Annotated in this window: 47 protein-coding genes and 3 pseudogenes (2 of these 50 only partly in view); 34 read left to right on the top strand and 16 right to left on the bottom strand. The window is 69.9% G+C overall.

The genetic code is table 11. The annotated features are described in order from the left end of the window. Both AMYBE_RS0138870 and AMYBE_RS0138875 read left to right on the top strand, forming a co-directional pair. Positions 1–730, top strand: partial view of an RNA polymerase subunit sigma-70 gene (locus tag AMYBE_RS0138870; RefSeq protein WP_020664808.1) — the 3' portion only. The gene continues 248 nt to the left of window position 1, outside the view; the window shows 730 of its 978 coding nt (coding positions 249–978); the start codon falls outside the window, past its left edge; it ends in the stop codon at positions 728–730. Positions 731–954: 224 nt separating this feature from the next. Beyond that, on the top strand, positions 955–1860 hold the full coding sequence (locus tag AMYBE_RS0138875; protein WP_425386973.1) for a Vgb family protein: 906 nt from the start codon (positions 955–957) through the stop codon (positions 1858–1860). Positions 1861–1876: 16 nt separating this feature from the next. On the opposite strand, the gene AMYBE_RS0138880 is transcribed toward AMYBE_RS0138875, so the two are convergent. The 4 genes from AMYBE_RS0138880 to AMYBE_RS0138895 all read right to left on the bottom strand — a co-directional run bounded on the left by AMYBE_RS0138880 (position 1877) and on the right by AMYBE_RS0138895 (position 6763). After that, a complete protein-coding gene (locus tag AMYBE_RS0138880; RefSeq protein WP_020664810.1) occupies positions 1877–2284 on the bottom strand; it encodes a VOC family protein in 408 nt (135 codons plus the stop codon). Positions 2285–2328: 44 nt separating this feature from the next. Then, on the bottom strand, positions 2329–4032 hold the full coding sequence (locus AMYBE_RS0138885) for a GMC oxidoreductase (protein ID WP_020664811.1): 1704 nt from the start codon (positions 4030–4032) through the stop codon (positions 2329–2331). Positions 4033–4049: 17 nt separating this feature from the next. Then, on the bottom strand, positions 4050–5213 hold the full coding sequence (locus tag AMYBE_RS0138890; RefSeq protein ID WP_020664812.1) for an NAD(P)/FAD-dependent oxidoreductase: 1164 nt from the start codon (positions 5211–5213) through the stop codon (positions 4050–4052). 308 nt (positions 5214–5521) lie between these two features. Beyond that, positions 5522–6763 carry a PucR family transcriptional regulator gene (locus AMYBE_RS0138895; RefSeq protein ID WP_154676420.1) on the bottom strand — a complete coding sequence of 414 codons (1242 nt, stop codon included), beginning with the start codon at positions 6761–6763 and terminating at the stop codon, positions 5522–5524. Positions 6764–6900: 137 nt separating this feature from the next. On the opposite strand from AMYBE_RS0138895, the gene AMYBE_RS0138900 reads away from it, so the two are divergent. The 17 genes and pseudogenes from AMYBE_RS0138900 (at position 6901) to AMYBE_RS0138980 (ending at position 27969) form a co-directional block, all read left to right on the top strand. Further along, complete coding sequence (locus AMYBE_RS0138900; protein WP_027928479.1) at positions 6901–8307, top strand: fatty acid desaturase; 1407 nt, start codon at positions 6901–6903, stop codon at positions 8305–8307. Beyond that, positions 8307–8498 (top strand): ferredoxin, encoded by a 192-nt coding sequence (locus tag AMYBE_RS0138905; protein WP_020664815.1) that lies wholly within the window; start codon positions 8307–8309, stop codon positions 8496–8498. The genes AMYBE_RS0138900 and AMYBE_RS0138905 overlap by 1 nt, the downstream gene beginning before the upstream one ends. A 153-nt stretch (positions 8499–8651) precedes the next feature. Further along, complete coding sequence (locus AMYBE_RS45315) at positions 8652–8792, top strand: hypothetical protein (RefSeq protein WP_020664816.1); 141 nt, start codon at positions 8652–8654, stop codon at positions 8790–8792. Between the two features lie 7 nt (positions 8793–8799). Continuing rightward, on the top strand, positions 8800–9132 hold the full coding sequence (locus AMYBE_RS0138915) for a hypothetical protein (protein WP_020664817.1): 333 nt from the start codon (positions 8800–8802) through the stop codon (positions 9130–9132). Between the two features lie 134 nt (positions 9133–9266). After that, positions 9267–10745: pseudogene (locus AMYBE_RS0138920) on the top strand (amidohydrolase family protein); the annotation flags it as partial. Then, complete coding sequence (locus AMYBE_RS0138925) at positions 10742–11899, top strand: M20 family metallopeptidase (RefSeq protein WP_020664819.1); 1158 nt, start codon at positions 10742–10744, stop codon at positions 11897–11899. The pseudogene AMYBE_RS0138920 and the gene AMYBE_RS0138925, both read left to right, overlap by 4 nt. A 47-nt stretch (positions 11900–11946) precedes the next feature. Beyond that, positions 11947–12825, top strand: coding sequence for a hypothetical protein (locus AMYBE_RS0138930; RefSeq protein WP_020664820.1), 879 nt, complete (start codon positions 11947–11949; stop codon positions 12823–12825). Beyond that, positions 12822–13928 carry an o-succinylbenzoate synthase gene (gene menC / locus AMYBE_RS0138935; protein ID WP_020664821.1) on the top strand — a complete coding sequence of 369 codons (1107 nt, stop codon included), beginning with the start codon at positions 12822–12824 and terminating at the stop codon, positions 13926–13928. The genes AMYBE_RS0138930 and menC overlap by 4 nt, the downstream gene beginning before the upstream one ends. A 77-nt stretch (positions 13929–14005) precedes the next feature. After that, positions 14006–15655, top strand: coding sequence for a PucR family transcriptional regulator (locus AMYBE_RS0138940; RefSeq protein WP_027928482.1), 1650 nt, complete (start codon positions 14006–14008; stop codon positions 15653–15655). Positions 15656–15812: 157 nt separating this feature from the next. After that, positions 15813–16703, top strand: a complete 891-nt coding sequence (locus AMYBE_RS0138945; RefSeq protein ID WP_020664823.1) for a serine hydrolase — start codon at positions 15813–15815, stop codon at positions 16701–16703. Positions 16704–16822: 119 nt separating this feature from the next. Further along, positions 16823–18214, top strand: a pseudogene (locus tag AMYBE_RS43095) (serine hydrolase domain-containing protein). Beyond that, entirely contained in the window at positions 18211–19110 is a 900-nt protein-coding gene (locus tag AMYBE_RS0138955; protein ID WP_020664826.1) for a serine hydrolase, read from the top strand. Before AMYBE_RS43095 ends, AMYBE_RS0138955 begins: the two are co-directional and overlap by 4 nt. An 11-nt stretch (positions 19111–19121) precedes the next feature. Then, positions 19122–20720 carry an ABC transporter substrate-binding protein gene (locus tag AMYBE_RS0138960; protein WP_027928483.1) on the top strand — a complete coding sequence of 533 codons (1599 nt, stop codon included), beginning with the start codon at positions 19122–19124 and terminating at the stop codon, positions 20718–20720. Beyond that, positions 20720–21700 carry an ABC transporter permease gene (locus tag AMYBE_RS0138965; RefSeq protein WP_020664828.1) on the top strand — a complete coding sequence of 327 codons (981 nt, stop codon included), beginning with the start codon at positions 20720–20722 and terminating at the stop codon, positions 21698–21700. Before AMYBE_RS0138960 ends, AMYBE_RS0138965 begins: the two co-directional genes overlap by 1 nt. Before the next feature lies 1 nt (position 21701). After that, positions 21702–23669, top strand: a complete 1968-nt coding sequence (locus tag AMYBE_RS0138970; protein WP_020664829.1) for a dipeptide/oligopeptide/nickel ABC transporter permease/ATP-binding protein — start codon at positions 21702–21704, stop codon at positions 23667–23669. Then, on the top strand, positions 23666–24643 hold the full coding sequence (locus tag AMYBE_RS0138975; RefSeq protein ID WP_020664830.1) for an ABC transporter ATP-binding protein: 978 nt from the start codon (positions 23666–23668) through the stop codon (positions 24641–24643). The genes AMYBE_RS0138970 and AMYBE_RS0138975 overlap by 4 nt, the downstream gene beginning before the upstream one ends. After that, entirely contained in the window at positions 24640–27969 is a 3330-nt protein-coding gene (locus AMYBE_RS0138980) for a serine hydrolase (RefSeq protein ID WP_020664831.1), read from the top strand. The genes AMYBE_RS0138975 and AMYBE_RS0138980 overlap by 4 nt, the downstream gene beginning before the upstream one ends. 351 nt (positions 27970–28320) lie before the next feature. On the opposite strand, the gene AMYBE_RS0138990 is transcribed toward AMYBE_RS0138980, so the two are convergent. The 3 genes from AMYBE_RS0138990 to AMYBE_RS0139000 form a co-directional block, all read right to left on the bottom strand. Then, positions 28321–28527 carry a hypothetical protein gene (locus AMYBE_RS0138990; RefSeq protein ID WP_020664833.1) on the bottom strand — a complete coding sequence of 69 codons (207 nt, stop codon included), beginning with the start codon at positions 28525–28527 and terminating at the stop codon, positions 28321–28323. Between the two features lie 71 nt (positions 28528–28598). Beyond that, complete coding sequence (locus AMYBE_RS0138995; protein ID WP_020664834.1) at positions 28599–29240, bottom strand: response regulator transcription factor; 642 nt, start codon at positions 29238–29240, stop codon at positions 28599–28601. Next, entirely contained in the window at positions 29228–30427 is a 1200-nt protein-coding gene (locus AMYBE_RS0139000) for a sensor histidine kinase (protein ID WP_020664835.1), read from the bottom strand. Before AMYBE_RS0139000 ends, AMYBE_RS0138995 begins: the two co-directional genes overlap by 13 nt. A gap of 371 nt (positions 30428–30798) precedes the next feature. Between AMYBE_RS0139000 and AMYBE_RS0139005 the strand changes: the two genes are divergently transcribed. The 3 genes from AMYBE_RS0139005 to AMYBE_RS0139015 all read left to right on the top strand — a co-directional run bounded on the left by AMYBE_RS0139005 (position 30799) and on the right by AMYBE_RS0139015 (position 36160). Beyond that, entirely contained in the window at positions 30799–31539 is a 741-nt protein-coding gene (locus AMYBE_RS0139005) for an ABC transporter ATP-binding protein (protein WP_020664836.1), read from the top strand. Positions 31540–31544: 5 nt separating this feature from the next. After that, positions 31545–34115 carry an ABC transporter permease gene (locus tag AMYBE_RS0139010; RefSeq protein WP_020664837.1) on the top strand — a complete coding sequence of 857 codons (2571 nt, stop codon included), beginning with the start codon at positions 31545–31547 and terminating at the stop codon, positions 34113–34115. A 1127-nt stretch (positions 34116–35242) separates the two neighbouring features. Then, the gene (locus AMYBE_RS0139015) at positions 35243–36160 is read left to right on the top strand and encodes a S1 family peptidase (RefSeq protein ID WP_211226898.1); all 918 of its coding nucleotides are present in this window, start codon (positions 35243–35245) and stop codon (positions 36158–36160) included. Between the two features lie 7 nt (positions 36161–36167). On the opposite strand, the gene AMYBE_RS0139020 is transcribed toward AMYBE_RS0139015, so the two are convergent. Further along, a complete protein-coding gene (locus AMYBE_RS0139020; protein ID WP_020664839.1) occupies positions 36168–36908 on the bottom strand; it encodes an IclR family transcriptional regulator in 741 nt (246 codons plus the stop codon). A 120-nt stretch (positions 36909–37028) separates the two neighbouring features. Between AMYBE_RS0139020 and AMYBE_RS43100 the strand changes: the two genes are divergently transcribed. The 3 genes from AMYBE_RS43100 (at position 37029) to AMYBE_RS0139035 (ending at position 40831) form a co-directional block, all read left to right on the top strand. Then, positions 37029–38333 carry an MFS transporter gene (locus AMYBE_RS43100; RefSeq protein ID WP_020664840.1) on the top strand — a complete coding sequence of 435 codons (1305 nt, stop codon included), beginning with the start codon at positions 37029–37031 and terminating at the stop codon, positions 38331–38333. Continuing rightward, positions 38330–39223: a 2-hydroxyacid dehydrogenase gene (locus AMYBE_RS0139030; protein WP_020664841.1), complete on the top strand. Its 894-nt coding sequence runs from the start codon at positions 38330–38332 to the stop codon at positions 39221–39223. The genes AMYBE_RS43100 and AMYBE_RS0139030 overlap by 4 nt, the downstream gene beginning before the upstream one ends. 444 nt (positions 39224–39667) lie before the next feature. Then, positions 39668–40831, top strand: coding sequence for a thioester domain-containing protein (locus tag AMYBE_RS0139035; protein ID WP_027928484.1), 1164 nt, complete (start codon positions 39668–39670; stop codon positions 40829–40831). Between the two features lie 88 nt (positions 40832–40919). Here the strand turns inward: AMYBE_RS0139035 and AMYBE_RS0139040 are convergent, their stop codons facing one another. The 3 genes from AMYBE_RS0139040 to AMYBE_RS0139050 form a co-directional block, all read right to left on the bottom strand. Next, positions 40920–41927 carry an alpha/beta fold hydrolase gene (locus AMYBE_RS0139040; protein WP_027928485.1) on the bottom strand — a complete coding sequence of 336 codons (1008 nt, stop codon included), beginning with the start codon at positions 41925–41927 and terminating at the stop codon, positions 40920–40922. A 94-nt stretch (positions 41928–42021) separates the two neighbouring features. Further along, entirely contained in the window at positions 42022–44637 is a 2616-nt protein-coding gene (locus AMYBE_RS0139045) for an AAA family ATPase (protein ID WP_020664844.1), read from the bottom strand. A gap of 25 nt (positions 44638–44662) precedes the next feature. After that, positions 44663–46159 (bottom strand): LCP family protein, encoded by a 1497-nt coding sequence (locus tag AMYBE_RS0139050; protein WP_020664845.1) that lies wholly within the window; start codon positions 46157–46159, stop codon positions 44663–44665. A 208-nt stretch (positions 46160–46367) separates the two neighbouring features. On the opposite strand from AMYBE_RS0139050, the gene AMYBE_RS0139055 reads away from it, so the two are divergent. Both AMYBE_RS0139055 and AMYBE_RS46535 read left to right on the top strand, forming a co-directional pair. Then, positions 46368–47378 (top strand): glycosyltransferase, encoded by a 1011-nt coding sequence (locus AMYBE_RS0139055; RefSeq protein WP_020664846.1) that lies wholly within the window; start codon positions 46368–46370, stop codon positions 47376–47378. Next, a pseudogene (locus AMYBE_RS46535) lies at positions 47375–47818 on the top strand (polysaccharide deacetylase family protein); the annotation flags it as partial. The gene AMYBE_RS0139055 and the pseudogene AMYBE_RS46535, both read left to right, overlap by 4 nt. A 156-nt stretch (positions 47819–47974) precedes the next feature. Here AMYBE_RS46535 and AMYBE_RS45950 read toward each other — a convergent pair. Continuing rightward, positions 47975–48973, bottom strand: coding sequence for a M56 family metallopeptidase (locus AMYBE_RS45950; RefSeq protein ID WP_020664847.1), 999 nt, complete (start codon positions 48971–48973; stop codon positions 47975–47977). Position 48974: 1 nt separating this feature from the next. Next, positions 48975–49343, bottom strand: coding sequence for a BlaI/MecI/CopY family transcriptional regulator (locus tag AMYBE_RS0139070; protein ID WP_020664848.1), 369 nt, complete (start codon positions 49341–49343; stop codon positions 48975–48977). 88 nt (positions 49344–49431) lie between these two features. On the opposite strand from AMYBE_RS0139070, the gene AMYBE_RS0139075 reads away from it, so the two are divergent. From AMYBE_RS0139075 to AMYBE_RS0139085, 3 genes are read left to right on the top strand one after another with little or no spacing between them, the layout of a single operon-like run. Further along, positions 49432–50043, top strand: a complete 612-nt coding sequence (locus AMYBE_RS0139075) for a DedA family protein (protein ID WP_020664849.1) — start codon at positions 49432–49434, stop codon at positions 50041–50043. After that, positions 50040–50609: a phosphatase PAP2 family protein gene (locus tag AMYBE_RS0139080; RefSeq protein ID WP_020664850.1), complete on the top strand. Its 570-nt coding sequence runs from the start codon at positions 50040–50042 to the stop codon at positions 50607–50609. The genes AMYBE_RS0139075 and AMYBE_RS0139080 overlap by 4 nt, the downstream gene beginning before the upstream one ends. Further along, positions 50606–50971 carry a DUF1707 SHOCT-like domain-containing protein gene (locus tag AMYBE_RS0139085; protein WP_020664851.1) on the top strand — a complete coding sequence of 122 codons (366 nt, stop codon included), beginning with the start codon at positions 50606–50608 and terminating at the stop codon, positions 50969–50971. Before AMYBE_RS0139080 ends, AMYBE_RS0139085 begins: the two co-directional genes overlap by 4 nt. Before the next feature lie 3 nt (positions 50972–50974). Here AMYBE_RS0139085 and AMYBE_RS0139090 read toward each other — a convergent pair whose 3' ends face one another. Next, positions 50975–52504, bottom strand: a complete 1530-nt coding sequence (locus AMYBE_RS0139090; protein ID WP_020664852.1) for an acyl-CoA synthetase — start codon at positions 52502–52504, stop codon at positions 50975–50977. A 29-nt stretch (positions 52505–52533) separates the two neighbouring features. Continuing rightward, positions 52534–53337, bottom strand: coding sequence for an SDR family NAD(P)-dependent oxidoreductase (locus tag AMYBE_RS0139095; protein ID WP_020664853.1), 804 nt, complete (start codon positions 53335–53337; stop codon positions 52534–52536). Between the two features lie 136 nt (positions 53338–53473). Here AMYBE_RS0139095 and AMYBE_RS0139100 point away from each other — a divergent pair, with 136 nt between their 5' ends. The 4 genes from AMYBE_RS0139100 (at position 53474) to AMYBE_RS0139115 (ending at position 56647) form a co-directional block, all read left to right on the top strand. Continuing rightward, positions 53474–54088, top strand: a complete 615-nt coding sequence (locus AMYBE_RS0139100; protein ID WP_020664854.1) for a TetR/AcrR family transcriptional regulator — start codon at positions 53474–53476, stop codon at positions 54086–54088. A 90-nt stretch (positions 54089–54178) separates the two neighbouring features. Beyond that, positions 54179–55204, top strand: coding sequence for a Dyp-type peroxidase (locus AMYBE_RS0139105; RefSeq protein ID WP_027928487.1), 1026 nt, complete (start codon positions 54179–54181; stop codon positions 55202–55204). Continuing rightward, positions 55201–55998 carry a family 1 encapsulin nanocompartment shell protein gene (locus AMYBE_RS0139110; RefSeq protein ID WP_020664856.1) on the top strand — a complete coding sequence of 266 codons (798 nt, stop codon included), beginning with the start codon at positions 55201–55203 and terminating at the stop codon, positions 55996–55998. The genes AMYBE_RS0139105 and AMYBE_RS0139110 overlap by 4 nt, the downstream gene beginning before the upstream one ends. 109 nt (positions 55999–56107) lie before the next feature. Then, positions 56108–56647, top strand: a complete 540-nt coding sequence (locus AMYBE_RS0139115; RefSeq protein ID WP_020664857.1) for a M15 family metallopeptidase — start codon at positions 56108–56110, stop codon at positions 56645–56647. Positions 56648–56708: 61 nt separating this feature from the next. Here AMYBE_RS0139115 and AMYBE_RS0139120 read toward each other — a convergent pair whose 3' ends face one another. Continuing rightward, positions 56709–57671, bottom strand: the 3' portion of a protein-coding gene (locus AMYBE_RS0139120) for a glycosyl hydrolase family 8 (RefSeq protein ID WP_020664858.1). The gene runs 243 nt beyond the window's last position; the window shows 963 of its 1206 coding nt (coding positions 244–1206); its start codon lies off the right edge, out of view; the stop codon is at positions 56709–56711.

Below are 57671 nucleotides of genomic sequence, written 5' to 3' on the forward strand. Positions count from 1 at the left end.
GCCCGCCGGGCTCGGTGCGCCGGGGGACGACGTCGCGGCACCGCTGGTTTTCGCCGACGCGAACGTGTCCTGGATCCAGCCGGTCCCGGATGCGCTGACCGACCCGGCGGCGATCGTCGCGCGCCGCGACAGCACGCGGTTGGCATTGATCGCGAGCTTGCAGTACCTGTCGGCGCGGCAGCGGGTGGTGCTGTTGCTGCGCGACGTCCTCGGCTGGTCGGCGGCCGAGGTCGCCGAGGCGCTCGAAACGACGACGGACGCGGTGAAGAGCACGTTGAAACGGGCGAGGGCACGGATCGAGGAGTACTCGCCGGTTCCGGACGAAGTACCGGAGATCGCCGAACCGGCGCGGAAGGCGTTGCTGGGACAGTACATCTCCGCGTTCGAGAACGCGGATGCCGAAAAGCTGCGGACGGTGCTGCGGGACGACGCGGTGCTGGAGTTCCCGCCGGCGCGGACCTGGTTCGCGGGAAAGCGTTACTGCGTGCCATTCCTCGCCGGGCAGGTCTTCGGCGAACCAGGCCGGTGGCGGATGCTGCCGACGAGCGCGAACGGCGGACAGCCGGCGGCGGTGTCGTATGTGCGAGACGAGGACGGGGGCTACCGGGCGTACGGTGCCGCGGTGCTGACGGTAGCGGCGGAGGGAATCGCCCGGATCACCGCGTTCGGGGATCCGAGCTTGGTGCGCTGGTTCGGGGCACCGGATCGACTGCCTCGCCCAGCGCGATAACCCGGATCGCTCCGCCGGATTCCGATGTGGACAGTCGGTCCGCGAGGAGGACATGATCCTCGGAAGCGCCTTGTGCGAGCAATATCCGAACGGCGCTGGCGCTCAGGAACAACTGCGCCGGGTGGTAGTGCCTGGCGACTGGCCGGTAGAACTGTCACCGAACACGTCCGAACGATCAGGGCCAGCACTCCGGCCGGCCCTGTCCACGTCGCCGCCGACCACGGATTGGCAGGTTCCGAATGAGCCCCCTCAGCATCGAAGAGTTCCCGGTCCCCGGCGAAGGGCCATACGCGATCGCCCTCGGGCCGGACAACGCCCTCTGGTACACGTTGGTGCGAAGTGGGCACATCGGCCGGCTGGTTCCCGGCGGCGCGCCGGAAAGCTGGCCGCTTGACCCGGACAGCGGCCCGACCGTCATCACGGCAGGCCCGGATGGCGCGTTGTGGTTCACCGAGTACCAGGCACACCGGATCGGGCGGATCACTGCCGACGGAGTGGTCAAGGAGTTCTCTTTGCCCACGCCGGAATCCGGCCCGTACGGGCTGGCCGCCGGTCCGGACGGCGCGCTGTGGTTCACCGAGATCAACGCCGACCGGATCGGCCGGATCACCGTGTCCGGGCAGGTGACGGAGTTTCCCCTGCCGACGTCCGGTGCGTTCCCGTCGGCCATCGTCGCCGGTCCGGACGGTGCGCTGTGGTTCACGATGAACCAGGCCAACGCGATCGGCCGGATCACGACGGATGGAGTGGTCACCGTGCACCCGCTGCCGACCGAGGCGGCCGGACCGGTCGGGATCACCGCCGGCCCGGACGGCGCGTTGTGGTTCGTGGAGATCGCCGCCGGGCAGATCGGCCGGATCACCGTCGGCGGGGAGGTGACCGAGTTCCCGCTGCCCGACCGCGCATCCCGGCCGCACGCCATCGTCGGAGGAGACGGCGCGTTGTGGTTCACCGAATGGGGCGGCAACCGGGTCGGCTCGATCACGCCGGACGGTGTTGTCGAGGCGCACGACCTGCCCACGCCGGGGTCGGAGCCGCACGGTCTGGTGTTCGGCCCCGACCAGGCGCTGTGGACGGCGCTGGAACTCGGCACCCTCGCCCGGATCGACGTGCCGGGAAAGCAGCGATGAGCAGCGCTGTCGCTGGTTAGGCCGCGTGCTCGGGCGGAGTAGCCGGCACCGGGTTCACCCGGCGGCGGAGCAGGCAGAACACGTTCCCTTCCGGGTCGGCGAGTACGTGCCAGGGCTCCTGCCCGGTCTGGCCGATGTCCGCGGGGCGAGCGCCCGCGGCGAGGAGGCGTTCCAGTTCCGCTTCCTGGTCGCGGTCGGTCGGGTTGACGTCCAAGTGCAGCGGCAGCTTCGCGGGCTTCGGGTCGGTGCTGCGGCTGAGGATCAACGTCGGTTGCGGGCCGCCGAAACCGGTGCCAGGCGGGCCGATTTCCAGATCGTCGCCGTCCCAGCCCAGTTCCACGTAGCCGAGGACTTCGCACCAGAAATCGCCCATGCGTTGCGGGTCGGCGCAGTCGAGGACGAGTTCGGTGATCCGGCAGGCCATGGCGCGACGATACGGGTGCCATGGCCTGCCGGGCACTCTGATTTTCAGTGCGACAGCCCGGCGTTGGGCAGCGCGGCGGGAGCGCCCGCCGGTACGGCCGGCCGGTGTGGGGCCACCGCGGCGATGCGTTCGTACCGCGCGCCCAGCGCCGGCCGGGGGTCCGGCTCGCCTCGGTTGGGCCAGAACGACATCGCGCGTTCGGCTTGGGCGGTGATCGTCAGCGAGGGGTTGACACCCAGGTTCGCGGAGATCGCCGAGCCGTCCACGACATGCAGGCCGGGATGTCCGTGCACCCGCTGGTACGGGTCCAGCACGCCCTGGCCGGGATCGTCGGAAATGGCGCAGCCGCCGATGAAATGCGCGGTCATCGGGATGTTGAGGATCTCGCCGGTGGTACCGCCGGCGATGCCGTCGATCTTTTCCGCGACTCGGCGGGCGGCTTCGTTTCCTTCCGGGATCCAGGTCGGGTTCGGTTCGCCGTGCCCGGGTGCCGAGGTCATCGTGTACCGGCCGGTGCGGGTTCGGCGGCCGGAGACCGTGATCGAATTGTCCAGGGTTTGCATGACGAGCAGGATGATGGTGCGTTCGGACCAGCGGCGCGGCGAGAACCAGGTGAAATTTCGCGGGTTTCGGGCGAACGCGGCCAGCCAGGTCAGCCAGCGCGGGACGGACTTGCCGCCGTCGGTGAGCGCGGTTTGCAGCAACGACATCGCGTTGCTGCCCTTGCCGTAGCGACACGGTTCGATGTGCGTGTGGGCGTCCGGGTGAATGGACGAGGTGATCGCCACGCCGCGGGTGAAATCGACGTCTTTGCGTTTCGATTTGGCACCGAGGATGGATTCGGAATTGGTTCGCGTCAACCGGCCCAAGGCGGGGGAGAGCTGCGGCAGTGCTCCGGTCTCCCGGGCGCGGTGAAGGAGTTTCTGCGTGTTGTAGGTGCCAGCGCTGAAGATGACCTCGCGGGCGAGGAAGGTGCGGATGTTCTTCCGGCGGCGGGGCGACTTGCCGGTCTGCACGGTGCGGACCAGGTAGCCCTCCGGCGCCGGGCGAACGTCGAGAACTGTCGTCATCGGCTCGACCTTCGCACCGAGCTTCTCAGCTAGGTACAGGTAATTGCGGTCCAGCGTGTTCTTGGCCCCGACGCGGCAGCCGGTCATGCAGGACCCGCATTCGGTGCAGGTCCGGCGCGCCGGACCGGCACCGCCGAAGAACGGGTCGGGGACGACGGTTCCGGCCGGAGTGCCCTGGTCGCCGAAGAAGACGCCGACCGGGGTGAGCCGGAACGACGAGCCGACGCCGAGGTCGTCGGCGACCTCGCGCAGCACCTCGTCGGCTGCGGTGACGGTAGGGTTCTGCGTCACGCCGAGCATTCGGCGGGCTTGGTCGTAGTGCGGTTTCAGCTCGTACTGCCAGTCGGTGATGTGTGCCCACTGCGAGTCGGCGAAGAACGGCGCCGGGGGTTCGTAGAGAGTGTTGGCGTAGTTGAGGGAACCGCCGCCGACACCGGCACCGCCGAGGATCACGACGTCGCGCAGCAGATGGATGCGCTGGATCCCGTAGCAGCCGAGCCGGGGTGCCCAGAGGAAATTCCGGATGTCCCACGAGGTTTCGGGCAACGTCTCCTCGGTGCGCCGGGGGCCGGCTTCCAGCACGGTGACGCGGTAGCCCTTTTCGGCCAGGCGAAGCGCGCTCACCGAGCCGCCGAAGCCGGAGCCGATCACGAGCACGTCAGCGGGTTCGTGGTTCATCGTTGTCCTCGCAAGGGTCAGCGCACAGCGGCGGCGAACTCGAGCGCGTCCCGCCAGTTGGCGCGACCCGCGATCCGATTGCGGTACTTCATGATCCGGCCCGGCTGGTTCAGCGCGAGCGCGCCGGCCAGCCGGTCGCCCGCGCGATAGAGGGCCAGCCAGGACTGGTCCTCGGGATGGCCGAGCAGGGTGACGTCGCCGGTGACGACGCCGACCATCTGGATCCGGTTGCCGTACCAGTCGGACCAGAAATACGGCACGGTCTCGAACGGGGACGCGGCCGGCCCGACCGCGTTGCGCGCGGCGGCTTCGGCCTGCGCCACGGCGGACGTCCAGTTCTCCAGCCGCATCGTGGCTTCGAACAGCGGGTTGTGCCAGCGGGCGACGTCCCCGGCGGCGTAGATTCCTGGTGCCGCGCAGAGAGTTTCGTCGCACAGCACGCCGTCGTGGACCGGGATTCCGCTGTCGTCGAGCCAGCCGACAGCCGGGCGGGCGCCGATGCCGACAACTACGAGATCGGCGTCCAGAACGCTGCCGTCGGAGAGCGTGACCTTGGGGTCGAGCGCGGTCACAGTGGTGCCGCAGCGGAGATCCACCCCGTTGCGATGATGCAGACTGGCCAGTACGCCCGCCATCTCGGTGCCGACCGCGCGGACCAGCGGAACGTCGGCGGCTTCGACGATGGTGACTTTCGCACCGCGTTCGCGCAGCGCGGACGCGAGTTCCGCGCCGATGAATCCGCCGCCGACGATGACCGCCTGGTCAGTGGCGGGGATCCGGTCGCGGATAGCGCGAGCGTCGTCCAGGGTCCGCAGCGGATGTCCGGCTTCGAGCCCCGGAAGCACGACGGGCGCGCAGCCGGTGGCGAGGATCAGCGAGTCGAACGGCACGCTCGACTGTCCGATGAGGACCTCCCGCTCGGCGAGAGACAAGCCGGACGCCGGTTCTCCGAGCCGGAGATCGATGCGCAGCTCGGCGAGCATGCCGGCATCAGTGAGCAGCGGCGGCGCGTAATCCGGATCGGCGAGGAACGCCTTCGACAACGGCGGCCGGTCGTAGGGCAGGTGCGGTTCGGCCCCGATCAACGTGACCGGGCCGTCGTAGCCGGCCCGCCGGGCAGTGCTGGCCGCGCGAAGTCCGGCGAGCGATGCTCCGACGACTACCAGTCCTGCTTCTCGCATGGCTCCGTCCTCGGCGTCGGGGATCTGGGTGCGCCGCCGACCGGAGCGAACCGCGCCCGGCCGGCGACGTGACCAGAAGCTTCCCGGGGCGAGGCGGCGCGGGCATCGGTCCGTGGACTGGGGTTGCGCGGACCGGCTGGTCTCGGGCACAACCCGGCGAATCGGCCAGTTTGCCCGGTTTATCCGTGAAGGGCTCCTTGAGGAAATCCAAGTCCCTCAACGAGCCCTTCACGGATAAACCAGCGGACCGCTCGGCTGACAGACGCGCGCAATCCAACCGACGGTTGTCCCCAGCCAGCAGGCAGACCTCAGTCGACCGCCCGAAGCACCGCCGACCCCAACAGCCGGCAAGCCAGCAGTGCCACCTCCACGTCGATCCGTCCCTCCGCCAGCGGACGCCCTCGCTCTTGCTCGGCTTTCCGGAGCCGGTACTGGATCGTGTTCTTGTGCAGGTGCAGCTCCTGCGCCGCCACCATCAGACTGCTCCCGCTGGACAAATAGGCCCATACCGTCTCGCGCATCCGCTGGTGGGCCTCGTCGTCGTCGGCCAGCGCGCCCAGCACCGACTGCACCCAACCGGCGACCCCGGCCGGGTCGGCTGCCACCAAGGCCAGCGGCCCGAGCTGCGCGGCCGCGGTCACCGCGCGGGGCTGGGTTCGCTCGGTCATCTGGGCGACTGCTTCGGCTTGACGCGCCTGCTGGTGGGTCGCGCGGAAACCGGGCAGTCCGCTGGCCGGGTCGCCCAGCGCCACCCGGACCGGCTCGGGGGAACCGGCGAGGGCGGCGGATACCGCGTCCAGATCGACCGCCGCCGTCGGGAACCAGGCCCAGACTGTCGACGCGTCGGGGGCGACCACCAGCGGTGTCGCCCCGAGCACGCCGGCTAACAGGGCGGCGTGCCGTTCCAGAGTGGTCAGCCGGGCGTTCTCGTCCAGCTCCGGGCCGCACCACAACACCGCGCCGACGTGGCGGTCGGACAGGGCGTAGCCGAGGGTCTTCTCCACCTCCGCCAGGTCAATCGGCTTGCCGGACAGCGCGGCCTGCACCTTCGCGAGCCGGGCGGCGTTGCGGTGGCGCAGCCAGGTGTCGCGTTCCAGCTGGTAGGCCTCGACGACTTCCTCGGAGATCTTGTCGATGTAGGTGAACGCGACGTGGGACAGTTCGGTGGCGGCGACCGCGACGTCCGCGGCCTGCACCGGCTCCCGGGCGATCCGGGAGATCATCTCCTGCTGGAACGCGGCCTGGCCCAGCCGGTACGCGCGCAGCATCGCGGTGATCGGCACCCGCCGCTGGGCCAGCCGCCGGGCGAACTCCAGTGCTACCGGCGGGGCGCCGACGTCGACGGGGCGGGCGGTGCCGCCCAGCACGCTCAGCGCCGTGACCAGGTTCTCCCGGACCGTGCTTTCCAGCAGCTCCATCACCTGCGCGTCGGGAGCCAGCGCGGGCAGTTCGGCGGAGACCTCGCCGACGAGACGCGCGACCAGCCGCGGGAGCTCGGCCAATACCGAATCCGCGACCTTGACCAGGGTGGCGGCAGCCGTCGACGTCACCTGCAGCACCGTACGCGCCCCCGCCGGTTCGTGCCCGGGACCCAACGCCGCCCCCGGTTTCGGTTTCGCGACCAGTGTTTCGCCGCCCGCGGATTCCTACCGTCAGGAAACCACCCAACGACCGTGTGGAGGCCGCCATGAAGAAGTACCGCCTCGCCGGAGCGAACGGCGAAACCGGCTGGCACGACCGGAAACGGCATCTGTGGCTGCTCGGGCTCATCGTGCCGCTGCTCCCGTTCGCCGCGATCGGGCTGCGCGCCGCGACCGGATCCGACGCCGCATTGTGGCTCGGCCCGGTCGTGCTGCTGGTGCTCATTCCCCTGATCGACCTCGTCGCCGGCTATGACCACACCAATCCGCCGGATGAGGTGATGGAGGCGCTGGAGGAGGACCGCTACTACCGCTGGATCACCTACCTGTTCCTGCCGCTGCAGTACGCCGGGTTCGGGTTCGGCGCGTGGATGCTCGCCCGCGGCGAGGTGTCCGTCGCCGGCAAGATCGGGCTCGCCGTCACGCTCGGCACGGTCGCCGGGATCGCCATCAACACCGCGCACGAACTCGGTCACAAACGCGAGAGCACCGAGCGTTGGGCGGCCAAGATCGCGCTGGCCCAATGCTTCTACGGGCACTTCTACATCGAGCACAACCGTGGCCACCACGTCCGCGTCGCCACCCCGGAGGACCCGGCGTCGAGCCGGCTGGGGGAAAGCTTCTACCGGTTCTGGCCGCGCACCGTCGTCGGGTCGCTGCGCAGCGCCTGGGGTGTCGAGCGGAAGCGCTACGCCCGCAAGCACAGCCACCCGTTCCACCTGGGCAACGACGTGCTGAACGCGTGGCTGATGAGCGCGGTGCTGTGGGGCGGGCTGATCGCCTGGCTCGGCGTCGGGATCCTGCCGTACCTGCTGGTGCAGGCGGTGTTCGGGTTTTCGCTGCTGGAGATCGTCAACTACATGGAGCACTACGGGATGCTGCGCAAGCAGGTCGTCACCGGAACCAAGACCCGGTACGAGCGGGTGACGCCGGCGCACTCCTGGAACTCCAACAATGTCGCCACCAACGTCCTGCTCTATCACCTGCAGCGGCACAGCGACCACCACGCGAACCCGACCCGGCGCTTCCAGACCCTGCGCGATTTCAAGGAAAGCCCGGTCCTGCCCACCGGTTACACCGGGATGATGGCGGTCGCGCTGGTTCCGCCGTGGTTCCGGCGGGTGATGGACCCGCGCGTCTACCGGCACTTCGACGGCGACCTCCGGCAGGCCAACGTGCAGCCGGGCAAGCTGCCGGCGCTGCTGAAGAAGTACCCGCTCCTGCACGACCCGGCGGAGACGACGACGGCGGACGCCCGGTCGCGACTGGCCGACGACGTCGATGCGGCGCGATGCCCGGGCTGCGGTTACGTCTACCGGGTCGCCGAGGGCAACGAGCTGGAGGGTTTCGCCGCCGGGACCGCCTGGTCGGAGATCCCGGACGACTGGACCTGCCCGGACTGCGGCGTGCGCGACAAGGTCGACTTCGTCCCGGTCGTGCGGGAGGCGGCGTGATGCGGATCGTCGCCGACCGCGGCAAGTGCGAGGGCCTGGGGATGTGCGAGGCGATGGCCGACCAGTTCTTCGAGGTCGGGGACGACGGCACGGTGCGGGTGCTGGACGAGACTCCGCCGGAAGCCGACCGGCAGTTCGTGGACGCGGCGGTGCGCGCCTGCCCGGTCGCCGCGCTCAGGCTGCAGGGCTGATGGAGACGGAGCTGCTGGTCCAGGCAGGGTCTGGCGACCCGGCGGCGTTCGCGACGATCCACCAGGAGCACGTGCCGCCGGCGTACCTGCGGACGTGGGTGCCGACGGCGGCGGCCGAGGACCTGACGAGCCAGCGAACCGCAACGGGAGTGCGTGCTGCCGCGGTGCGTCGCCGGGCTGTTGGCGGCGGAAGTGGCCGAATCGATGAACAAGAACGTCAACAGCGTCCGGCCGCCGCCGCACGGTGCGGTGCGCGCGCTCGCGGCGCCGATGGCCGGAACCGGGAAGGACTGACCAGGTCATGCACGCTTTTCTGATGGTTTTCCAGATCATGGGGCCGCTGCTGGCGCTCATGCTGTGCCCGGTCTGGCTTCCGTTGCTGGGGATGCTGATCGGGAAGATCGCTGACCTGGTTACCGGGCGGGGAAAGCGGGAGGCGCCACCGGCACCTCGGGAACCGGCCGCCGCTGTCCGGGCCGGTGCGGGGACGGCCCACGCCGCGCCTTCGTCCCAGGTTCGCCCGGCGCCCCCAGCCAGCTCCGCCGAGCGGCGAAGGCCCGCTCATCGTCGCGAGCCCGCGGCACCGCTGCTGAACCCGGAACCCGCCGAGGCAGCGAACCGCACCGCCCAGTAGGTCCTTGCCGGTGGGTGCGTCGCGCTGTCTGAGTTAGTGCGCTCGGATGGATCTGCCCGCCCGGATTCGTACAGCGGGACGAACGGACCGCCCGCGAAAGCTCCTAGGGTCGCCTCAGCGAGGCTAGGAGGCGAAGAATGCGGACACTGTTGCGTGGCGGTCGCGTCATCGACCCGGCTACCGGTTTCGACGGCACGGCGGACGTGCTCGTGTCCGACGGCGCGATCGTCGCCGTCGGACCGGGGCTGCCGGCCGCCGAGGACCAGGTCGAGATCGATGTCGCCGGGTACATCGTCGGGCCCGGGTTCATCGATCTGCACAGCCACGTGCACTCCATCGCGGGCCAGCGGCTGCAGGCGATGGACGGCGTCACCACGGCGCTCGATCTGGAAGCCGGGCTGATGCCGATCGAACGGGCCTACGCCGAGGCCGCCAAGGCGGGCCGGCCGCTGCACTACGGCTTCTCGGCTTCCTGGGGTTCTGCCCGGGCGCAGGTGCTGGCCGGCATCGAACCGGACGCGAACATCGACACCGGGCTCGCGGTGCTGGGGAATCCGGCCTGGCAGCGGTCCTCGTCGAAGGCCGAACTCGCCGCCTGGCTGTCCCTTGTGGAGGGTGAGCTGGCGGCCGGCGCGCTCGGCGTCGGCGTGTTGCTCGGCTACGCGCCGACCACCGATCCGGCCGAATTCCTCGCGCTGGCGAAGCTGGCCAAGCAGGCCAGCGCGCCCACCTACACGCACGTTCGCGAACTGGTCGAGGTGGACCCGGGCACGCCGATCGACGGTTCCGAGGAGATCGCGATCGCCGCCGCCGAAACCGGCGCGGCGATGCATCACTGCCACGTCAACAGCACGTCCGGCCGCCATGTCGACCGGGTCCTGGCGGCGTTGGAGTCGGGGCGTTCGGCGGGCTCGCGAGTGACCGTGGAGGCCTATCCCTACGGCGCGGGCAGCACCGCGGTCGGCGCGTTCTTCATCTCGCCGGAACGGCTGAAGATGAAGGGCCTCAACCCGACCCGGGTGGTGCTGCTGGAGACCGGCGAGCGGATCGCCGACGAGGGCAGGCTGCTGCAGGTCCGGGCGGAGAATCCGGGGGCGCCGTGCATCCTCGAATTCCTCGACGAGGACAACGCCGCGGACCGCGCTCTGCTGCACCAGACGCTGGCGTTCCCGGACTCGATCGTCGCCAGCGACGCGATGCCGGTGTACTGGCCCGACGGCACCAACGAATCCACCGAATGGCCGCTCCCGCCGGGCGGTGCGACGCATCCGCGCACGGCCGGGACGTTCTCGAAGTCGCTGCGGCTCATGGTGCGCGAGACCGGGGCCTGGACTTGGCTGGAGGCGTTCCGGCGCTGTTCCTACCTGCCCGCTCGCGTGCTCGACGAGGTCGCGCCGGGCGCGCTGACCAAGGGACGGCTGAACGTGGGCGCGGACGCGGACATCGTCGTCCTCGACCCGGCCGCGGTCACCGACACCGCGACGTACTTCGACGCCACCCGGCCGGCGGTCGGCGTCCGGCACCTGTTCGTCAGCGGCACCCCGGTGGTCCGCGACGGGCAGCTGCTCACTGACGCGTTCCCAGGCCAGCCGCTACGAGGAGAACCACGATGACCGAATTCAGCCAGGACGCGCTGCTGGCCGACATCGAAACGCTGGTGTGCTGCGAATCCCCGTCCTCGGACCTGGACGCGGTGGCACACAGCGCCGACGTGCTCGCCGGGCTCGGCAAGGAGTTGCTCGGCGTCGAACCGGAACGGATCATCCTGGACGGCCGGACGCATCTGCGCTGGCGGTTCGGCGACGGTCCGGCCCGGGTGCTGCTGCTCGGCCACCACGACACGGTGTGGCCGATGGGTTCCCTTGCCACCCATCCGTTCTCGGTGCGCGACGGGGTGTTGCGCGGGCCCGGATGTTTCGACATGAAGACCGGGGTCGTGATGGCGCTGCACGTCGCGGCGGCACTGCCGGACCGCGCCGGATTGTCCATTTTGGTCACTGGGGACGAAGAGCTGGGCTCGCCGTCGTCTCGCGGGTTGATCGAAGAGGAAGCACGCGGCTGCGCGGCGGCCTTTGTGCTGGAAGCCGCGGCGGACGGCGGGGCGATCAAGACCCGGCGCAAAGGCGTGTCGCACTACCGGATCGAGGTGGCCGGGCGCGCCTCGCACGCCGGTCTCGAACCGGAGAAGGGGATCAACGCCGGGATCGAGATCGCGCACCAGGTGCTGGCGGTGGCCGCACTCGCCGATCCGGACCGCGGGACCAGCGTGGTGCCGACGGTGCTTTCCGCTGGTACCACGGTGAATACCGTGCCGGCCGCGGCGGCCGTCGAGGTCGACGTGCGGGTGTGGGACGAGGAAGAACAGCTTCGCATCGACCGGGAAGTCCGGGCTCTGCAGCCGAGGCTGGCCGGAGCGCGGATCACCGTCCACGGCGGCATCAACCGGCCGCCGCTGGAAGCGTCCTCCTCGGCCGCGTTGTTCGGGCTGGCTCAAGAACTGGCCGGGGAGCTCGGCCTGCCGGAATTGACCGAAGCCGCGGTCGGCGGCGCGTCGGACGGCAATTACACCGCGGGGCTGGGCGTACCGACACTGGACGGGCTCGGCGCGGTCGGCGGCGGAGCGCACGCCGATCACGAGCACGTCCTGGTCGAGGAATTGACCCGGCGGACCGCATTGCTGTTCGCCTTGACGGAAAACGTGCTGTCGAAGGGGAGTCTGTCGATTTCGACGAATCCGGCGGGCGATTCTGGCAGAGACCGACGGTGACGTCGGCGGGGGAACCGGGAAAGGATTGTCCGGTGACGAATCTTGCGATGAACACGGAGCTGCCGGTCGCCTCGGCGCTGCGCGACGAAGCGGTCGCCGTCGCGCGGGCGGCGGCCGCGGCCTCGGGGGTCGAGATCCGGGAGCTCACCGAGATCGCCGAGCTGACCGAGATCGGGGCGCTGTTCGAGACCATCTGGCAGTCCGCGCCGGGAACCCGGCCGGTGAACACGGAAATGCTGCGCGCGCTGACCTCGGCCGGTAATTATGTAGCCGGCGCCTTCGCCGACGGCGAACTGCTCGGCGGGTGCGTCGGGTTTTTCGGAAACCCCGGAAAGGCGAGCCTGCACAGTCATATCGCCGGGGTGGCGAAGGCCGGCGCGGGCCGTGGAATCGGGTATGCGCTGAAATTGCATCAGCGCGGCTGGGCGCTGGCGCAGGATGTTTTGGCGATCAAGTGGACCTTCGATCCGCTGATCCGCCGCAACGCCTATTTCAACCTCGGCAAACTCGGTGCGCTTCCGGTGCGTTACCTGCGCGACTTCTACGGTCCGATGGAAGACGGCATCAATGGCTCCGGCGACACCGACCGGTTGATGGTCTCCTGGGCGCTCAAGAGCGAAGCGGTGCGCACCGCGGCGTTCGGCGAACCGATTCGCATCGACGCCAACGCGCTGCGCGAAGACGGCGCGGCCGTCGCGTTGTCGATCGGAGAAGACGGCGGGCCGGTCGAGGGTTCCGCCGACGCTCCGGTGGCGCTCGTCGCGGTCCCGCCGGACATCGAAGGGCTGCGCCGCAGCAACCCCGGTCAGGCGGCCGCGTGGCGGGCTGCGCTACGCGACTCGCTCGCCGGGCTGATGACTTCCGGCGGCCGGGTGACCGGCTTCGATCGAGCCGGCTGGTACGTGATTTCCAAGGAGGAGCAGTGAAACTCAGCGGTGTGGAACTGCGCAAGGTGCAGATGCCGCTCGTCGCCCCGTTCCGGACGTCGTTTGGCACCCAGTCCGTCCGGGACCTGTTGCTGCTGCGCGCGGTGACGCCGGACGGCGAGGGCTGGGGCGAATGCGTGACGATGCCCGGCCCGGTGTACTCGTCGGAGTACAACGCCGGCGCCGAGCACGTGCTGCGCCATCACCTGATCCCGACGGTGCTGGCGGCAGGCGAGATCACCGCGGCGAAGGTGACGCCGCTGCTGGAGAGGTTCAAGGGCCACCGGATGGCCAAGGGCGCGTTGGAAATGGCGGTGCTGGACGCCGAACTCCGCGCGCTCGGCCGGTCCTTCGGCGGCGAACTGGGCTCGGTGCGCGACACCGTTCCCTGCGGCGTTTCGGTCGGCATCATGGACACCATCCCGCAGCTGCTCGACGTCGTCGGCGGATATCTCGACGAGGGCTACGTGCGGATCAAGCTGAAGATCGAACCCGGCTGGGACGTCGACCCGGTGCGCGCGGTCCGCGAGCGATTCGGCGATGACGTGCTGCTGCAGGTGGACGCGAACACCGCCTACACCCTCGGCGACGCGCAGCACCTGGCCAAGCTCGACTCGTTCGGGCTGCTGCTGATCGAGCAGCCGCTGGAAGAGGAGGACGTGCTCGGCCACGCCGAACTCGCGAAGCGGATCCAGACGCCGATCTGCCTGGACGAGTCGATCGTCTCGGCACGCGCGGCGGCGGACGCGATCAAGCTCGGCGCGGTGCACATCGTGAACATCAAGCCGGGCCGTGTCGGCGGCTATCTGGAAGCGCGCCGGGTGCACGACGTGTGCGCGGCGCACGCGATCCCGGTCTGGTGCGGCGGAATGATCGAGACCGGGCTGGGCCGGGCGGCGAACGTCGCGCTGGCTTCGCTGCCCGGGTTCACCCTCCCCGGCGACACCTCGGCGTCCGACCGGTTCTACCGGACCGACATCACCGAACCGTTCGTCCTGCAGGACGGGCACCTCCCGGTGCCGACCGGACCGGGCCTCGGCGTGGCCCCGATTCCGGAGCTGCTGGACGAGGTAACCACCGAAAAGGTATGGATCGGTTCGTAGCCCAGCACCAATTCCGAGGGTAGATTTGGTCCGATCGCACCAGCCGGTCCGATCCATGCTGGATCTACCTTCGGGGGGTGCTGACACCAGTGCCGAGCAAGCCGCACACGAGTCTGGGCCGCGTCCTCGAAGCACTCGGGGACGTGCTCCTCGAGCCGGTCGCGGTGGGCCGGGACACCCGGCGCCATCTCGGCGGAGTGGTGATCCACGACCCGCACGAAGACGCCGAGTTCCCGGCGCAGGCGGTGGTTCTCGGGGTCGGCGTGCGCGAGCCCGGCGAGATCGCGCAGCTGCTGCACACCGCGCGAGCGCACGGTGCCGCCGCGCTGGTCGTGCGGGCGCCGGTCGCGTCGTCGGCGGAGGTGACCCGGGCGGCGGAGTCGTCCGGGGTCGCGCTGCTCGGGCTGGCCAGCGGCGCGTCGTGGGCGCAGCTCGCGGCGATGTTGCGCACGCTGCTGGCAGAGGGCGACGTCGGCGACGTTTCCCCGCAGACGCTCGGCGGCATGCCCTCCGGAGACCTTTTCGCGCTGGCCAACGCGGTCGCGGCGCTGTTGGACGCACCGGTCACCATCGAAGACCGCAACTCGCGCGTGCTCGCCTTCTCCGGCCGCCAGGACGAAGCGGACGCCTCGCGCGCGGAAACCATTCTCGGCCGCCAGGTGCCGGAACGGTTCACCCGCGAGTTGGAGAAGGAAGGCGTTTTCGAGCGCCTGTACCGGGGCAACGAACCGGTTTACGTCTATCCGGATGGCTACGACGAGAAGATCTCGATGGCCCGGGTGGCGGTCGCGGTCCGGGCCGGCGACGAGGTGCTCGGGTCGATTTGGGCCGCTGTCGACAAAGATCTCAGCGAAGAACGTACGACGGCGTTGGTGGACGCGTCGAAGATTGTTGCGCTGCACATGCTTCGGCTGCGCGCGGGGGCGGACGTCGAACGTCGGCTGCGCGCCGATCTGGTGAGCACCGCGCTCGAAGGCGGTTCCGGAGCGCCGGAGGCGATCGCGCGGCTCGGTTTGCTGGGCCAGCCCACGATCGTGCTCGCGATGGGCTTGCTGGAAGCGCCGGACGACGATCTCCGGCTGGTCGCCGAACGCCAGCGGGTCGCCGATGCGCTCGCCATGCACCTCAGCGCGGTCCAGCCGCGGTCGGCGGTCGCGCTGATCGGTGATGTCGCTTATGGGATCGTCCCGATGCCGGGCAGCAACGGCGATTGCCGCGAACGCTCCGTGCGCGTCGCGTCGACTTTCCTGGAACGCACCGGCCGCCGGGTCGCCGCCGCGATCGGCATCGGGCCGCTCGCCGCGGACGGTTCCGGGCTGCGCGCGTCGCGGGACGGCGCGAACCGAGCGCTGCGTGTGTTGCTCACCAACGGCGGCAGCAAACGGGTGATCACCGCCGAGGACGCGCACATCGACGCGCTGATGCTGGAGCTGGCGGACCTGTCGGCGGCCCGCGGCGATGTCGCGACCGGGCCGATTGCCCGATTGCTCGCCTACGACACGAAACACCAGTCACAGCTGGTGCATACGCTGCGATGCTGGCTCGATTCCTTCGGCGACATCGGGGCCGCCTCGGCGGCCGCGTACGTGCATCCGAGCACGTTCCGATACCGGTTGCGCCGGCTCGCCGAAGTCGGCGGCATCGATCTGGAGGATTCGGGGGACCGGTTCGCCGCGATGGTCCAGCTGCATCTGCTGCGCGGCTTGGACAAGCCAGAAGAGGTCTGACCCTGCTTGCTCCGCCCGGCGCAAACCGCCGGGCGGCCTTCGTTCGATCGCACCAGCTGCGCCCTGCCCGCCGTGCACAGAATGAATGAACAAAACAGGCGGGACTGGGTTCCCGCCTGTTTCCGGCCGGATCCGTCCGAAGTAGACAGGAGCGCAGATGACCGCCGACGCAACCGAGAAGATCCTTCGCCGGGCGAACGAGATCGGGGTCGAGGTCTGGTTGCAGGCCGCCGATGTCGACGGCACCGCGACGTTCGGGATCGGCGCGGACGTTCCGGTGGTCACCGCATCGGTGTTCAAGATCCCGGTCGCGCTCGAACTCGCCCGCCAGGCCGCCGAGGGCCTGCGCGACCTCGGCGACCGGATCGCCGTCCGGCCGGGACATCCGACCCCCAGCCCGTACGGTTTGGCCACCTTCCGGCACGAGGTCGTGATGTCCTGGCACGAGCTGGCGATCCTGATGATCGGAATCAGTGACAACGTTGCCACCGACCTCATTCTGGCCGAGATCGGCAAGGATTCGGTCAATGCGACGCTGCGCCGGCTCGGACTCGCTCGAACGGCGGTTCCGCAGGACTGCGCCGAGCTGCTGGCGACCATCGGCGAAGATCTCGGCGTGGCCTACGAGGACGACGAACGGCTGCTTTCCGAACTGAGTCATGAACAGGTTTCCGGTTTGCGCGCATTGCAGCCGGAAAACACCTGCCGCACCACCGCTGCGGAAATGACCCGGCTGCTCGGCCTGATCTGGCGCGACGAGGCGGCGCCGCCGCAAGCGTGCGCGGATGTCCGGCGCTGGACCGGATTGCAGGTCTGGCCGCACCGGCTGCGGTCCGGGTTCCCGGACGACGGGATTCGCACCAGCGGCAAAACCGGCACGCTGCCGTCGGTGCGCAATGAGGTCGGCGTGGTCGAGTACCCGGACGGCGGCCGGTACGCGGTGTCGGTATTCACGCGTGCCGAGGATTCCCGTTCCCGGGTGCCCGAGCGCGACGCGTTCATCGGATTCGCCGCGGCGACGGCAGTGGAGTCGCTGCGCACCGCGTGATTCGTCGGTGCGGACGAACTTTCGCTTCGCTCTCCTCGGTCCGGACGAACAAGTGACGTCCGCCACGGACCTAGCATTCCGGAAACGCCGGACCACCCCCACCCGGACAGAAGGTGCACATGTCGAAAATTTCCGAAATCGAGACTTGGCTGCAGGAGAACCTCGCCGTGCTGCTGGCCGAGCACCAGGTGCCCGGAGCCGCGATCGCGGTGCTCGCCGACGGCGAGGTGATCGACCACGCGGCCGGTGTGCTGAACAAGAGCACCGGCGTCGAGTCCACTGTGGACTCGGTGTTCCAGATCGGTTCCATCACCAAGGTGTGGACGACCACGCTGATCATGCAGCTGGTCGACGAGGGCAAGGTCGATCTCGACCGGCCGGTGCGCGACTACCTGCCCGAGTTCGCGATCGGCGACGAGGAGGCCGCGGCCGCGATCACCGTCCGGCAGCTGACCTGCCACACCGCCGGGTTCGAGGGCGACATCTTCACCGACACCGGGGTCGGCGACGACGCGGTGGAGAAGCTCGTCGCGACGCTCGGCAGCGTGCCCCAGCTGTTCCCGCCGGGCGAGCGGTTCTCCTACAACAACGCGGGCTACTGCGTGCTCGGCCGCATCATCGAGGTACTGCGCGGCAAGTGCTGGGACGACTGCGTGCGCGAGCACCTCTTCAAACCGCTCGGCCTGACCCACGCCGCGTCCGGCCCGTACGACGCGATCCGCTACCGCGCGGCGATCGGCCATGTCACTCCGGCTCCGGGCGAGGCACCGGTGCCCGCTCCGGTCTGGGCGCTGCCCCGCTCCAACTCGGCGGCCGGCTCGACCCTCGCGATGCGCCCGCGCGACCTGCTCGCGTTCGCCTGAATGCACCTCAACGAGGGCAAAGCCGACGACGGCACTCAGGTGGTGTTGCCGGAGTCGCTGCTCGCGATGCGCGAACCGCAGGTGGACACGCCTGATCTGGGCACCATCATGGCCGGTCAGTGGGGCCTCGGCTGGATGCTGTTCGACTGGGACGGCGGCAAGGTGATCGGCCACGACGGCGGCACCATCGGGCAGTCGTCGTTCCTGCGGGTGGCTCCGGAACACGGAGTCGCGATCGCGCTGCTGACCAACGGCGGCGAGCCGCTGCACGTGTACCAGGCGATCTTCGGCAAGCTGATGGCCGAGCTCGCCGGCATCCAGGTCCCGCCGCTGCCCGCGCCGGATTCGTCGGCCGCGCCGGACCTTTCCCGGTTCGTCGGCGAGTACTCCTCGATGGTCGCCGACACCGTCGTCACCGCGGACGACGAGGGCCGGTTGTGGATGGAGCGCACACCGAAGGGGATCTTCGCCGAGATCGGCGGCCCGTCGGGCAAGGAAGAACTGCTGCCCTACCGCGGGGACACCTTCGTTGCCACCGTTCCGATGGTGCCGGGCGTCTACCTGCCGCACGCCTTCGTCGGCGACGACGGCAACGGCCACGTCCAGTTCCTCCACACTGGACGCGCGGACCGGCGGGTCTCGGCATGAGCGTCCAGGAACAGATCGAAGCGGTTTTCGCCGACGCGGACACCGACGGTTTCCTGCACGCCCGCGAGATCGGCGTTCCGGACGGGCCCGAGGTGTCCGTAAACGGCGATGATCCGGTGGTCCTCGCGTCGGTGTTCAAGATCCCGCTCGCCGTCGCCTACGCCCGGGAAGTGGTGGCGGGCCGGCTGGACGAGACGGAACGCACCAAGGTCACCGCGCGGTACCGGACCGGCGGGATCGGCACCGCGGGCTGCGCGGACGACGTCGAGATGAGCTGGCGCGACTTGGCGCACTTCATGCTCACGATGAGCGACAACGCCGCGACCGACCTGATTTACCACCGCGTCGGCCAGGACGCGGTGGACCGGGTGCTGGCCGACCTCGGCCTGTCCCGTACCCGGTTGATCGGCTGCTGCGAAGACCTGTTCGCGAGCGTCATCGCGGATCTCGGCGGCAGCCCGGACGACGATCTGGAAGCCGTGCTCGGCGGCGCGACTCCGGAACAGCTGGACAAGCTCTCGGTGCGCGACCCGGAACGCACTACGTCCTCGACACCGCGCGAGATGACCGCGCTGCTCGACGCGATCTGGACCGACCGGGCCGCTGACCCGGCGGCCTGCGAACGGGTCCGGACGATCATGGCGCAGCAGATCTGGCCGCATCGGCTGTCGTCGGGCTTCCCGTCCGGCGTCGCGGTCGCGGCGAAAACCGGGACGCTTCCCGGTGTCCGCAACGAAGCGGGCGTGGTGACCTTGGGGGACGGTCGCCAGTTCGCGGTCGCGGTATTCACCCGCGCCCACTCTCTCGCCGACCGCCTGCCCGCGGTCGACGGGTCCATCGGCGCCGCCGCCCGGCTGGCGCTTGACCACCTCTCCGCGCAGACCGTCACCCCGTAGGAGAAATTCCCATGAAGACTGCTCGGCTCACCGCCGCTATGGCGGGCGTAGTGGCCTTGACCGTGAGCGCGTGCGGGGGATCAGCGCAATCCGGGCAGGACCGGACCGCGAACCAGAAACTGGTGGACGGCAAGACGTTCACCTATGCCATCGCTTCCGACCCGGGAACGCTCGACCCGGCGATCACCGTGCTGTCGGTGGCCCGCCGCATGGACCAGTTCCTCTACGACGGACTGATCAACCTCGATCCCCAGGGGAACATCCAGCCCGCCATCGCGCAGAAGTGGGAAGCCACCACGACCACCGCGTCGTTCACGCTGCGCAAGGGCATCACCTGCGCCGACGGCACGCCGTTGACCTCGAAGGACGTGGTCGACAGCATCAACTTCGTCGGGGACGCGGCGAACAAGTCGCCGATCGCGGGCGTGACCGTGAAGGTCGGCACGAAGGCGGTCGCCGACGACGCGGCCGGCACCGTTCAGGTGACCAGCGGCGCGCCGGACGCGTTCCTGCTGCGCAACCTCGGCGGCGTGCCGATCGTCTGCGCCAAGGGCCTGGCCGACCGCAAGACGCTGGCCAAGGGCGAGAACGGCACCGGGATGTTCACCGTCTCCGAGAGCGTCCCGAACGACCACTACACGCTGATCCGGCGCAAGGACTACACCTGGGGCCCAGGCAGCTTCGACAACAAGGAGAAGGGCCTGCCGGACAAGGTCGTCTTCCGCGTCGTCCCGAATATGACGACCACGTCCAACCTGCTGCTGTCCGGCGAGGTCAACGCCGGCGAGGTGATCGGGCAGGACCAGCAGCGGCTGCGCGCGGCGAAACTGTTCCACGCGGATGTCATCCAGCCGATCGGCGAGCTGTTCTTCAACCAGGCGTCCGGCCGGGCCACCGCGGACCAGTCGATCCGCAAGGCGCTGGTGCAAGCGGTCGATCTGCCGCAGGCGGCGAAGGTACTGACCCGCGACGGCAGTGCGCCGGTCAAGAGCATGGTCACCGGTGACCCGTTGCCCTGCACCGGTGATTCGGTCGCCGGCAAGGTGCCCGGGCTGGACGTCGCCGCGGCCAAGGCGGCACTGGACGCGGCCGGCTGGAAGCCGGGGCCGGACGGCATCCGGGTGAAGGACGGCAAACGGCTCGCGTTGACCGCTGTCTACGCTTCGCAGGCCGGCCCGACCATGGCCGCGGGCGCGGAGCTGATCCAGCAGGGCTGGAAGAACGTCGGCGTCGACGTCACGCTCAAGGCGCTGGACGGCCCGGGCATCAGCCAGGCGTTGTTCGCCACCGGCGAATGGGACATCTCGCTGGCACCGCTCGGTCTGACCCTGCCCAGCCAGCTGGTGCCGTTCGTCTCCGGCGGGGAACCGCCGCAGGGCACGAACTTCGCGCACATCAAGAACCCGGAGTACGACGCGCTGGTCGCGAAGGCGGCGACGCAGGCGGGCGGGGCAGGCTGCGGGGACTGGCTGGCAGCCGAGTCCGCGCTGGTCGCGAAGCAGGACATGACGTTGTTCGCGAACACGGTGCTGCCGACGTTCGGGAGCAACGCCCGGTTCGAGATCGCGGGCGGGCTCCTGAAGCCGTCGTCAATCCGGATGTACTCCTGATGACCGGCGCGATCGCCGTCGCGGGCCCGAAGGTCAGCCCCTGGCTGACCTTCGGCGCCCGCCGTCTCGCCCGGTTCGTCGTGTCGCTGTGGGCGCTGGTCACCCTGGCGTTCCTGATGATCCAGCTGATCCCGGGCGATCCGGTGCGCGCGGCGCTCGGGCTGACCGCGCCGATCGAGCTGGTGAACGCCCGCCGGGCCGCGCTCGGACTGGACCATCCGCTGTGGCAGCAGTATTTCGACTACCTCGGCGGCCTGTTCCGCGGTGACTTCGGCGTCTCGATGCTCAGCGGCCAGCCGGTCAGCGAGATCATCTCCGACCGGCTGCCGAACACCCTGCAGCTGGCGTTGCCGGCGTTCCTCGTGGTGATCGCGCTGGCGATCCCGCTCGGCCTGACCTTCGCGGTGCTGACCCGCGGCGGGCGGCGGCGCGGGGCGGAGCTGGCGTTCACCTCGACGAGCGTGCTGGTCGCCGCGATCCCGGAGTTCCTGGTCGCGGTGGCGCTGGTGGCGTTCTTCGCGGTGCAGCTCGGCTGGTTCCCGGTGGCCGGGCACGACAGCGCGAGTTCGCTGGTGCTGCCGGTCATCGCGTTGGCGCTCGGGCCGATCGCAACGATGTCCCGGATCGTCCGGGTGGAAACGCTTTCCGTGCTGGGCAACGATTTCGTCCGCACCGCCCGCGCGAAGCGCCTGCCCGCGCGGCTGGTCTACCTGCGCCACGCCCTGCCGAACGCGCTGACCGCGACGCTGACGCTGGGCGGGATGCTGTTCACCACCATGGTCGCGGGCACCGTGCTGGTGGAGAACGTGTTCGCCTGGCCGGGCCTCGGTTCCACCATTTCGCAGTCGATCCTGCAGAAGGACTACCCGCTGGTGCAGGGGATCGTGCTGATCTACGGCATCGGCGTGCTGCTGGTGAACCTCGTGGTGGACGTGCTGCTGGCCGTCCTCGATCCGCGTTCGACGATCCGGGAGAGCTGAGATGGCGAAACGACGCGGAGCGCAGTGGCTGGCCGCCCTGCGCACGCCTTTGGGCGCATGCTCGGCCGCACTGCTGGCGCTGGTGCTCGCGGTCGCGCTGTTCGGCCCGATTCTGTGGCAGGGCGCGGCTTCGGCGATCGACACCAACGCGATCGGGCAGGCCCCGTCCGGCCAGCACCTGGTCGGCACGGACGAACTGGGCCGGGACATCTTCTACCGGGTGCTGGTCGCGACCCGGCTTTCGGTGGTGCTCGCGTTGATCGCGGCCGCGATCGGGGTGGTTACCGGACTCGTGCTCGGCATGTTGCCCGCGGTGCTGCCGCGCCCGCTCGCGCGCCTGCTGACCGCGGCGGTGAACGTCGCGGTCGCGTTCCCCGGTCTGCTGCTGGTGCTGTTCTTCGCGGTGATCTTCGGCGTCGGCACGAACGGTGCGGTGCTGGCGATCGGGTTCGCGCTGGCCCCGCAGTTCGCCCGGCTGACCCAGACGCTGTCCGCGTCGGTGGCCGGGCGGGACTTCGTGTCCGCTGCCCGGGTCGCCGGGGTGGGCCGGATCCGGCTGCTGGCCCGGCACATCCTGCCGAACATCGGCGAACCGCTGGCCGTCAACGCCACCATGGGCGCGGGCGGGGCGTTGCTGGCGTTCTCCGGGCTGTCCTTCCTCGGGATCGGCGTGCAGGCCCCGGATTACGACTGGGGCCGGCTGCTCAACGAGAGTCTCAACGGGATCTACGTCAACCCGGCCGCCGCGCTGGCACCCGGCGTCGCGGTGGTCGTCGCGGGACTCGCGTTCAACCTGTTCGGCGAGACGGTCGCCGGGGTGATCGGAGTCCGGGATCGGCTGCCCCGGCTGCTGTCGCGTCCACTTCGGACGGCCAACGCGGACGCGCCCGCGAACCCGGACGACACCGTGCTGGTGGTGGAAAACCTGGAGGTCGCGTTCCCGCGGCCGTCCGGCTGGACGGTCCCGGTACGCGGGGTGAGCTTCACCGTGCGGGCTGGCGAAGCTATCGGAGTGGTGGGCGAATCCGGTTCCGGCAAGAGCTTGACCGGGCTAGCGGTGTCGCGGCTGATCGAGTCGCCCGGTTCGGTGACCGCGGACCGGCTGGACTTCGCCGGCACGCCGGTGCTCACCACGCCGGAGCGCGAACTGCGGACGCTGCTGGGCACGTCGCTGGCGATGGTGTTCCAGGACCCGATGACCTCGTTCAACCCGACCCGCCGGATCGGCCGCCAGCTGGCCGAGGTTTCCGAGCAGCACCACGGCCTCTCCCGGGCCAAGGCGCTCGAACGGGCCGTCGACCGGCTGCGCGCGGTGCGCATCCCGGCCGCCGCGCGGCGGGCAAAGCAGTACCCGCACGAGTTCTCCGGCGGGATGCGGCAGCGCGCGATGATCGGCATGGGCCTGATGGGCGACCCGCGGCTGATCATCGCGGACGAGCCGACCACCGCGCTGGACGTGACCGTGCAACGGCAGCTGCTGCGGCTGCTGGCGCAGACGCGCGCGGAACGGGACACCGCGATCATCCTGATCAGCCATGACATCGCGGTGGTTTCCCAGACCTGCGAACGAATCCTGGTGATGTACGCGGGGCGGATCGTGGAGGACCTGCCGGCCGCCGGGCCGGAGATGGCGCCGCGGCACCCCTACACCCGGGCGCTGCTCGCCACGACCATCGACCTGGAGACCGATCGCGACGCGGCGCTCGCCGTGATTCCCGGCCGTCCGCCAGAGCCGGGCCGGATGCCCGACGGCTGCGCGTTCGCGGCGCGGTGCCCGCTGGCGACCGACCAGTGCCGGGCGGAGGACCCGGAGCTGACCGTCGTCGCGCCGGAACACCGGGTGGCGTGCTGGCATCCGGACGACACCCCCCTCGCGCGCCCCTCCGCGGACGAAGTCCGTGAAGGGAACATTGAGGGAATCAGAGTCCCGGAAGGTTCCCTTCACGGACTGCCGGGAGGCGCGGAATGAGCGAGCTGATCTTCGACCGGGTGAGCGTCCGGTACGGCCGGATGACCGCGGTCGACGGGGTTTCGCTGACCGTTCCGGCGGGCAAAGTCGTTGGCCTGGTCGGCGAGTCCGGGTCCGGCAAGTCGACGCTGGCCCGGGCTGCGGTCGGGCTTTCGCCGGTGAGCGAGGGCCAGGTGCTGCTCGGCGGGACGGACGTCCGGCGGCTGCCGCGCCGTCGTCCGTTGCAGATGGTGTTCCAGGATCCGTATTCCTCGCTCAACCCGAGGATGACGATCGGCGAGTCGATCATCGAGGCGATGCCGCGCGGCGCGTTCCCCGGCAAAGCGGCGCGCCGGGCCGAGGTCGCCCGGCTGCTCGAGCTGGTCCAGCTCGATCCGGACCGGGCCGAGCACCTGCCCGGCCAGATGTCCGGCGGGCAGCGGCAGCGGGTCGCGCTGGCCCGGGCGCTCGCCGGGCAGCCGGAAGCGCTGATCGCCGACGAGATCACCTCGGCGCTCGACGTTTCCGTGCAGGGCGCGGTGCTCAACCTGGTCCGCTCGGTGCAGCGGCAGCTCGGCCTGTCGATGCTGTTCATCTCGCACAACCTCGCGGTGATCCGTTACCTCAGCGACTTCGTCGCGGTGATGTACCTCGGCCGGATCGTCGAGGCCGGACCAGCCGAGCAGGTGCTCACCGACCCGCAGCACCCCTACACCCGGGACCTGCTGGACGCCGCGCCGTCGGCGCACAAGCCGCTGTTCGACCTCGAACCCAGCGCGACCGCCGATGCGGAACCGCCGGACCCGCATCACCCGCCTGCCGGATGCCGGTATCACCCGCGCTGCCCGATCGGACCGCTCGTGCGGGACGACCGCGAGCTGTGCCTGCGCGCGGATCCGGCCGAGGACGCCGCGCCCCGGCGGCACGCCGCCGCCTGCCACTTCGTCGAAACCGAGGGCCACGAGCCCGCGATCTCCAGAGGAGCCAGCGTATGACCCGCCGTCTCGGCATCGAAGACCTCTATCACCTCGCCGCGCCCAGTCAGCCGGCGCTCTCGCCGGACGGCAGCCGGATCGTCTACGTCGTGCGGACCGCCGATGAGGCCGAGGACCGCAACGTCGATACCTTGTGGACAGTCGCGACCGCGTCCGGCGAGGCTCGGCAGCTGACTCGCGGCACCGGCGACGCGGCCCCGAGGTGGGCGCCGTCGGGTGAGCAGATTGCCTTCCTGCGCGCCCAGGACGGCCCGCCGCAGGTGTGGCTGCTGCCAGCAGACGGCGGCGAAGCCGAGCAGAAGACGTCGCTCCCGCTCGGCGCGGGCGCGCCCGTCTGGAGCCCGGACGGCGGCAAGATCGCGTTTTCCGCGGCCACTGATCTCGCCGCGACGGTCGAAGCGCCGCCCGCTAACGCACCGATCGTCGCCGAGCGGCTGGACTTCAAGGCCGACGGTGCCGGGCTGCTGAAGACCTATCGCAAGCACCTGCACGTGCTGGACGTCGCGACCGGCGAGGTCAAGCAGCTCACCTTCGGGGATTGGCACGCGGGCGATCCGACCTGGTCGCCGGACGGCAAGCAGCTCGCGTTCACCGGCGCGCGCGACGACGACGCGGACCTTACTTTCCAGTCCGCCGCTTACGTTCTCGATGTCACTGAGCGCAATTCGGAACCGAAGCAGGTCGGCAGCGGCGAAGGCATGGCGGGCACCGCCAGCTGGACTGCCGACGGCAAGGCGCTGCTGGTGATCGGCCGCACCGACACTGCCACTGGGCACCTCAGCCTGCTGCGCGTCTCGCTGGACAGCGGCGAGACCGTCAACTTGGCCGCTTCCCTCGACCGCAACGTGATGCCCGGCGGCTCCGGCTACCCGGGGGTGCTGCCGCAGCTCAACGCCGCGGGAGACATCGTGGTGTTCGCGATCCGCGACCGCGGCTGCACCCATCTGTACGAAGTGGACCTGGCCGGCGGGGAACCGCGTCCGATCCTGACCGGTGCCGGCCACGTGGTGTCCGGAATGGACCTGGTCGGGGACCAGGCGGCGGTCGTGCTGGCCACCGCGGATTCCTTCGGCGAGATCGTGGTGCTCGACCGGGTCACCGGCGCGCAGGACGTCCGGACCAGGCACGGCGAAGCACTGTCCGACGTGGAACTGTTCGACCGCGAAGCGCGCGAGTTCACCATCAGCGACGGCACCGTCGTCGAAGGGTGGCTGACTCGTGACTCGGAACGCACTGGCGGTCAACCGCTGCTGATCGACATCCACGGCGGCCCGCACAACGCGTGGAACGGTGCGGCCGACGCGATTCACCTGTACCACCAAGTGCTCGCTGCTCGCGGCTGGGCAGTGCTCACTCTCAACCCGCGCGCCAGCGATGGTTACGGCGAAGCGTTTTATGCCGCGACGGTCGGCAACTGGGGACGCGCCGACGCCGCCGACTTCCTGGAACCGATCGATCAGCTGGTCGCCGAGGGCCTCGCCGACCCGGACCGGCTCGCGGTCACCGGGTACAGCTACGGCGGCTACATGACCTGCTACCTGACGAGCCGCGACGACCGGTTCGCGGCCGCGGTCGCCGGTGGCGTGGTCAGCGACTTGACCAGCATGTCCGGCACCTCCGACGGCGGGCATTTCATGGCCGTCAACGAGTTCGACGGACTGGCCTGGACCGACTACACGGAACTGTCGCCGTACTCGAAGGTCGACCAGGTCCGCACGCCGACACTGATCCTGCATGGCGCCGAGGACGTACGCTGCCCGGTCGGGCAGGCCGAGCAGTGGTTCACCGCGCTGCGCGAGCGCGACGTCCCGTCGCGGCTGGTGCTGTACCCAGGCGGCGCGCACCTGTTCATCCTGGACGGACCGCCGTCGCACCGCGCCGATTACAACCGGCGGGTGCTCGAATGGGTCGAGCAGTACGCAGGCCCTGCCGACGGCGTTTCGCGGGTGCCGATCGAGGCCGCCCACTGGGACCGCCGGCTCGCCGAACTGGCGCGCAAGCACCGCGTCCCCGGTGCGTCGCTGGGCATTCTGCGGGTGGAGACCGGCGAGGAGGTGTTCGCGACGCACGGCGTGCTGAACGCGAAGACCGGCGTCGAGGTCACCGAGGACTCGCTCTTCCAGATCGGCTCGATCTCCAAGGTGTGGACGGCGACTGTGGTGATGCGGCTGGTCGAGGAGGGCCTGCTGGACCTCGACGCGCCGATTGCCGACGTGCTGCCGGAGCTGCGGCTGTCCGACCCGGACGTGACCAAGACGGTCACCATGCGGCACCTGCTGACCCACACCAGCGGCATCGACGGCGATATCTTCACCGACACCGGCCGAGGCGACGACTGCGTCGAAAAGTACGTGGACCTGCTGCCCGAGGCCGCGCAGAACCATCCGATCGGCGCGACGTTCTCCTACTGCAACTCAGGATTCATCCTGATGGGCCGGGTGATCGAGAAGCTCACCGGCAAGACCTGGGACGCGGCCATGCGGGAGAAGCTGTTCACTCCGCTGGGCCTCACCCACACCGTGACGCTGCCAGAAGAAGCACTGCTGTACCGCGCCGCGGTCGGTCATGTCGAGACCGACGGCGACGAGCCGAAGCTGGCCCCGGCCTGGCAGCTGCCCCGTTCGGCCGGTCCTGCCGGCCTGATCAGCGCGCAGGCCAAGGACGTGCTCGCGTTCGCCCGCCTGCACTTGAACGGCGGCGTCGCCGAGGACGGCACCCGGCTGCTGTCGGAGGAAACGGTTGAGGCGATGACCGCGGAGCAGGTCAAGGTCCCGAACCCGTACGCGCTCGGCGATTCGTGGGGCCTCGGCTGGATCCGCGACAACTGGAACGGCCGCCGCCTCATTGGCCATGACGGCAACACGATCGGCCAGTCGGCCTTCCTGCGGCTGCTGCCGGACCAGGGACTGGCGGTCACGCTGCTGACCAACGGCGGCCACGCGCGGGACCTGTACGAGGAGCTGTATCGGGAGATCTTCGCCGAACTGGCGGACGTGGCCATGCCGCGCCCGCTGGAGCCGCCGGCTACCCCGGTCGAGGTGGACGCGAGCCGCCACTTCGGCGTGTACGAGCGGGCCGGGTCGCGCATCGAGGTCTCGCAGGGCTCGGACGGCCTGCGCCTGAAGGCCATCGCGACCGGTGCGCTGGCGGAGCTGGTGCCGGAGCAGGACCGGGTCCAGGAGTACGACCTGGTGCCGCTCTCGGACACCCTGTTCCTGATCAAGCCGCCGGGCGCGCAGTTCTGGCTGCCGATCGTGTTCTACTCGCTGGCGACCGGCGAGCCGTACCTGCACTTCGGGGTGCGGGCGACGCCCAAGGTGTCCTGACCGGGTGCGGCCTGGGTCCGGCTTCCGGCCGGACCCAGGCCGCACTCCCGCTCGTTCGGAGCACCGGCGATGCTCGCGTTCAGCTCGGTGAGGTCAGCAGCTCGTCCGGAGGCAGTCGTCGAGCCCGCTGGTGTGCTGCACGAGCATCCGTACCGGAGGTCGCTGCCGCGCGGCAGCAGGCCGGGCAGGTACTGCTCGACGTGGGCGTGACCGGCTTTCAGGAGTCCAGTTCGGACACTCCGGCGGCACCGGTCCGGGAGAGTCCGTCGTGGACAGTCTGGATCTGCCCGCCAGTCGCGCCGGACGACCCGATTTCCTGGGCACCAACGGCACAGCGTTCCACCGGCGGCCTCAGTCCTTGGTCCGGGCGACGAACCGCACGATCAGGATCACCAGAAACGCCACCGCGATCCCGCCCGCGATCATCCGGAACGAGTAATCCATTCCGATGAAGCCACCGACCGAATTCGTCGCGGCGCTGGCGATGAAGATCAGCCAGAGCAGGGTAGTGACCACCGGGCCGCCGACCTGGCGGCTGCGCGAAGCTTCCTTTTCCATGCCGAGAACACTAGAAAACGCCGGTGCCCGCCGACATACCTTGAACCCCCGACTTCACGGTAGTGCCAGCGCTACCGTTTGCCGTTCAGATAGGCCAGCACCGCCAGCACCCGCCGGTGCCCATTGTCCTCGGGCAGTCCGAGCTTCGCGAAAATGTTTCGGATGTGCTTGAGCACCGTCCCGTCGCTGACCACCAGCAGCTCCGCGATGGTGGCGTTGTTGTATCCCTCCGCCATGAGTCCGAGCACCTCGCGTTCGCGGGCGGTGAGCGAGTCCAGCGGGTCCCGGCGGTGCGCCAGCAGCTGGGTGACCACCTCGGGGTCCATCGCGGTCCCGCCCTGCACGACGCGTTCCAGCGAGTCGAGGAACTTCGCGACCTTGCCGACCCGTTCCTTGAGCAGGTAACCGACCGCGCCCTTGCCGTCGGCCAGCAGTTCCGCCGCGTACCCGGTTTCCACGTACGCGGACAGCACCAGCACCGGCAGCCCGGGGTGCAGCTGCCGCGCCTGCACGGCCGCGCGCAGGCCCTCGTCGGTGTGCGTCGGCGGCAGCCGGACGTCGGTGATCACCGCGTCCGGCCGGTCTTCGCGAATGAACGCGAGGAAGTCGTCGATGTGGTCGAACGCCGCCGCCACCTCGATGCCAGACGTTTCCAGCAGCAGCACGAGACCTTCTCGCAGCAGGGCGTCGTCCTCGACGATCACGACCCGCATGGCAACTCCACTTCCAGAACAGTCGGTCCGCCGGGCGGACTGGTGAGCGTGACGGTCCCGTCGAAGGCTTCGACGCGTTTGCGGATCCCGGCCAGTCCGCTGCCCTGGGATTCGTCCGCGCCGCCCCGGCCGTCGTCGCGGATCTCGACACGCAGCGTGTCGGCGGTGCCGTCGAGCGTAATCCATGCCTGGTCAGCCTGGGCGTGCTTGGTCACGTTAGTGAGCGTTTCGGCGACGATGAAGTACGCCGCCGCCTCCACCGCGGCTGGGCGGCGCGCGCTGCTGCGGACGTCCACAGTGCACGGAATCGCGGACCGGTCGGCCAGCGCGGTCACCGCGCCGTCCAGCCCGCGGTCGGTCAGCAGCGGCGGGTGGATGCTCCGCACGACGGTCCGCAGTTCGGCGAGGGCGGCGGTCGCGGCGTCCTGCGCTTTGCCGAGCAATTGCCGTGCCCGTGCCGGATCCTGGGCGAAAAGCTGGTCGGCGATGCCGATCTGCAGCACGACGGCGGAAAGCCGGGCCTGCGCGCCGTCGTGCAGATCACGTTCGATCCGCCGAAGTTCCGCGCCGTGCGCTTCGAGCGCGGCGGCGCGGGTGGCGGCGAGTTCGACGACCCGGTCGGTCATCCGCGCGCCCGGGCGCGGACTGAGCAGTGCTTTGGCCGCCCGCGCCTGCCAGTTCGCGAACGGCACGGCCCAGAACGAGAGCGCGATCATCGCGATTCCGATCAGCGCGCAAAGCCCGGCGCTCGGCCACGAATCGACCTGGAACGCGGTCGAACTAGGGATCCCGCCCGGCACCAGCCACCAGGCCGCGGCGGTGAGGAGCTGCCGCAGGCCGCCCAGCGGCAGCGCGAAGGCGAAGATGCCGACGAAGAAACCGACCGAGCCGTGCAGCACCAGCCAGCCGAGGTCGCGCAGCGTCGCCGGATCACGGACCGGTGAACCGCTGAGGTAAGGCTCCGGAATCGGCTCGCCGAGCCGCCGCGCGGCTCGGCGGCGTTCGAAACGGAGCGGGTGGCGCAGCAGTTTCATCGCCACCGGAATCGCCGGGATCCCGACGCCGATCAACGACATCGCCGCGACGATCGCCAGCGCGAAAAAGAGCAGCATGGCAATGAATCCGGTGCCGGCGCCGACCGTGAGGTACCAGACACCGGACCACCACGTACGCAGCCGTTTCTTCACCCGGACAGTGTCCCATCGAGGTTTCCCCGGCCGCGCTGGTGGTGGTTTCCCGGCGGAGAATTGCCACGCCCCGCTGCCGATTGCCGAACTTGCCTGTCCGTGAGGGGGCCCTTGAGGGTCTTGGTGTCCGTGAGGGGACCATTGAGGGAAGCAGATTCCCTCAATGGTCCCTTCACGACCCCGGCCCCTCGCGACCCCGCCGCGCCAGGATCACCGCAACCGCCGCCAAGAAGACCCATGGGGCGACACCGCTGGAGGTGGTGGTGTCTGCGCTACCCCCAAGACGCCCGTTGCCGGGATCGTTTCGCCACCCGCGTCGCCATAGCGTTCTTCTCGACAGAGAACCTGCCGGGTGCGAGGAGCACGACGCGATGAACACAGGCGGAACCAGCGCCTTGAAGCTGGAAGCGGTACGCAAGATTTACGGTTCCGGTGATGGTGCGGTGACGGCTTTGGACGGGGTGTCGGTCGGTGTCCGGCAGGGTTCGTTCACTGCGGTGATGGGGCCGTCGGGTTCGGGGAAGAGCACTTTTCTGCATTGTGCGGCGGGGTTGGACAAGCCGAGTTCGGGCAGGGTGCTGCTGGGCGAGACCGAGTTGAGCGGGTTGCGCGAGAAGGCGTTGACGGAGTTGCGTCGGACGCGGATCGGGTTCGTTTTCCAGGCGTACAACTTGTTGCCGTCGTTGAACGTGCTGCAGAACATCACGTTGCCGATGCGGTTGGCGGGGAGGAAGCCGGATTCCCGGTGGCTGCGGCAGATCGTGGACGGTGTGGGTATCGCGAAGCGGCTGGAGCATCGTCCGGCGGAGTTGTCGGGCGGGCAGCAGCAGCGGGTCGCGATCGCCCGTGCGTTGATCACTCGGCCGGAGGTGGTGCTGGCCGACGAGCCGACGGGTGCGTTGGACACCCGCACCGCGCGCCAAGTGCTGGAGTTGTTGCGGGGCGTGGTCGACGAGATGGGGCAGACCGTGTTGATGGTGACGCACGACCCGGTCGCCGCGTCGGCTGCGCACGGGGTGCTGTTCCTGGCTGATGGGAAGCTGGCCGGTCATCTGCCGCAGCCGACTCCGGAGCGGGTCGCGGAGCGGATGACCCGTCTCGGGGAGTGGTGAGTCCGATGTGGTCGTTGGCGTGGCAGACGACGAAGTCCCGGTTGAGCGGGTTCGTGGGCGCGTTCGTCGCGATCCTGCTCGGCACCGCGCTGGTCGCGGGCTGCGGGATCCTGATGGAGTCCGGGATCCGGGCGGGGGTGCCGACGGAGCGGTATGCGGCGGCGGCGGTGGTGGTCGGCGGGGTGCAGACGGTGAAGCCGCCGGGATCGGATTTCGGCGAGTCCGAACAGGTCACGACGCAGACGACGGTGCCGGACGAGCTGGCGGCCCGGATCGCGGCGGTGCCGGGGGTGCGGCGCGCGGTGGCGGAGCGGAGCTTCCCGGCGAATCTCGTGACCGCCGGCAATCAGGTGCTGTCCGGGCCGAACGGGTCGCCGTCGCTCGGGCACAACTGGGACGCCGCGGCGCTCGCGCCGTTCACGTTGCGTGCCGGGAAGGCGCCGACGGCGGCGGACGACGTCGTCCTCGACGCGGACCTCGCCGCGCGCGCCGGTGTTTCGGTCGGCAGCACGGTGCGGATCTCGACCCGCTCCACGCCGATGGAGTTCCGGGTGTCCGGGATCGCGGCACCGGAGTCCGGTAACGGTCTTTCGCGCCAGTCGGCGCTGTTCTTCACCGGGGAACGCGCTGCCGAGCTGTCGGGGAAGCCGGGGCAGCTGCACGCGGTCGGTGTGCTGGCTGCGCCGGGCGTGTCGGCGAGCGTGCTGGAGGAGCGGATCAGCTCGGCGGTCGCCGGTTCGACGGCGACGGTGGCGACCGGGGTGGAGCGCAGCGCGGTCGAGTTCCTCGACGTCAGCCAGACCCGGACGGTGCTGTTCGCGGTCGCTGGTTCGTTCGGCGGGTTCGCGCTGCTGGTGGCGATGTTCGTGGTGTCGAGCACGCTGGCGCTGGTGATCAATCAGCGGCGGCGGGAGTTCGCGCTGCTGCGGGCGATCGCGGCGACGCCGAAGCAGATCCGCAAGCTGATCAGCGCGGAGACGATGCTGGTCGCGGTCGTGGCCGGGGTGCTCGGCGCGGGGCTGGGGGTGCTGGTGGCGGAGGGTTTGCGCCGCTCGTTCGCCGCGGTCGGGGTGATCCCGGCGGACTTCGGTCTCGCGGTCGGCCCGATCCCGCTGGCCGCCGCGTTCCTGCTCGGCCTGGGCGCGGCCCGGATCGCGGCCTGGTCGGCCGGTCGCCGACCGTCCTCGATCCGCCCGATCGAAGCGCTCGGCGAAGCAGCGGTGGAACGGCAGGAACTCGGCCGGGCCCGGATGATCACCGGGTTCGTGCTGGTGGCCGCCGGGTTCGGCGGGGCCACAGTGCCGCTGTATGCGACCGGTCCCGGTGCGCTCGCGGCGTCGTCGATGTCCGCGCTGGTGGTCGTGATCGGGCTCGCGCTGCTGGGCCCGAAGGTGGTTGCGGCGATGACGCGGGTCATCGGCCCGGTCTGCTCGGGGCTGTCGCGGGTCAGCGGCTATCTGGCCTCGGCCAACACCCAGGCCAACGCCCGCCGCCTCGCCTCGGCGGTGGCGCCGGTGATGCTGGCGGTCGCGTTCGCGATCTCGATGTTCTACAGCCAGACCTCGTCGGCCGCCGCGAACCAGGAGCAGGCGGTGCGCTCCACGACCGCGGACTATGTGCTCACCGGCACCACCGGCCGGCTGTCGCCCGACGTCGCGGCTGCGGCCCGCAACGTCCACGGCGTCGCGGCGGCGACCTCGGTGGTCGACACCGACGTGGTCACGACTGTGCAGGAGGACCGGCGGCTGCGGGTGATGAAATACGCGGCGCAGGGCCTGGACGGCGACCAGGTGCGCGGCGTGCTCGATCTCGGCGTCGTGTCCGGGAACCTGAACGACCTGCGCGGCGACACGGTCGCGATGAGCAAGAGCGAGGCTGACTGGTACGACAAGAAGGTCGGCGACGAGGTCGGCTTCTGGTTCGGCGACGGCGCCCCGGCGAAGGCGAAACTGGTCGCGGTCTACACGCACAACAACGCCTTCGGGGACTACGTGCTGCCGGCCGATCTCGCGCGGGCGCACACCGGCGACCGCATGGACAACTCCGTCCTGGTGCGCGAAGAGCCCAACGCCGACCCCGCCGCGGTGGCCGCCGCATTGCGGGATCTCGGCACTCGGTACCCGGGTCTCGAGGTGCGACCGGGGTCCACGGTCGCCGCGGCCGGTACCCCTGGCGGTCAGCAGCAGTTCTACCTGAACCTGGTCGCAGTGGGCGTCATCCTCGGCTACGTGGTGATCTCGGTCGCCAACACGCTCGTGATGAGCACCGCGCAACGCTCCCGCGAGTTCGCGTTGCTGCGGCTGATCGGCACCACCCGCCGGCAGGTCGTGCGGATGATGCGGCTGGAAGCACTCGCCACCGCCGGCATCGCGGCAGTGCTCGGCACCGTCGTCGCAGCGATCCCGCTGGTGCTGCTGAACCTCGCCCTGCGCGCAACCCCGCTGCCAGCCGGAACCCCCGCAGTCCTCGGCGGCATCGTCGGCGGCGCGTTCCTGCTCAGCCTCGTATCGCTCGGACTGTCCACCCGCATCACCCTGCGCGCCAAACCCATCGAAGCCATCGGACTCCGGGAGTAAACAAGATGCACACCGCCACCAAGCTGAAAACACTTGCGGTAGCGGCCATCAGCGCGGCCGGGTCTGGGGGCGAACTACGGTGACACGCGATTGCAGAGCTTACGGAGCGCAGCCCGAAGTACGAATAGGCAGGCGTCACGGTCGCTTCCAGCCGAATGTCCTGCCTATCGGTGAGATGCTCCGGGCAGTTCAGTTCTCCGTCGACTGTGCGGCTTCCCCGCCGAGCCGCTGGGCTCATCGGCGGAGGGGCCGGGGGCACGCTCGTGATCGGCTCGCTTAGCGGGATCCTCCCGCTGGGCTTGCCGAATGGGCATCGCCGGGCGGGGGCGGCTTGGTGGCCCGGCTTCGCTGGGTTGAGGTGGTGCCACCGGTTTTCGTCGAGCGAGCCGGGATCGGCGCGGGAGGCTTGGCGTTGCCGATCGGGGCATTGCCGCCTGACTCTGCCGGGTGGGGGAGGTGCCAAGCTGGAGCGTCGGGGAGCGTGAGGCAAGGCCCAGGTGCTTCGCCCTCGGCGCGGCACCTTCGCGACCTTGTACCGCACGCCTGGTTCGGCGGAGCGGTCGCCGCCTCCGGGGTGCCGCTCCGCCGGTGTGCCTCCGTGGGTGCCGCTCCGCCGGTGTCGCCTTGGCGGTACCGCTCTGCCGCTCGGCCGGCGCTGCTCGGCCAGTGCCGCTCCTCCAGTTCGGCCACGCCGGCCTCGCCGCGCCGGCACCGCCGCGCCGCGCGGCGCCGCTCTGCCGGGTTCGCCACGCCGCGCGGCGCCGCTCCGCCGGGTTCGCTCCGCCAGTTCCGCCATGCCGGTGCCGCTCCGCCGGTCTCGCAGTTGTCCGCCGTCCCTCTGTCGCCCGGCTGTGTCCTGCCTCACGCGCGCCGCCTCAACCGGGAAGCGTCTCGAGAGTGCTCCCCATCGACGGCGCGACGCCCGCCCAGCCGCACCCCGCACACAGGTCGCCCTGACCGCCGACAATCCCGGTCAGCGGAACGCTGGCCCGCCGCCCAGGTCACCGTTAGCATTCCGTGACTATTCTCCGACTGGGCGTGTCGGAGGCGGTACTTTCTACCCGGGTCTTAAGATTAATCGGGCACTCTCACTCATTCGGGTTAACTACTTCGCTATCTTGGTCGCCGTGGTGCACACGAAGTCACGAGTCGTCCAGCGGGCGAGCCTTCGGCTGGGCGCTGTGGCGGTGGCCACGGTGGTCGGGGCCGGGCTCGCTGGCGTCTACGTCGGCGTGCACCGGACCGCCGAGGCCGAGCCGAAGCAGGTGGCGGTGGCCCGGCAGGCCAGCGGTCCGGCGGTCAACGCCGGGGGCAACGCCGGCAACGGGGCGGGGCAGGTCGCCCAGTCGTCCGCCCCGCCGAAGTCCGCGCAGGCCGCGTCGCCCGATCATTCCACCCCGTTCAGTGCCAAGCTCTCCTCGAAGGACATCCCGGAGAAGGGCGGCGGCGTCCGCACCGGCGGCTGCAGCGGTTCGCTCATCGCGCCGGAGTGGATCATCACCGCGGGGCACTGCTTCCACGACATCGACGGCAAGCGGATCAGCGGCAAGCCCGACTACACCATGACGGTGGCGCTCGGGAAGCTCACCGATTCCGATCCGCGCGGGCATGTCGTGCAGGTCGTCGACACACGCCAGTCCGCGGTCAACGACCTCGCGCTGGCCCGGCTTTCCGAGCCGGTCACCGACATCGAGCCGCTCGCGTTGCCGGACGGGCCGCCGGATCCCGGGGAGCACACCACGTTCGTCGGCTGGGGTTCGCTGTCTTCCAAGGTGATCGTGCAGACCGATCACATCAAGCGTGGCGATTTCTCCGTCAGTTCGGTGCGCGACAATGAGATCACTCTGGAACCGCTGAAGAAGCGGACCGTCGAGAACAGCCCTTGTCCGGACGACTCCGGTTCGCCGTTCTTTGTGACGGACAACGGCAAGAACACGCTGATCGCGGTCGAGAACTTCGGTCCGGACTGTCCGCAGCCGGGCATCGAGACCGCGGCGCGGGTCGATCAGCTCGTCGGCTGGATCAAGAAGCAGATCGGCTCGTAGCCCCAGTTCAGCGGGGCAGCAGCGCGGCCAGTTCCCGTGCGGCGGCACGCAACGCCGGCACGAACGCCTCCAGCTGGGCGACCGTCAGCCGATACGCCGGCGCGGCCGTGGACAACGCGGCGATCGCGGTGCCATCCGGCGTCCGGATCGGGACGCCGACCGCACGGATGCCTTCTTCATGCTCCTCGTCCGCGATGGCGTAGCCGCTTTCGCGCACCTTCGCGATCTCCGCCTCGAACGCCGCGCGCTCCGTGATCGTGCGCGGGCCCAGCGCGGGCAGGTCGAGCGACGCGACCAGCTCAGCCCGGTGCGGCGCGAACGCGACCAGGCATTTGCCCATCGACGTGCAATGCAACGGGCCGCGCGCTCCCGGTTCGCCGCGGATCTGCAGCCGCTGCGAGCCCTGGACCGAATGGACGTACACCTGGTTGTGCCCGTCCAGCACTGCCAGCAGCGTCGGCTCGCCGGTCTCCGCGGCGAGCTGGTGCATCACCGGCAGTGCGACACCGGCGAACCCGCGCGCCTGCGAGACCGTCTGGCCTAGCTCGAACAGTCGCAGCCCCAACGAATACCGCTTCGAGATTGGGTCGTTGCGTGCGAATCCCTCGCCCTGCAGAGAGCTGAGCAACCGATGCGTGGTGCTCACCGGGTACCCGGCCTCCCGCGACAGTTCGGACAACGGAACGCCTTCGGGATGACCGCCGAGCAGGGACAGCAGCCGCAGCGCTTTGCCGACCATGTCCGCCATCGGACCCCCTTGACGTTCAGCACGCGGCGACGCACACTGCCTCTCACCGTATTGCGGAATAGCTTTCCATATTACGGAAAGCTCGTCAAGGCTTCAGGTCAACGGCGACAGGAGTACCGGATGAACAGCGTCGAAGCGCCCGGCAGGCAGCGCTGGCTGCGGCTGATCCCGATCGTTTTCGTCACCTACAGCCTCGCCTACCTGGACCGGTCGAACTTCTCGATCGCGACCGCCGGCGGGATGGCCCAGGAACTGCACCTCACCAGCGCGACGTCCGGGCGGATCGCCTCCTCCTTCTTCCTCGGCTACTTCCTGTTGCAGGTCCCCGGCGTGCTCTACGCCGACCGGCGCAGCGTGCGGAGCCTGATCTTCTGGTCGGTGCTCGCGTGGGGCGTCCTCGCGACCGCGCAGGGACTGCTCAGCTCGGTACCGGTGTTGATCGCGGTCCGGTTCCTGCTCGGCGCGGTGGAGGCCGCGGTGCTGCCCGCCCTGGTCGTGTTGCTCGCCCGCTGGTTCACCAAAGCCGAACGCGGGCGCGCCAACGCGTTCCTGATCCTCGGCAACCCGGTCACCGTGATGTGGCTGTCCGCGCTGTCCGGCTACCTGATCGAGGCGACGTCCTGGCGCGGCATGTTCATCGTCGAGGGCGTTCCAGCGCTGATCTGGGCTTTCGTGTTCCGCGCGCAGGTCCGCGACCGGCCGGCGGACACGCCGTGGCTCGACCCGGCCAGCCGGGCCGTCGTCGAACGCGCGATCGCCGAAGAACAGGCTCAGCTGCCGAAGCCAGCCGCTCGCCCGGTGCGGGACGTGCTGCGGTCCAAGGCGGTGCTGGTGCTGTCCGCGCAGTATCTGTTGTGGAGCATCGGTGTCTACGGGTTCGTGTTCTGGCTCCCTTCGATCGTCAAAGCGGGCTCCTCAGCCGGAATCGGCGCGACCGGTCTGCTCTCGGCTATTCCGTATGCCTTCGCGGTGGTCGGGATGCTGGTCAACTCGCGCGGCTCGGACCGCTCCGGGGCACGCCGCCGGTACGTGTGGCCGTGGCTGCTCGGCGGCGCGGTCGCGTTCTACGGGTCGTACCTGCTGGGGCAGCACCACTTCTGGTGGGCTTTTGTGCTGCTGGCCATCGCCGCGGTGGCGCTCTACGCGCCATATGGACCGTTCTTCGCGATGATTTCGGAGCTGTTGCCGCAGCGGACCGCCGCGGTCGCGGTGGCGGTGGTGAACGCGGCGGGCGCGCTGGGCGGCTTTCTCGGCACCTATCTGGTCGGCTGGCTCGAGAACGCGACCGGCAGCACGGCTGCGGCGTTCCTGATGCTGGCAGGGACAATGGCCGCGGCCGCGGTGCTGGTCCTCGCGGTGCCGGTGAAGGCGCCAGGGCCGGTTGCGGCGGAAGTTTCGGTGAAGGCGAAGGAAAGGCGAGTATGACTGCGCGGGTACTGGTTCCCTGGTCTGACATTTCGGTTCCCGTCGGGTTGGATGCGATGGTGTGGGACGGCCGGGGCGCGCCGCCGGACGGCCTGTCCGACGTCGAGTTCTACGTCCTGCCTTACGACCAGGGCGCGGAGCCGGCCAAATTGATCTCGCAGTTGCCGTCGTTGCGTGCGGTGCAGACGCTATCGGCTGGGTACGACAATCTGCTCGCGCTCGTTCCGGAGGGGGTCCGGCTGGCGAACGGCCGGGGCCTGCACGACCTGAGCGTCGCCGAGCACACGTTGGCGCTGATCCTTGCCTCGCAACGGTATTTCCCGCGTTGGTTCGCGCAGCAACGGAGCGGTTCATGGGACCGGGCGCACACCCGCTCGCTGGCGGACTGCCGGGTTCTGCTGGTCGGCTACGGTTCGATCGGACAGGCGATCGAGCGGTACCTGGTCGCCGGCGAGGCCGAGGTGGTGCGTGTCGCGAGCACGGCGCGAGAGGGCGTGCACGGCATCGCCGAGCTGCCGGAACTGTTGCCTGCGGCCGACATCGTCGTGCTGGTGCTCCCCGACACTCCGCAGACGCGCGGGCTTTTCGGAGCGGAGCAGCTCGCGCTGCTGCCGGACTCCGCGTTGGTGGTGAACGTTGGCCGGGGCACCGCGGTGGACACGGCCGCACTCACCGCCGAGGTCGCGGCCGGGCGGTTGCGCGCCGCACTCGACGTCGTGGATCCGGAGCCGCTGCCCGCCGAACATCCATTGTGGACTCTTGACGGGGCGATCGTCACCCCGCACATCGCGGGCGGTTCGGATTCGTTCTACCCGCGCGCGAAGCGGCTGGCGGAGCGGCAGCTCGCGCACTATGCCAAGGGCGAGCCGCTGGAGAACGTCGTCAACTGAGCACTTCCCGGACGGCGGGCTGGCTGGGCGGGCCGCGTCCGGGGGGCTGTCCGTGAAGGGCCCCTTGAGGGACTTGGATTCCCTCAAGGGGCCCTTCGCGGACGCCGGATGCCCGGCGTGCGTGAAGAGTCCCTACAGTCGGCCGCGGCCAGCGCGTCCGCTGGCCGCGGGGCGGTTCTCGGCGGGGTCTCGCGGGTGGGGTTTCCGCAGTTCGGCAGGGTCGTACGAGGTCAACCCTCCGCAACCCGATTCAGCCTTCTGACCCCTGAACGAAGGACAAAAGTGCAGTCGGGGGACCACTGACAGTGCGCATGTGAGCCCTGTGTATGCTTCGCCATCGCTTGGCTGGGTGGATTCTTCACCCGAATTGGTGGCCGCCGTGATCGGGGAGATGTGGTCTCACGCGGTCCGACGTTCGTGGTTCGGGACTTGATGGGAGAAAGCATGCACGGCAGGTCGATTCTGGTACGGGGAGGGGCCGCGACCATCGCCGCGGCTGCGGCGCTGATGATCGCCGCACCGGCCTCGTTCGCTGACGACACTCCGCAGGCGCGCAGCGGCGCGGCTGCGGGCACGGTGGTGCACGGCGGCGCTTCGGGTTACGGCGTCAACATGGTCGGCGGCAAGGACGCGCTGCAGACGACGCTGTTCAACCTGCAGCTGGCCGATGGCGGCATTTCGAAGATGTACTGCGTGCAGGTCGACGTCAGCACGACGTTCGGCGAAGAGATGACCGAGCACGCGTGGAACGACTACCCCGACCCGAAGTCGCCGTTCCGCAAGAACAACAAGAACATCAACTGGGTGCTGCACCACAGCTACCCGTCCGAGGACCCCGCGTCCATCGAGAAGACGCTGACCGGCAAGGGCGTCACGCTGCACGACGGCCTGTCCGCGAAGGAAGCGCTGACCGCGACCCAGGCCGCGATCTGGCACTACAGCGACGCGCGTGACCTCGACACGAAGAACCCGCTCGCCGGCGGCCCCGCCGACGACGCGGCCGACGTGGTCGCCCTCTACGACTACCTGACCGGCGACGCCAACACCGGCATCGACGAGACGAAGCCGGCGCTGAGCATCACCCCGGCGAAGGCGACCGGCGAGGCCGGCTCGAAGATCGGTCCGTTCACTGTCGCCACCAGCGGCAGCGTCACCGACTTCACGAGCAAGCTGCCCGAAGGCGTCAAGGTCGTCGGCGAGAACGGCGAGGAGATCAAGTCCTCGGCGGTCAAGAATGGCACGAAGCTGTTCCTGGACGTCCCGAAGGACGCCAAGCCGGGCACCGCAGAACTGGCCGTGAAGGCGGTCGGAGACGTCAACACCGGTCGCCTGTTCGTGGCGAAGGACTACGCGAACCACCCGGCGCAGTCGCTGATCGTCGCGCAGTCGCAGAAGAGCGCGGTCCAGGCCGCCGCGGTCGGCTCCTGGAGCGAGTCGGCTCCGGTCACCACGGCCCCGGCATCGACGGCTCCGGCCGGCGGCAACTCGGGCCAGACTCCGCTGGCCAACACCGGTGTGAACGCGGCGCTCCCGATCGGGATCGGGGCGGCCCTGGTCATCGCCGGCGGCGCGATGCTGCTGGTCGTCCGGCGTCGTCGCAACGCCTGACTGTCTGACGCGGCCCTGCCGTGCTGAGTCTGTGAAGGGCCCCTTGCGGGAATTCAATTCCCGCAAGGGGCCCTTCGCGGCAAATGCCTCAAAGCCGATCCGCGTCCCGTACGGCGCGCGCGAACTCGGCAGGCGCTTCTTGCGGCACGTTGTGCCCGATCCCGGTCAGCACCCGGTGGTCGTACTTTCCGGAGAACTTCCCCCGATACGCCTTCCCGTCCGCCGCCGCGCCGTCGAAATCGCTGCTGAGCGTGATGGTCGGCTGCGGCAGTATCGGGCCGGTGAACAGCTTCTGCTCCAGCTTGTCGTACTGCGCCTCGCCGGCCGCCAATCCGAGGCGCCACCGGTAGTTGTGCACCACGATCGCCACGTGGTCGGGGTTGGCGAACGACTGGGCGGTCCGCTGGTAGGTAGCGTCGTCGAACGCCCAGCGCGGCGAGACGGTCTTCCAGATCAGTTTGTTGAACTCGTCCCGGTTCCGCGTGTAGCCCAGCACGCCCCGGTCGGTAGCGAAGTAGTACTGATACCACCAGCCCAGCTCCGCGGCGGGCGGCAACGGCTGCTTCTGCGCCTCGACATTGGTGATCAGGTATCCGCTGACCAGCACCTGCGCTTTGACCCGCTCCGGCCACAGCGCGGCAAGCACCGCGGCGGTCCGCGAGCCCCAGTCGAACCCGCCGAGCACCGCTTTCTGGATCTTCAGCGCGTCCATCAGCGCGATGATGTCCGAGGCCACCGCGGACTGCTGCCCGTTGCGCATCGTCGCACCGGACAGGAACGTCGTGGTCCCGTATCCGCGCAGGTAGGGCACGATCACCCGGTACCCGTCCTGTGCGAGCCGCGGCGCGACGTCGACGTAGCTGTGGATGTCGTAGGGCCACCCGTGCAGCAGGATCACCACCGGACCGTCCGCTGGGCCGGCTTCGGCGTAGCCCTGGTTCAGCAACCCGGTCTTGACCTGCTTCAGCGGCCCGAACGAGAGGTGCCCGGCCGGAGCGGGCGGTGGGGCCGCCGCCGTCTGCGCGGAGCACGCGGCGAGCCCGGCCGAAGCCATCCCCGCTGCGACCGCCTGCGTAAACCGTCTCCTGCTGATCATCGGGACCACTCCTGAAGCGCTGTCGAATCTGTCCTTCGACAGTAAGAAGCGGCCCGCGGAAAGCGCGCCCGTCAGATGACGCTGACGCGGTACGTCACCGGTCCAGTGCGTCCCGCAGCTCGGTTCGGGAGGTGATTCCCAGCTTCGGGAAGATCCGGTGCAGGTGCGTGCTCACCGTCCGGTGCGAGAGGTAGAGCTGCTGCCCGATCTCCCGGTTGGTCAGCCCTTCGGCGGCCAGCCGCGCGATGTTCAGCTCGTGTGCGGTGAGATCGGTATACCGGTCGCGCTCCGCCGCCGAGGCGACGGTCTCGCCGGTCGCGCGAAGCTCTCGCGCGGCCCGTTCGCTCCACGCGAGCACGCCCAGCGCGTCGAACGTTTCCTTCGCCGCTCGCAGCAGCGGCCGCGACTCGGCGGCCCGTCGTTGCCGCCGCAGCCATTCGCCGTAGGCCAGTTGCACCCGCCCGCGTTCGAGGGGCCAGCCGGTGAGGTCGGCTTCCAACGCGGTCCGGAAGTTCTCCTCCGAAGAGGACAGCACGGCTCGGGCATAGCGCAGTCCACTGTGGAGCGCGGGGGAAGTCGTCCGGGCGGTTTCCAGGCTCTGCATCAGTTTCTGGCCCTCGTCGACCCGGTCCGCGTGCACTGCCGCTTCCGCCAGCTCGGCGAGGAGGTAGCAGCGCAACCCGAACTGGTACGCCGGATCGGCTGGATCGTGGACCCGCAGCAGAGCGGTTACCGCGTCCGCGTGCCTGCCTTGGCCGAGTGCGACGAGACCGCGGGTCAGCTGCACGGTGGCCAGCACCGGGCGTGCCCCGGCGGCAAGCCCCACCGCTTCCGCTTCCGCGGCAAGCTTTTCCGCCTGCGAGTAGTCCCCGCGCAGTGCGGCGATCTCCGCCTGCACCGCCCGCGCCAGTCCGGAGACGTATGGCTGCCGGGTCTCGTGCCCTAGTTGCCCGGCCTCTTCCGCAGCCACCGATGCTGCCGGGAGGTCACCCAGCCGCGCCAGGCTATACGCCTGCACGCCGAGCGTCCGTGCGAGCAACCCGAGACGGCCTTCGGCGCGCAATCCGGGTTGTGCTCCGGCGGCGAACCGGGCGGCCAGATCGAACGCGCCGACCTGCATCGCCGCGCTGGCAAGAAAACGCAGTACCTGCGGAACGGCACCAGACCGATCGAGATGGCGCAGTGCGGCGATCACGGTGTCCCCGCGCCGAAGCGGGTCGAGATACGCGGCGATGGCGACCATGCGCGGATCGTCGGCGGGAACCGGCAGCCGGTCGGCCACCGCGATCAGCCGTTCCCGGTCCGCTGCCCCGGGTTCGACCCAGAAGCACCGCATCGCAGAACCCCAGAAGATCCGGATGGCCAGGTCCAGGTCGCCGTCCGCGGCCACTTTCGCCGCGAGGTCGGCCAGCTCGCCCGGACCGGCGACGCCCTCGCGGACGCCGTCGTCGAAGCCGGTCGGGAGCCAGGTCGCGAGCGCGCGTTGCCGAGGCGTGAGCGTGACTGCGGCGGCTTCGGCGAGCAGCCGATCTACCGTTTCGCGCTGCCCCGAATCGACGGCCAGCTCGGCCGCGAACAGCAGCCGATCCGCGCGGCGTCTCTGGTTTTCGCTCAACCGCGCCGCTTGTTCCAGCGCCGCGATCGCAGCCGCGACGCCACCCCGGCGGCGCGCCGATCCGGCTGCGGCGTCGAGTTCTTCCGCCACCGCTTCATCGGTGCCGACAGCCGCCGCGGCACGGTGCCAAACCCGGCGTTCCGGTTGTCCGGCAAGGGTTCCGGCTAACGCGTGATGCGCCGCTCGGCGCTGCGCCGCGGTGGCCGCGTTCGCGATCGCGGACCGCATCAGCGGGTGCCGGAAGACCACGTCCGCCGGCCCCGCCTCGACCAGCGAGGCGGCCGGAGCCAGCACCTCGAGGTCGGCGGCGGCCGCCTTGAGCGCTTCCGGCAGCGAGGTGCTGTCGTTGAGTGCGGCGATGAGCAGGCAGCGCCGCGTGGCGGCTGGCAACGCGGCGGCCCGGTCGGCGAACAGCTGCTCCAGCCGCCCGGTGCCGGAGTGGGGCATTTCCTTCAGCGCCAGCGGATTCCCGGCTGCCTCGGCCAGGATCCGAGATCGCTCCGGTCCGGGCAGTGCCGGCGCGATCGCGTCCAGCAGCTCGCCCGCGGGCGCGTCCGGAAGGCGGGGAAGCGTCAGCGAAGGCAGACCGGTGAAAGCGGACGGCGCGTCGTCGCGCTCGGTCAGCAGCAGCAAAACCGGTTCCGAGTCCAGCCGGCGCGCGACGAAGGCCAGGACGTCCCGGCTGGCGGAGTCCAGCCAGTGCGCGTCCTCGACGATCAGGACGAGCGGGTTCTCCGCGACCAGATTCAGCACCGCCAGGCCGACGAGATACGGCTGCGGCGGCTCGCCGTCGCTGAGGCCGAGGGCGGTTCGCAGCGCATCCCGCTGAGCGGCGGGAAGACCGTCCGCCTCCCGGCGGAGCGGGTAGAGCAGTTGATGCAACCCGGCGTAGGGGAGGTGGCGCTCGGACTCCGTACCGACGGCGGTGAGCACTCGCAGCTGAGCCATCGCCAGCGCCGCCGAAGCGTCGGCGAGCAGCGCGCTCTTGCCGATGCCCGCTTCGCCGCGGACGACCAGTGCGCCGCCGCGCTGGCCGATTCCGTCGATCAACTCCGCCAGCTGCTTGCGTTCCAGCTCACGTCCGAAGAGGGCCATCATTCCGCCTGGTCGGCCAACCGGTCTAGTTGACGCAGGTTACCCCGTCCGCGGTGATGTCCGGAGCCGCGTCCGGCCCGGCGGCCTGCACCGGGGCGCCCTGCGTCGGGGCGACCGGTGCGGAGGCCGGGTGCAGGCTGGAGTCGTCGGTGTACTTCTGGCCGAGGTAGACCCGGAAGTGGTTCTTGTCCAGCGTGGTGTCCTGCGCGATCTCCACTCCGCCGAGCTTCTCGGCGAGCTGCTGCGCCTGCTCGCGCGTCCCGCGTCCGTAGTAGACGGTCGAGGTGCGCCGGGTGCTGCTGTTGGTCACCGTGCCGCGCTGGTAGCCGGCCGCCGTGAGCTTGTCGGACACCCGGTTGGCGAGTCCGTCCACTCCGGACGAGTTGCGCACGTCGACCACATAGGACGCCAGTGCCGGATCGCCGGAAGCCGACGAGGGCGGCGCGCTGGACGAAGACGACGAGGGAGCGGACTGGGCGCCGCCGGTCTGCGCGCGGACGAACTGCTGGATCTGCTTCGGGTCCACCTGCACGGCGTCGCCGTCGTTCGGGGTCTTGAGCGTGATGCTCACGACCGGCACGGTGACGAAGTTGATGTCGCCCGCGTTCACCCCGTGCAGCTGCTGGGCGAAACCGAGCAGGTCCCAGTTGGTGTCGACGACGACGGCTTTCTTCACCGCGCCGATCAGATCGTCCAGCTTCCCCGGGTTGGCCAAGGTGCCCGCGGACAGGATGGTCTTGGCCATGCTGGCCATGAACACCTGCTGCCGCTTGATCCGGTCCAGGTCGCCGTTGAGCAGGCCGTGCCGTTGCCGGACGAACTGCAGCGCCTGCGCGCCGGACACGTTCTGCGGCCCGGCCTTGAAGTCCGCGCCCGAGTAGGAGTCGCGCACCGGCTGCTTGAGGCACACCGGCACGCCGCCGACGGCCTGGCTCACGTAGTAGAAGCCGGCCAGGTTGACCGCCGCGTAGTGGGTGATCTTGAGGCCGGTGAGCTCCTGGACGGTCTCGATCGCGGTCTTCGCGCCGGCCTGTGCCGAGTCGTTCTCCAGCTGGGCGCCCGATTCGCCCTGTGCCTTCAGCTTGTTCTTCGCCGCCGTCTGGCCGTAGGTGTAAGCCGAGTTGATCTTGTGCTTGCCGAACTTGTCCGGCAGCTGCACGTACGAGTCGCGCGGGATGGAGAAGGCGGTGATGTTCCCGCCGCCGGCCGGGATGTGCACCACGATCATCGTGTCGGTGGTGTCGCCCCCGTCGTCCGCGCCGCCCGCGTGGAGCTGGTCCAGCACGTCCTGCGGCAGCGGATTGCCCTGCGCGTCGGTGCGCGTGTCGAGGCCGACCATCAGGATGTTCTGCTCGTCCAGCGGCGAGCTCGCGTCGCCGCTGATCACGTCGGACCGGTTCAGGCCGTCGGTGAGCCGGTGCAGCGTCGACCAGGCGTACGCGGTGCCGCCCAGGACGAGCACTGACACGACGGCCAGGGCTACCTGGGCGACGCGAAGCGCACCGGAGGTCTTACGACGCATCGGGTTCCTCTTCCTGCCACGGCCGGTGGTCGAAAGACCCACGGTAGCGGGCGTCTCACCCGGCCGGGTTACCGCTTACCCCAAAGCGCGGCCAGGCTGCCCGCGAAGGCGGACGGACGGTGCACGACCGTGCACCGCCCCGGCTCGACTCTCATTCTACATGTCTGTAGTTTTACTACAGTCGTGTAGTAGTCGAGAGGGGTGCCGGATGGCCCGCGTGCTGATCGTGTCCGCCCGGGTGGGGGCCGGCCACGACGGTGCCGCCAAGGAGCTGGACCGGTGGTTCGCCGGCCGCGGCGCCGAGGTGGTCCGCGCCGATTTCCTGGATCTGCTGCCAGGCCGCACCGGTGAGCTGCTCTGCGGCGCGTATCACCAGCAGCTCAACACCGTGCCGCGCAGCTGGGACTGGCTGCTCAGCGCGCTGGGCACGCCCGTGCTGGCCGGTGCCGCCCGCCGGTTCGCCGGCCTCGCGACGCCCCGGCTGCGGGAACTGCTCGCCGAGGACACCGACGTCGTCGTCTCGACCTACCCGCTGGCCACGCACGCGGTCGCCCGGCTGCGCCGCTCCGGCGAGCTGACCGCGCCGTTGGTCGTCTACCTCACCGATCCGTCGGTCCACCGGCTTTGCGTGAGCTCGGAAGCATCGCTCACCGTCGCGCCCAACGAAACCGCCGCCCGTCAGGCCGAAGCGCTCGGCGCACCGCGCACGCTGGTCTCGCGTCCGCTGGTCGCTCCTGCCTTCCGGCCGTGCACCAGCCTGACCGAACGGATGCGGCTGCGGCTCGAATTCGGTCTGCCCCGAGACGGCGCGCTCGCTCTGGTCGTGGCCGGCTCCTGGGGTGTCGGCCAGATCGGCCAGACCGCCGCCGACCTGCTCGCGACCGGCCAGGTCGAGCCGGTGGTGGTGTGCGGGCGGAACGAGGCGCTGGCCGAACGGCTGCGCGAGGCCGGGCACCGGCACGTGTTCGGCTGGGTCGACCGGATGCCCGAGCTGATGCGCGCGTGCACCGTCGTAGTCCAGAACGCGGGCGGACTGACCACGTCGGAAGCACTCGCGACCGGGCTGCCGGTGCTCACCTATCGCTGCCTGCCGGGACACGGCCGGGCCAACGCGGCGGTGCTGCACGACGACGGGATCGTGCCGTGGGTCCGCTCGCCGCAGGACCTGACGGAGGCACTGGAGTGGCTGTTGCGCCGTCCGGTCGAGGTGGCCGGATGATCCGCGGACTGGCGGCTGCCGCCGTCGCGCACGCGGCCCCGGCGGCGTTGTTCGTGCCGCGGTTGCGCCCGCCTCGGCTTGCCGGGCGCGGTCACCCGAACCACGTCGCTCTCACCTTCGACGACGGCCCCAACCCGAACTCGACCCCGCATTTCCTGAAGGCGCTGGACGAACTCGGCGTCCGCGCCACCTTCTTCGTGCTCGGCCGCGAATTGGCCGCAGCGCCGGAACTGGGCCGGGAAATCGCCGCCGCCGGACACGAACTGGCTGTGCACGGCTGGGACCACCGCTGTTTCCTCCGCCGCTCGCCGAACGCGCTGCATGCCGAACTTCAGCACACCGCCGACCTGATCAATCTGATCACCGGCACCCGGCCGCGCTGGCTGCGTGCCCCGTACGGAGTGTTCAGCGCCAGCGCGCTGGTCTCCGCGCGCCGGCTTGGTCTCCGGCCGGTTCTCTGGAGTACCTGGGGCTTCGACTGGACCAGCCATGCCACTGCGCGCTCGGTCGTCCGCAACGTCTGCCGGAGGCTGGACGGCGGCGGCACGATCCTGCTGCACGATTCCGACGTCGCCGCCGCGCCTGGAGCGTGGCGATCAGCGCTCGGCGCACTCCCGGTGGTGGTGTCCGAGTGCCGGATGCGCGGGTACCAGGTCGGCCCCCTGCGGGACCACCAAGCAGGCGGCCTGCGCCGTCTCGATGCCGGAGTGCAGGTCGGTGGCCGCGTCCAGAGTGCAGACGGCGGACCAGGCGCAGGCGCCGAGAACGACCGCGACAGCAATCGCGGCGAGCGGGCGGCGGCGCGTACCCGCTGACGGCGCGGTCAGCAGGGCGCGCACGCGTTGCGGAACTGGCCCGCCGGTCGCGGCGAGCGCGAGCGAGGGCCGGTGGTTGCCGGCCAGTGCGGCCTTCGCGACTGCGGTGGCGACGAGTTTCCGGTCGCCGACCCGGTCCGCGGCGGCTTCGTCCGCCCAGCGTTCCAGCGAGAAGCGGGCTGCTGAGCCGAGTGGGCGCAGCACCGGGTTGACGGTGGTCGCGACCGTGACGACGGCGGCGAAAACGTGATGCCGCAGCCTCAGGTGCGCGCGCTCGTGGGCCAGCAGCGCCCGGCGTTCTTGGGGCTCCAGCACGGCGAGCATGCCGCTGGACACGGCGATCCGACCGCCGTTCCCGGCGACCGCGAACGCGACCGGCTCCTCTCCGGGCAACAGTACGATGCCCGCCTCGCGCGTGTGCAGATCCAGCTCAGCGTGCACCTTCCGGTGCCAGCGGACGTACTGGATCGCCGTGCGGGTCAACGCTGTCGCGGCCGCGACCAGCGCGAGCCCGCTGACGATCGCCAGCGGCAGGTTCACCGCGTCCGCGCCGCGGAACGCGACCGCGGAGAAGTCGCCGAGTTCGCCGACCAGCGGCAGCTGCGCCAAGCCCGCGGCGGCGAGCACGGCGAGCGTCGCGGTGCTGCCGACGGCCAGCACCAGCGCGGAGCCGGTGAGCAGCCAGCTGCCCAGTCGCGGCGACAGGCGGGGCGCGACCCAGCGCGCCACCGGCCAGGAGGCGAGCGGCAGCAGCAGCGGAGCGAGCAGGTCGAGGTTCACGTCAGCCGCCGTTGCGCAGAAGGTCGCGCAGTACGCGCTCGTCCGATTCGGAAAGGTTCGACACGAACCGGGCGAGCACGCTCGACCGGTCCGCTTCCGCGTCGAGCACCTTGCTCATCCGGCGCGCGGCGAGCCCGGGCTCGTCGTCGGCGGCGCGATAGGTGAACGAGCGGCCCTGCTTCTCCCGGGTGGCCACGCCCTTCTCGAACAGCCGGGACAGGATGGTGACCACGGTCGTGTAGGCCAGTCCGTCGCCGAGCCGCTTTTGCACGTCGGCCGCCGACATCGGCTCGCCGGATTCCCACAGCACCGCCAGCACCTCGGCCTCCAGCTCGCCGGGCGCACGCCGGGTCCCCTCGCCTTTCCGCATGGGGGAAATTCTACCTGCCTGTCGAAGCCGCTCGGCTCGCTACTACGTTCATGTAGAATTTCGACAGATATGTAGTAGAAGGAGGGGCATGGGGAGCCTGCTTGACCCGAAATTGCTGCTGGCGACGTTCGGTCCGCTCGGCGTTTTCGCGGTGATGTTCGCCGAGACCGGCCTGCTCGTAGGGTTCTTCCTGCCCGGCGACTCGCTGCTGTTCACAGCGGGCGTGCTCGCCGCGTCGGCCAAGCTGCACCTCTCGCTGCCGGTGGTCATCGTCGCCGCGGCTGCGGGCGCGCTGCTCGGCGCGCAGACTGGCTATGTGCTCGGAAAACGCGGCGGCAGCGCATTGCTCACGCGGGTGCGCAACAAACACCTGCACCAGGGCGTCGCGCGCGGTTCAGAACTGCTCACCCGGTACGGACTGGGCAAGGCGGTGGTGCTGGCGCGGTTCATTCCGGTCGTCCGCACCGTGCTGAACCCGCTCGCCGGCATCGCCGGGATGCCCGCCGCGCGGTTCGCGCTGTGGCAGGTGCTCGGCGGTTTGCTCTGGACGGTCGGGGTCACCCTCGCCGGGTACGCGCTGGGCGCGTCGGTGCCGAACATCGACACCTATCTGCTGCCGATCATCGCCCTGGTGGTGTTGGCGTCGCTGAGCCCGCTGCTGATCGAGTTCGTCCGCTCCCGCCGGAGCGCGGCCCGATGATCGACGCCGGCCTCTACCGCGACATCACGGATTTCGCCTGGTCCCAGCAGTGGTTCGCGGGGATCGCGACGACCTTCACCGAGTACGGCGTCTTCCTGATCGTGCCGGTGATCCTGGCGCTGCTCTGGCGGGCGCGCACTCGTGGCCCGGCGGAGCTGGCGGCCGCGGCGTGGGTGCCGATCGCGGTCGCGGTCGCGCTGATCGTCGACACCGTGCTGAAATCGGCGGTCGCCGAGGTCCGGCCGTGTCGCGTCGTGCCAAACGTGCACACGCTGCTGCCTTGCGACGCGCCGACGGACTACGCGTTTCCGAGCAATCACACGGTGATCGTGGCGTCGTTCGCGGTCGCGTTGCTGCTGGTGCACCGGAAGTGGGGGATCTGGGCGCTGGTATTCGCGGTGCTGATCGGTATTTCCCGGGTGTACGTCGGGGCGCACTACCCGCATGACGTGCTGGCCGGGTTCGTCGTCGGGGCCGCGGTCGCGTCGCTCGGGCTGCTCGCCCGGGTGCCGCTGGAGAAGATTGCGGTCCGGCTGCTGCCGGTGATCCCAGGGAGAAAAGCGTGAGCGAAGACCATCCCGTCCGCTGCTCCGACGCGGAACGCGAGCAGACCACGCAAGCCTTGAACGAGGCGGCCGGCGAAGGCCGGTTGAGCCTGACCGAAGTGGAAGAACGGCTCACGATCGTCTACGCCGCGCGGTACCGGCACGAGCTGGCCGCCGTCGTCGCGGACCTGCCGTCGCCCGCGCCGCAGCAAGGCTGGCCGCCGCTGTTCCTGCTCGGGCAGCAGCTGGCGGGCGGCCTCTCGGCGCGGCGGCGGCTGGCGGCCGCGGCACTGGCCCTGCTCGCGCTGTCGATGATGATGTTCATGGCCGCGCACGGATTCGTCGACGTCAGCCATCACCTTCCCCATCGCTTCGGCCCGTAACGGTCACGACGTCAACCGCGCCCGCACGTCCGTTTTCAGCACCTTCCCCACCTTCGAGCGCGGCAGATCCGGCCAGACGTGCACTGCTTTCGGCGTTTTCACACTGCCCAGTAGTTCCTTGACTGTGGCTCGCAGCTCGTCCTCGGTCGCGGTACGGCCCTCGTGCAGCTGTACGACGGCGGTCACCTGCTCGCCCCACTTCTCGTGCGGCAGTCCGATCACCGCGCAGTCCCGCACCGCCGGATGGGTCATCAGCGCCTGTTCCACCTCGGCCGAATAGACGTTGAACCCGCCAGTGATGATCATGTCCTTGGCCCGGTCCACCACGTACAGGAAGTTGTCCTCGTCGAGGTAGCCGATGTCGCCGGTGTGGTGCCAGCCGTGCTTGCTCGCTTCCGCGGTCGCTTCCGGATCGCGGTAGTACCCCGGCATTACCAGCGGTCCGCGCACGACGATCTCGCCGCGTTCGCCGTAGGGCAGCAGCGTTCCGTCTTCGGCCATGATCGCGACCCGGGTCAGCGGCGTCGGCCGCCCTGCCGAGGTGAACCGTTCGCGGGCAAGGGAACCGTCCGCGTGGAAATGGTCGGCCGGGGACAGCGTGGAGATCATCATCGGCGCTTCGCTCTGCCCGAACAGCTGGCCCAGCACCGGTCCGATCCGGTCGATCGCCTCCTCCAGCCGGGTCGCGGACATCGGCGCCGCGCCGTACCAGAGGCAGCGCAACGAACCGAGATCCGCGGAATCCAGGCCGGGATGGTCGAGCAAAAGGTAGATCAGCGTCGGCGGGAGGAAGGTGTGCGTGATCCGGTGCTTGCCGACCAGCGCGAGGAACTGCCCGAGATCCGGCGCGGGCATCACCACGATCTCGCCGCCCAAGGTCAGCACCGGGAAACACAGCACGCCCGCGGCGTGGGTGAGCGGTGCCAGCGCCAGGTAACGCGGCCGCGGCGAGAACGGGTAGCTCATCAACGTCAGCGCGGTCATGGTTTCGACGTTGTGCCCGGTCAGCATCACCCCCTTCGGCCGCCCGGTGGTGCCGCCGGTGCCGACGAGCATCGCCGTGTCGTCCGGCGGATCTGCTTGCCACGGCTCGGCGGACACGTCGGCGAGCCAGTCCTCGAACGGAATCGCGCCGTCGAAGGCGCCGTCCAGGCACACCACGGTGGCGAGTTTGGGCAGTTGCCCGGCGATGCGGGCGACGAGCGGTGCGAACGACTCCTGCACGAGCAGGCACGTGCAGTCGAACAGGTCCAGCAGTTCCCGGTTCTCCGCCGCCTCGTTGCGCGGGTTGACCGGGCACCAGACCGCCCCTGCGCGGCTGATGCCGAATACGCAAGCGAACGACATCGGATCGTTCGCGGACAGGATCGCCACCTTGTCGCCCGGCCGCACGCCCGAGCGGGCGAGGGCGCGGGCGACGCGCCAGGACAGCTGCTGGACCTCGCCGTAGCTCAGCGATTCGCCGGCCGCGGTCAGACACGGGGCCGACGGGCCGAGCGAGGTGCCCTTGTCGAGGTAGTCGGTCAGTCGCACCGCTCGTCTCCTTGCTCAGGGGGACCGATCTACATGCCCATGCCACCGTCGACCGGCAGACCCGCACCGGTGATGAAGCGGGCGGCGTCCGACGCGAGGAACACCACCGCGTCCGCCATGTCGGCGACCTCGCCGAGCCGTCCGGCCGGGGTCTGCGCGACGACCGCGCCGATCGCTTCCTCGATGCTGGGGAACAGCCCGACCTCGACCACGTCGCTGGCCAGCTGGTTGCCCATCTGAGTCGGGACGAGACCCGGGTACACGCAGTTCACCCGCACGCCGTAGCCGAGCTTCCCGGCCTCCATCGCGGCGACCCGGGTCAGCCGGTCGACCGCGGACTTCGTGGCCGAGTAGCCGGCGATGCCGGGGAACGCGATGGTCGCGGCCACCGAAGCGATGTTGACCACCGAGCCGCCGCGCCCGGCCGCGCCGCCCGGGCGCATCGCGCGCAGCGCGTGTTTCACGCCCAGCGCCGTGCCCAGCACGTTGACCTCGAGCATCTTCCGCACGTCGGCCGGGTCCAGGTCGACGACCAGCCCGGTGATCTCGACGCCCGCGTTGTTCACGACGATGTCGAGCCCGCCGTGTTCGCCGACCACCGCGTCGATCGCCCGCGCCCAGTTCTCGTCGTCGGTGACGTCCAGCCGGACGAACCCGGCGCTGGCCCCGCTCTGCTTGATCGCGTCGGCGGTCTGCCTGCCCAGGTCCTCCTGGACATCGCCGATCACCACTGCCGCGCCCGCCTTCGCGAGTGCCTCGGCCATGCCCTGGCCGAGACCCTGTGCGCCGCCGGTGACCAGCGCGGTGCGCCCGGTCAGGTCGTACGAACCCATCGACATCTCCTCCTTGAGACGTGCTTGCGAGACGCGCCGGCTGTGCGGCGTAGGTCACACCGTAGCCGGTTTTGGACAGTCGTCAAGTTTTTCTTGGACACTCGTCAAGAAAACGCTTCGCGCTAGACTGCCCGGTGTGACCCAGGCGAAGGAGCGCATCTCCCGCCGCGCCGTGGACAAGTTCTCCCAGCGGCGCGAGCAGCTGGCCGAGTCCGCGCTGCAAGCGCTGGCCGAGCTGGGTTATGCCCGCACGAGCCTGCGTGAGATCGCCCAGAAGTCGGATTTCTCGCACGGCGTGCTGCACTACTACTTCGCGGACAAGGTCGAGCTGCTCACCTACGCGGTCCGCAAGTTCGAAGAGGTCTGCGTGACCCGCTACGACGATGTCGTGGCGGCCGCGGATTCGGCGGAACAGCTCGTGCGCGGCTTCGGCGCGGCGATGGCGGGCACGCTGCGGGCGGACGCCGCGATGCACCGCCTTTGGTACGACCTGCGCAACCAGAGCCTGTTCGAGGAGTCCTTCCGCGCGGACGTGCTCGACATCGACGAACAGCGCCAAGCGATGATCTGGCGCGTCGTACAGGCACTGGCCGAGTTCGCCGGCCGGCCGCCGCGAGTGTCGCCGGAGGTCGCGTACGCGACGTTCGACGGGCTCTTCCAGCGCGCGCTGCTGCACCAGCTCGCCAGCCGGTCGGACGCGGCGGACGCGCTCGCGGCCGACGCCGAGGCCCTGCTGCTCCAGTTCGTCTGACCCCGCCCGAGTGACAAGATCCCGGTTCGCGTCCGGCCCCGTGGTTAGGATGCGGTCGAGGAGATCGAACGGCGGGAGGAGTGCGTGCAGGTGCGACCGGGGGACCTCGAACCGCCAGAACCGCAGGCGGTTTCCGGGCCGCTGACCAAGTCGGCGATCTTCCTGCTGCTCCGGGTCGGCGAGGGCGGCGAGCAGATCGCGAAAGACCTGCTCGCGGACCTGTCCGGGCTGGTGCGCACAGTCGGATTCCGGGACACCGCAGCGGGTCTGACCTGCGTCGCCGGGATCTCGTCGGCGGCGTGGGACCGGATCTACGGCGGTCCGCGTCCGGCCGGGCTGCACGAGCTGCCGGTGTTCGCGGGCGAGAAACACGTCAGCGTCACCACCGGGGCCGACCTGCTGTTCCACGTCCGCGCGGAGCGGATGGACCTGTGCTTCGAGCTGGAAACGCTGGTCATGGACCGGCTGCGCGGCTCGGTCGAAGTGGTCGACGAGGTGCAGGGGTTCCGGTACTTCGACGCCCGCGACGTGCTCGGCTTCGTCGACGGCACCGAGAACCCGACCGGCCGCGGCGCCGAGCGGGCGGTGTTCGTGGACGACGACGGGCCGTTCGACGGCGGCAGCTACGTCGTCGTGCAGAAGTACCTGCACGACATGACGGCCTGGAACGCGCTCAGCACCGAGCAGCAGGAACTGGTGATCGGCAGGCGCAAACTGTCCGATGTGGAGCTTTCGGACGAAGAAAAGCCCGCCGACGCGCACATCGCGCTCAACGTGATCACCGACGAGGACGGCAACGAGCTGGACATCCTGCGCGACAACATGCCGTTCGGCCGTCCCGGGCACGACGAGTTCGGCACCTATTTCATCGGCTACACCAAAGCGCCCGCGGTGATCGAGCAGATGCTGGAGAACATGTTCGTCGGCTCGCCGCCGGGCAACTACGACCGCATCCTCGACTTCTCCGTCGCGCACACCGGTGCGTTGTTCTACGTGCCGACAGTCGATTTCCTCGAACAACCGCCGGAGAACGAACCGGAAGAACCGCCGGCCGCGGCGACCCCCGTCGGGACGTCGCTGGGCATCGGAAGCCTGCGAAGGAGCACTGCGACATGAACAACCTGCACCGCGAGCTCGCCCCGATCTCCGCTGCCGCCTGGGCGGACCTGGAGGAAGAGGCGAAGCGCACGTTCGCCGAGTTCGCCGCTGCGCGGCGGGTCGTCGACGTGGTCGTGTCCGGCGACCCGGCGCTCGCCGCGGTCGGCACCGGGCACCGCAAGCGCGTCGAGGGGCGGTTCGACGGCGTCGCCGCCAGCCTGCGTACCGCTCAGCAGATCGTCGAGCTGCGGGTGCCGTTCACGGTGTCGCGCGAGCAGGTCGACTCGGTCGAGTGGGGCGCGAAGGACGCCGACTGGCAGCCGGTGAAGGACGCCGCGCAGCAGATCGCGTACGCCGAGGACCGGATCGTGCTCGACGGGTTCGCTGAAGCGGGCATCACCGGGATCCGCCCGGCGTCGTCGCTTTCGCCGGTCGCGCTGCCCGCCGAGGCCCGCGAGTACCCGAAGGCCATCGGCGACGCGATCGCCGAACTGCGTGACGCGGGCGTGGCCGGGCCGTACACCGTGCTGCTCAGCGACGACGGCTACACCGCCGCGTTCGAGGCGGCGAACCACGGATATCCGGTGCTGGAGCACCTGCGCCAGATCGTGGACGGCGAACTCATCCGCACGCCCGCGATCAGCGGTGCCTGCGTGCTGTCCGCCCGCGGCGGCGACTACGAGCTCCACTTCGGCCAGGACCTGTCCATCGGCTACGCCAGCCACGACGCGTCCACTGTGGAGCTGTACTTCTACGAGACGCTGACGTTCCTGGTCAACACCGCCGAAGCGGGCATCGGGCTCACCTCCTGACCGGTTCCGGGACCGCGTGATCGGGTTCATTACCTGATCATGCGGTCTTGTTACGCGGTGCGGACCTTCACCGGACGCTGCGAGAACACCAGCTCGCGATAGTTGTCCCGTGCTGCAGAACAAGATCAAGAGCGCGCTGCTGGTGCTGCCCGCGCTGCTGCTCGCCGGCTGCTCGGCGACCGCCGCGCTGGGCGGCGGCGACCCGGATCACGACGCGGCTCAGGGCGGCGTCCCGGAAGGGGTCACGATCACGCCGTTCGACACGAGCTACCCGGCTGTCGGGAAGCTCGACCCGGCGTTGCGGAAGGCGTTGCGGGAAGCCGCGGCCGACGCGCGCGAGCGCAACGTCGAAATGCACGTCACGTCGGGCTGGCGGACCAAGGAGTACCAGCAGAAGCTGCTCGACGAGGGCATCGAGAAGTACGGCAGCGTGGAGAAGGCGCGCAGGTACGTGAGCACGCCGGAAGAGTCGAAGCACGTGTCCGGCAAGGCGGTCGACATCGGCCCGACCCGCGCCGACGACTGGCTGATCCGGTACGGCGAAAAGTACGGCCTGTGCCAGGTGTACTCGAACGAAATGTGGCACTTCGAGCTGCTGATCGCGCCGGGCGGCAAGTGCCCGCCGCTGCGCGCCAACGCGGCGGGATGACGCCGCGGGATGACGCGAAACCGGCCCGCAGCGAGGCCGCGGGCCGGTTTCGCGTGCCGGATCAGGGAGCCCAGTAGTTGCCGGACATCACCAGGTAGCAGAGCATCTTGATGGTCTCGCCGTAATACGCGTCGTCGTAGGGGTTGGTGGCCATGAACTTCCAGAGCGCATCGGTGAACGCCTGGTCGCCGGAGACCATCGCGGCCGGGCCGACCGAGTTGGGCGCGGTCTCCGACTGGTCGCCGGTATTGGTCGGCGTGCCGTCGAGCTTGACGGTCGGGTAGATCTTGCTCGGATTGCCGCCCGACTTGCTCTTGTAGCTGGCGGCTTCCTTCTTGGCGACGTCGGTCGCGACCTTGCCGCCGTACAGCAGCGCGTCGGTGCCCATATGCCACGGTACGCGGACCGAGTTGTAGCTGACGATGTTGTCGTAGGGGCCCTCGTGTTTGTTCGGGTCGGCCGGCTTCGGGCTGCTGCCGCCGGCCCCGACGACGAAGTCGGACAGCAGGTTCGCGTTCGGCGAGTAGTTGGCCGTGAACTGGGTGATCACCTGCTCGGTGCGGGTGATCACCTTGTTCCAGTCGTGCGCGGTGTCGAACTTCGCGAACGCCCGCAGATGATCGAGCATGAAGTCGGACGGGCGGGTGTCGTCGTCGCCGGTGTCGTCGGCGATCCGCAGATGCCCGTCCGGCGCGACGTCGTGCTGGTAGATCTTGCCCAGCCAGTCCTTCGCCGCGGCGGTGTAGCCGCCCCACTGCTTGTCCGCGAGGAGCAGTCCGTAGCCGACGTCGAGATCGCCGTCAGTAGCCGAGTCCGGCGTGCCGTCGTCGTCGTACTTGCAGGTCTTGCCGTCGATGATCCACTGCAGCAGGCCCTTGCCGTCGGTGTGGGCCTGGACGAACTTCCACATGTCGTCGAAGATCGCCTTGGCGTCCGGGTCGTAGCCGGCCATCAGCGGGACGATGTTCATCCCGTAGCCCTGGCCCTCGGAGACCATGCCGTTGTTGTGCGTGTCCTCGGCGGC

Origin of the sequence: Amycolatopsis benzoatilytica AK 16/65 (assembly GCF_000383915.1) — a bacterium.
Lineage (GTDB): Bacteria > Actinomycetota > Actinomycetes > Mycobacteriales > Pseudonocardiaceae > Amycolatopsis > Amycolatopsis benzoatilytica.

Coding starts and splice junctions, on each gene's coding strand:
- AMYBE_RS0138880 (WP_020664810.1), bottom strand. CDS start 2,284: ATGGCCTGCCGGATCACCGAACTCGTCCTCGACTGCGCCGACCCGCAA.
- AMYBE_RS0138885 (WP_020664811.1), bottom strand. CDS start 4,032: ATGAACCACGAACCCGCTGACGTGCTCGTGATCGGCTCCGGCTTCGGC.
- AMYBE_RS0138890 (WP_020664812.1), bottom strand. CDS start 5,213: ATGCGAGAAGCAGGACTGGTAGTCGTCGGAGCATCGCTCGCCGGACTT.
- AMYBE_RS0138900 (WP_027928479.1), top strand. CDS start 6,901: ATGAAGAAGTACCGCCTCGCCGGAGCGAACGGCGAAACCGGCTGGCAC.
- AMYBE_RS0138905 (WP_020664815.1), top strand. CDS start 8,307: ATGCGGATCGTCGCCGACCGCGGCAAGTGCGAGGGCCTGGGGATGTGC.
- AMYBE_RS0138915 (WP_020664817.1), top strand. CDS start 8,800: ATGCACGCTTTTCTGATGGTTTTCCAGATCATGGGGCCGCTGCTGGCG.
- AMYBE_RS0138925 (WP_020664819.1), top strand. CDS start 10,742: ATGACCGAATTCAGCCAGGACGCGCTGCTGGCCGACATCGAAACGCTG.
- AMYBE_RS0138930 (WP_020664820.1), top strand. CDS start 11,947: ATGAACACGGAGCTGCCGGTCGCCTCGGCGCTGCGCGACGAAGCGGTC.
- AMYBE_RS0138945 (WP_020664823.1), top strand. CDS start 15,813: ATGACCGCCGACGCAACCGAGAAGATCCTTCGCCGGGCGAACGAGATC.
- AMYBE_RS0138955 (WP_020664826.1), top strand. CDS start 18,211: ATGAGCGTCCAGGAACAGATCGAAGCGGTTTTCGCCGACGCGGACACC.
- AMYBE_RS0138960 (WP_027928483.1), top strand. CDS start 19,122: ATGAAGACTGCTCGGCTCACCGCCGCTATGGCGGGCGTAGTGGCCTTG.
- AMYBE_RS0138965 (WP_020664828.1), top strand. CDS start 20,720: ATGACCGGCGCGATCGCCGTCGCGGGCCCGAAGGTCAGCCCCTGGCTG.
- AMYBE_RS0138970 (WP_020664829.1), top strand. CDS start 21,702: ATGGCGAAACGACGCGGAGCGCAGTGGCTGGCCGCCCTGCGCACGCCT.
- AMYBE_RS0138975 (WP_020664830.1), top strand. CDS start 23,666: ATGAGCGAGCTGATCTTCGACCGGGTGAGCGTCCGGTACGGCCGGATG.
- AMYBE_RS0138980 (WP_020664831.1), top strand. CDS start 24,640: ATGACCCGCCGTCTCGGCATCGAAGACCTCTATCACCTCGCCGCGCCC.
- AMYBE_RS0138990 (WP_020664833.1), bottom strand. CDS start 28,527: ATGGAAAAGGAAGCTTCGCGCAGCCGCCAGGTCGGCGGCCCGGTGGTC.
- AMYBE_RS0138995 (WP_020664834.1), bottom strand. CDS start 29,240: ATGCGGGTCGTGATCGTCGAGGACGACGCCCTGCTGCGAGAAGGTCTC.
- AMYBE_RS0139005 (WP_020664836.1), top strand. CDS start 30,799: ATGAACACAGGCGGAACCAGCGCCTTGAAGCTGGAAGCGGTACGCAAG.
- AMYBE_RS0139010 (WP_020664837.1), top strand. CDS start 31,545: ATGTGGTCGTTGGCGTGGCAGACGACGAAGTCCCGGTTGAGCGGGTTC.
- AMYBE_RS0139020 (WP_020664839.1), bottom strand. CDS start 36,908: ATGGCGGACATGGTCGGCAAAGCGCTGCGGCTGCTGTCCCTGCTCGGC.
- AMYBE_RS43100 (WP_020664840.1), top strand. CDS start 37,029: ATGAACAGCGTCGAAGCGCCCGGCAGGCAGCGCTGGCTGCGGCTGATC.
- AMYBE_RS0139030 (WP_020664841.1), top strand. CDS start 38,330: ATGACTGCGCGGGTACTGGTTCCCTGGTCTGACATTTCGGTTCCCGTC.
- AMYBE_RS0139035 (WP_027928484.1), top strand. CDS start 39,668: ATGCACGGCAGGTCGATTCTGGTACGGGGAGGGGCCGCGACCATCGCC.
- AMYBE_RS0139040 (WP_027928485.1), bottom strand. CDS start 41,927: ATGATCAGCAGGAGACGGTTTACGCAGGCGGTCGCAGCGGGGATGGCT.
- AMYBE_RS0139045 (WP_020664844.1), bottom strand. CDS start 44,637: ATGGCCCTCTTCGGACGTGAGCTGGAACGCAAGCAGCTGGCGGAGTTG.
- AMYBE_RS0139050 (WP_020664845.1), bottom strand. CDS start 46,159: ATGCGTCGTAAGACCTCCGGTGCGCTTCGCGTCGCCCAGGTAGCCCTG.
- AMYBE_RS0139055 (WP_020664846.1), top strand. CDS start 46,368: ATGGCCCGCGTGCTGATCGTGTCCGCCCGGGTGGGGGCCGGCCACGAC.
- AMYBE_RS0139070 (WP_020664848.1), bottom strand. CDS start 49,343: ATGCGGAAAGGCGAGGGGACCCGGCGTGCGCCCGGCGAGCTGGAGGCC.
- AMYBE_RS0139075 (WP_020664849.1), top strand. CDS start 49,432: ATGGGGAGCCTGCTTGACCCGAAATTGCTGCTGGCGACGTTCGGTCCG.
- AMYBE_RS0139080 (WP_020664850.1), top strand. CDS start 50,040: ATGATCGACGCCGGCCTCTACCGCGACATCACGGATTTCGCCTGGTCC.
- AMYBE_RS0139095 (WP_020664853.1), bottom strand. CDS start 53,337: ATGGGTTCGTACGACCTGACCGGGCGCACCGCGCTGGTCACCGGCGGC.
- AMYBE_RS0139110 (WP_020664856.1), top strand. CDS start 55,201: ATGAACAACCTGCACCGCGAGCTCGCCCCGATCTCCGCTGCCGCCTGG.